The organism is Peptacetobacter hominis (assembly GCF_006861675.1).
Classification (GTDB): Bacteria; Bacillota; Clostridia; order Peptostreptococcales; family Peptostreptococcaceae; genus Peptacetobacter; species Peptacetobacter hominis.
In genome coordinates this window covers 1-57,671 of sequence record NZ_SGJB01000003.1, presented here as the reverse complement: position 1 = coordinate 57,671, position 57,671 = coordinate 1, and the positions used below count along the sequence as shown (strand labels likewise).

Genomic DNA, 57,671 nt, shown 5'->3' with positions numbered 1-57,671 from the left:
TTTCTTCTCAAACGCTTGATATTTCAGGGTTTTCCGACTTTTGAGTTTTCCTTTCTTTTCAAGGTATCTTCTCAAATCTTCTCATATTTTCTTATGTTTTTCCCTGCAATCTTGGTAAATCCATTGGTAAAGCAAGCGTCCTTACCAACGGGCTTTTTTAACTATTCGCTATCCGATATACTTCTTCCTTTGCATCATCAAAATTCACATGGGTGTAAGTGTTCAAGGTTACACTGATGTCTGCGTGACCCATGATATACTGCAAGGTTTTCGGATTCATCCCGGATTTTGCCATATTAGAGCAAAAGGTGTGCCTGCATACATGAGGGGTAACTTTCGGCATCTGGATACGGTAAATCCTGTTGTATTTCTGAATGATATGCTCCAGATACTTTTCCCAGTGAAGGGCAACCATCGGCATATCGTTTTTATCCAGAAACAAAAATCCTGCACATCCTTCCACCATCGGTTCAACTTTTGGTGTCTTGCGGTTGGCAATGATTCTGCGAAAACACGCTGCGACAGCTTTCGTCATCGGCACATAGCGGATGCCTTTGTCAGTTTTTGGTTCTTCAATTACATACTGCATCTGTGCAGTACGCTGTAACTGATGGTCTACCTTGATACGCATTTCTCCAAACTCGATTTCTGAAACCGTCAGTCCACAGAACTCTGAGATACGAAGCCCTGTGTGAAAAAGAATATAGATTGCATCATAGTATCTGCTAAAATGTTTATCTTCCTGAATAAACTTTAGCAAATCTCTCTGCTGCTTTCGGGTAATCGCTTCTCTGGTAACAGAATCATTGACAATGACGGATGCAAGCTCAAATTCAAATGGATTTTTACGAAGCAAATCTTCGTCTACCGCCATCTGAAATGCTGGTCTGAGGACTCCCCGGATAGAATGAATGGAACTGTATCCCCGCCCATCAATTTGTTGGAGCTTAGTCAACCATGCCTTGGCGTCTGACAAACGCACCTTATCAATTCGCAGATTCCCAAAAACTCTCTTTTTTCAGCATATTGATGACCGTTTTATATCCGGCAACCGTATTGTGACGAACTCCTGTTTTCAATGAAACATACTTTTCTACCAGTTCCAAAACAGTATAGTTGCCACCGTTGGTTACGATACGGTCAAACAAATCCGCTTCAATCTGTTTTTCTTTCTCACGCAGGGAAGGCTCCCGCTTCTTCCCTTTTGGCATTGGATCATTCTTGTCCAAACGCCAACTGTATACATTTTTCTCTTTTCCGTCCTCATCAATATAGCGGAACCGATACCTCCCATCTTTACGCTGGTACTCGCCCTCTCGCAAAATCCGATTACGGTTATCTCGTCTTTTCTCACTCATCGTGAACTCTCCTTTCAAAAAAAGAGAGCCAGACTTGCACTCTTATCATAGCACAAATTCAGCTCTCCGCATAGTTATATCATGTGAAATCGGTAAATCTGTCAGCTCTGTTTACACAACAGTAGCCTGATCCAGATACCTCTCAAATTTCTCACGCTTAATGAGGGCACGATTGCCGTTCATCACATAAAAATCCTCATTGGGATGTGTGTCAATAAGCGTTCTCAATTTTCCTTCGCCGATATGATAATATCTGGCTGCTTCCTCAATGGTAAGCGTATATCTACGCCACACTGGAATATCCGAGTAATTTTTTCCTTCAATATTCAGCTTATTATTCGCCATAGGCAGTTATCCTCCATGCATGAAAATAGCCAGACAGAGGGTGTCGGCAACGAAGTCCGGCAACGGGCTTCAAAAGACCTTGCAAACAATCTCAATCTGGCGATGGTTACTATTTATACTTTTCTTTTATTTTTCTGTTGTTTTGGTTGTTATAAGGGAGAAAAGCCCGCAGTTATGGGATTTTCCCCGGCAACCGGCTCGGCAACGGGATAGCAACAGGGGGTGCAACGGGCTGTCATTTTCAGAATGGAAGCTCCATCTGTTCTGTGACCTCCACAAAACCGTCCACCGTTTTTTCAGACAGGTTGCTGGAGTCAGTTGCCGGGTTTTCACGCTCCCAGCCCTTTTGTCTGCCATATTCTGAAAACATTCTTGGGTTCGGGAAGTACCGCCAGCGGTCAATGCTCTGGTTCATAATCTCGTTGATTTCCCGGATTTCCCATTGCTTCGGTTCGTCAAAGGCATGGTTCAAGGCTTCCTTGTAGAGCTGCTTGGAACAGACCATGCTCCCGGTGTACTTATCAAGATACGCCTGTATCATTCCGGCTTTGGTGTCCTCCGGCATAAAATCCCGCTGGTGTTCTTTGAGATACCGCTGCATGGCGGGGCTGAAAGCCAGCTTGAACCTGCCGCTTCGGTAAATCTCCATCGTTTCCGCCCACATCTGCTCGATATAGGCTCTGGAAGCAGCTTCGTCCTCCAAAATGTGAACCTCGGCTTGCTCCGGGTACACCATGACGGGGATAAAGCGGCGGTTGCCGGAACGGTCAAGGGGAAGAAAATCAAGGGCATTGGAAGTGCCGCCAAACACGCACTGACGAGGACGGTCTGCCGGGTGGGTTTCATAGGGTATCTTGTAAACCTCTTTCTGCCGGCTTAAAAATGACTTGATTTCCTCAATGCTCTTGGCGTTGGCGGTTGCCATCATTTCCGACATTTCGATAATCCAGTGACCTTGTAGCTTGCGGTACACATTGTCATCGTCCAGCTTCCGCAAATCATCGGAGAACCACTCATCCCGGATTGCCAGCAGACGGAAGAAGGTGGACTTGCCAGCCCCCTGACCGCCTACCAGACAGAGCATGATTTCAAACTTGCATCCCGGCTGAAAGGCTCGTGAGATTGCACCCAGCAGGAACAGCTTCAACGCTTCATAGGTGTAATCGTCTGCGTCAGCCCCCAGAAAGTGCCGCAGGCAGAAAGGGTTTCGTTCTGTCCCGTCCCACACAAGGGTATTAAGATAGTCCCGGATGGGATGGTACTTGTTTTCATTCGCCACAATCCCGATGGCGTTATCAATCTTCTTCTCATTGGTAAGCCCGTAGGTTTCTTCCAGATAGAGAAGAAGATACTTCATATCCGTATCATTCAGGGCGGTGCTTTCTCTGTGGAAGCCGATGGGCTTTATGATGTCCTTGCGGTCGGTCAGGATGTTGTATGCGATAGCCCCGGAAAGCAGCGGGGCACGCTGGAATACGGTCAGGCAGTTCCGTATGCTCTGACGGACACCGCCTTTCTCAGTAGTTTCCAGCCCCGCCTTGATTTCCTCAATACTCTGGGGCGGCGACATGGCGTTCATGGTGTTTTTTAGTTCTTGCTGCGTCTGCGGTTGCAAGCTCTGCCATTCGCTGTTCAATCTGTATCACATCCTTTCCGTAGTCCGTAATCAAAGCTGCTTTTTCCTCTGTCTCCCCGAACAACAGCACATCCAGCAGATATTCCACTTGGGCTTGCTTCTGTAAGGCTTCCACAAACCGGGGATGAAAGGCTTCCTCTGGGGAGTGCGGGGCGTAGTCTTTTCTCCATGCCATAAGCAAGTGATGGTAATCGGCAAGAATACAAAAGCAGCGGTTCTTTGCTTCCTGAAACTGTTCCTCCGGGGATTTCTGCCGGGGCTTGGGCTTTTTTGCCTTTCCCGGCGGTTTCCAGTCCTCATAGGAAAGCCCGAAGTCCTGTGCCAGTTGTACGGCGGCTTCTTTCTTTCCCAGCCCATACAGGGCGGCGGCAAAATCAATCACATCCCCATCCGCACCGCAGCCGAAGCAGTGGTAACGCTGATCCAGCTTCATGCTTGGGGTTTTATCGTGATGGAACGGACAGCAAGCCATCCCGTTCCGACCTACATGGATTCCATAATGCTCCGCAGCCTGTATTGTTGTGACTGACTGCTTCACAGCTTCAAATACATTCAAATCTATCCCTCCTTGAAAAAAAGAAAAGCACCTGACATTCTCTGATTGAAAATGGCAAGTGCCTGTTAAAGTTCCATATCCTGTTGTCTGTGTTTCGTCTGTGCTGGGGCGGTTCTTTGTGCTTTTTTCTCATCTGCCTTATCCTGCAAGACTTCCTTGATGGGCTGCTTCTTGGGCGGCTCTTTGCTTTCCTTTGTGCCGGGTGTGGCTTTCCGTACCCAGTAGCGGATGTCCCGCAGCTTCTTCAAATCCTCTTGTACCTCGGTCAGCGGTACTTTCATCTCTGCGATTTCTTCCAGAAGTGTTTCCTGCTCCTGTTGCAGTTCCTTTTGAGTGCTGTCCTTATCGTCCGGGTGCTTGGCAAGGTAGGCAGCGGCTTTCTCATATCGGGCAACCTCCGGGTGTTCCTGTTTGAATTTTTCCTTTGTTTTCTTAAAAAATATCTTCTGGTACTTCTCATAGACAGGCTTACATTCCTTGCAGTCTGTCCGGCTGGCAAGAATCCCGTCAATCACTTTGCTTCGGGCTTCCTTTGGCTTCATCTGATTGCGGTAATCGGCTGCTGATTTCCCGGAAGATTCCAGAAATGCTTCTAAGTCCTCCACAGTAGAAAGCCCTTTTTGCCGGAGATAGGACAGGGCTTCGCTGACTGCTTTTAAGTCCTGTGAAGTCCCCCTGTTCTGTCCAGCCCTTGTCCAGTCCTTCCGTTCTTCCTTTCGTATCTCCATATACTTCATCAGCAGATTGGGAAGAAGTGTCGCTTCCTCCGCCGCTTTTTGTGCAAGCAGCTCTTTCCGTTTTTCTCCCAGCTCGGTAATCCAGCCTTTGAGGTTTTGGATAAGCTGCCGGATGGACTTCATCAGGCGGTTGGCGGTTTTGATTTCCCGGTTCAGGTTGCCGATATTCGTCTGGATACCACGCTTTTCCATCTGCCGGACAGAAGCCCCCTCATGGACAGTAGGGACTATATAAAGCCCCTGTTTGGCATAGGAACGCAAGTCCACACGCTCCGGGCGGTCATTGGCTTCCAGATAGCGGTTCTGGATGACTTCCCATTCATGCCGCCAGATTTCGCAATACTTCTGGTCGTTCCAGTCAACCGTATCCTCCTTGTGGCTTTTCCATCTGCCGGACGGAAGTTTTATCCGTTCCCCGTTTTCGTCAAGGTCATAAACCTTGCGGCTCTTGGGAAGCCATTTCCCATGTTCGTCCATTGCTCTCATAGTCAACAGGACATGGGCGTGGGGATTGTGTCCCGGCGGATGGGGGTCATGGATGGCAAAGTCAGCAATCATGCTTTTTGAAACAAACTGCTGCTGGCAAAACTCCCGGACAAGGACAGCGTACTGGTCGGGCGGTATCTCTCTTGGGATGGTAAGCACCCACCGCCTTGCAAGCTGAGAGTTCCATTGTTTTTCCACCGCTTCGGCGGCGTTCCATAAGGTATTGCGGTCTGCATATGACCGTGGGGCATTTGCCGGGAGCAGGATTTCATTATGGACGATACCACGCTTTTCCGGGTAGTGCTTCACTTGCTGGTCGTATTCACAGAACAGCTTTTCGCCACTTTGATAAGCAGCGGCGGCAACCGCAGACTGCCGCTGGCTGCGCTGAACAATCGTGATTTCGTTGTGTGGACAGGGCATTTCGTGTCCCTCCTTTCGGTAATTGGTGGATGGGGTGGCGTTTTACCACCTCATTTTGAGCAGAAAAAAAGCAGGAGACCTTTTTTCAGATTTCCTGCTCGGTGTTCCGCTGTGTGGGCGGCGGGTATTTAGTTGTAAAAGTTCGGTACAAGTTGACCCGATGTAAAGCTAACAAACTGAAATTTGACTTGCCTATTTTCTTAAAATCTCATGTGGAGCTTCTATTTCATTTGCCAAGGTATGCTCTGTTAATTCTGACATCAATTTCAATTTTTTATTAATCAATGGTCGCATACAATTAGGAACATGTTCCTGATGCGCTCTGTGGATTGCTACACATTCCTTACAGTTTCCGTGATAACGACAGGCTTTCAGGCAAGGACAGTGATCTTTGTCTTTATACTCCTTACGAAATTCCGCTGCAAATTCTTCTTGCAGTCTCAGCCCCTCGATACGGTTTCCCTTATGAAATTCTACCATTGCATCCAGTTCTTTCTGGTTCCCTTCAATCTTCATGTTATTATAGCGCCTCCATTTCAACTATTCCTCATTTTCTGATAAATTACGATTTATTGCTGACTTTATTATACTTTATTGCCTATCGAAAAGATAGCATATTTTATAAAACTTGTCGGCTGGGAACAGCTTGCAATGTAAGGTGTCCCCAGATGGCAAGTCCACAAAAGTAGCTGGCGGCAGCCAGCGCAGGGGAAGCGTAGCGTCTCCTGTTTGATTTGAAGCAGACCATGGCTGCGGAAAATCACAGCCCTCCGGCGAGGAGCCTTCGGAGAACGCAATGCACCAACCTCTGGGTGGTGTATAATTGCGCCCTTAGTAAACTAAGGGGTTTCCGGCTTCTCCCGTTCCAGCAGTTTTTTCAATAGTTCCTGCGTGTCCTGCCTGTGAAAAATGAGTTTCAACAACAGCATGACATCATCATCTGTCAGGCGTTCCGGCTCTTGCAGAAAACTTTCCAGCATACCGCCACGGGTACAGAGCCGGTGCGTCCGTTCCTTTCGGGTAAGCTGCTTTAACTGGTGCTGCAATGCCTTTTCATCATTGATGGCTTTCCGCAGTTTCTTTTCGCTTTTCTCCAACTCCCAGTTGAGCTTTTCCAGCTTTGAGGTATCAGGCAAGGGCAGCGTCCTCCTTTCCCGGTATCAGCACATAAATCCTGTTTGGTTCTCCAACGCCCTGACGCACCCGCATGATAAGTCCGGCGGTTTCCAGTTCATTCAGATAACGCTTGACCGTCATGGGACTGCGGGACAGGACTGCGGCAATGGCTGTAACAGGGAAGCAGACAAACAGGATTCCGTTCTCATCCTCCTGTCCTTTAGAGAGCATAGCGTCCAGCATCCGGCAGTACATAACCTTTGCGGTGCTGCTGACTGGAAATCCTGTCAATGCTCTGGGAAATGGCATACAGGGCGGCAATGGTGTGTCTATCGTCATAAATTCAAAATTCATTCGGTGTGTTCCTCCTTTTTCTTGGCTCGTTTGGATAAATAACGGGGGCAGTCAACCACAACCGCCCGGAAGCTCTGCTTGCACCCATGCTGGCATTTCCGGCATAATTCGTTGTAAGTGACACGCCCCCGGTCATTGAGGTAAAAGGAAAGCTCATGTTTCCTCTTTTTGCTCATTCTCGGCATATTGTGTTTCCTCCCGTTTTCGTGTATGGTTTCGGGGCGATTTTCGGCAAAAATACAGCCATAGAGCCGCTTAAAATCTCCCGAAGTATCAGCGATAGGGTAGACTATGCCCCTATCAGATTGTCGTGTTTCGGTATCATTTCGGTGTCAGTTCGCCAGTTCTCCCCGGTGTCGTTCCTCCCCTGAATCTCACAGCGGCGTATCGCTCCCTTTGGTACGCTCGTTTTGGTCAGGGTTCCTCCACATCCCTGCCAAAAGTCATGGCACTACATCGCCGGGGAAGCATATCCCACACAGGCTGGTCATTCGATTGGAATAATCCATCGATGAACTACCTGTATCATAGAACATTTTTGTGCCCTGTGCCGTATGTCCACAAAGTAGGAATTAAGGGTAAAAATCAGAAATTTCCACGATTGCGGAAAGTGTGATATAATCCAGTTAAGCGGCAGCAATGAAACCGTTGGAAAGGAGCGTGTGCCCATGAAAGGAGCGACAAGCATACAGGAACGCCTTTGGGAACTACGCAAGGACAAAGGCTTAAATCTGGAAGAATTATCAGAGTTGACGGGTATTTCCAAATCAGCTCTTGGAAGTTATGAAAAAGAGGATTATAAGGAAATCAATCATGGCAACCTCATCACGCTGGCAGACTTCTATGGAGTTTCCGTTGATTATCTGCTGTGCCGGACAGAGAACAGGGAGCAGATCAACACGCCATTGACGGAACTGCATTTGAATGATGAGATGGTCGCACTTCTGAAAAGCGGTCGGATTAACAACCGTCTGCTCTGTGAGCTTGCCACACATAAAGATTTTATCAAGTTTCTTGCAGATATTGAGATTTATGTAGACGGGATTGCCACTATGCAGATTCAAAACCTCAATGCACTTGTCGATACTGTCCGGCATGAAATCATTGAACGGTATCGCCCCGGCGAAGATGACCCACATTTGAAGGTGCTGCAAGCTGCCCATATCAGCGATGATGAGTATTTCAGCCACATGGTTCTGGATGACCTCAACCGGATTATCCGGTATATTCGGGAAGCCCACAAAAAGGACAGTGAGAGTGCGCCCCAGACCACTGTTGCCGATGAACTGAAAGAAAATCTGGAAGCGGTCGAAAATTTCAAGGGCAGCCGGGATGAAAAGTTGGTTGTCCTTTACTGCAAGCAGATCGGCATCAACTATAAAAATCTGTCAGACGAAGAATTTCGCTGGCTGATTCGGATTCTCAAAAAATCAAAGAAAATGGGAACGCCTATCAGCCAGAGGAAAAAAGGTAAGGGAAAACCGCTGTTGCATGGTTTGTTGGCTCCCATGTAGCAGCGGTTTGTGCTGTGGTTATTCAGTTGAAAATCAGAACGGCAAACTGGAATTGTCTAAAATAGTAAAGCCGTACCGCTTACGATTTTTTCTTTTACTGCTGAAACAGTATCTTTGATTGAGTGCGCAGTTGTATCTATAACATTTAATTCATAGATTCCTAAATTAGAAAATTGTTTCCACATTGTTTCAACTAATTCAACATTTGTTTCTCTATCTAACTTTGAGCGTTCGATATCTCGCTTCATAGTTTCTTCTTTACTTGCCCTTAAAACGATATAGTGTACTTCATAATGCTCTTGAACAATGTTGAGCCACGGCTCTAAAAACCACGGTCCTACAATGCCATCTACAATTACATCATATCCACCACGAACATATCGCTTCGCAGCTTCTAAAAATGCTTCAATGACAACCAAATTTTGCTCATTTGATTCTGGCAAATGTGGTGGTATTGCCCCTTTACTCAAATAATGGTAAAAGTCATCTGTGTGCATATGCACAGACTTTTCTAAATCTGATTCTTTTGCAACAGCAGATGCCGTTGTAGTTTTCCCTGTTCCCGGCGAACCTGTGATTACAATAATTCTACCTTGATTCATCTATGTTTTACCTTCCCAACTTCTAATTTTTTACATCATATCCCAAAAGCCTTGTCGTACTCAATAACTCCATTTAATTTGTTTTGACTTCCGTTAAGATTAAGTGCCATAAAACTTTCATCGTCAACTTCAAATGGCGCTTTTATTCCACACTCACTTGCCGGAATATATCCTGCCTTTGGATAGTATTTGGAATGTCCCAAAACAACTGAATATTCATATCCCAATTTATGTGCTATACTGTGTCCTTCTTTCATCAAAGATAATCCGATTCCCCTGTTCTGATAATCGGGTAATACAGAAAGAGGGGCAAGCGCAAGAACCTCAACCCCTTGAACAACTGCTTTTGTAAAAAGAATATGTCCTACAATTTTTTCGTCCTCGACAGCAACAAGAGAAAGTTCCGGAATAAACGATTTGCTTTTTCTTAACGCAGCAACTAAGTTCTGTTCATTTCCATCTGTATATTCAGCATTTTCAAATGCTTCTTTTACAACATGATATACCGTATCATAATCTTCCGGTCTTTCTTGTCTTATAATCAAAATAGATACCTCCATAGTTTTAAGTTTTTTTACAATTACAGGAAATAGCAAATCTACTATCTACCTCTCAATTTTTATGGCTCTGACAATGATAATATCCGGGATTTCTTTATTAAAATAGCATTCTTCGTAAAATCCGTCTATGACAAAACCAGTATCAAAACACAGATTAAAAATATCCTGTAAAGAACGATGATAATAACATTGTTTTTGTGGCTGTCCTTCAATCGCAATATCGTAATAGCTGTGCGGCGTCATATATTTTTCTGTAAGCGTTACAAAACAGGGGTGCTGTGTCGCAAATACAAATACTCCGTTATCCTCAAGCAATTTATAAACAGAGGTAAAAAGCGGCTTAATGTCTGTAATATCCATGACCGCCATGTTTGAGACTGCTTTTGTAAATGGCTTATTTCTTTTTAATGCCATCAGACTTGTTTCATTCGTAGCGTCTGCTACACAAAACTCAATGTGATTAGCATACCGTTTTTGGCGCTTTTTTGCCAGTTCCACCATTTTTTCACTATAATCAAAAGCCAAAACAGAGACAGCTTTTTCTGCAAGATATGCAGAATAATTTCCATTCCCACAGGCAATATCTAAAATATAATCTGTTGGATCAGGATTTAGAAGCTCTGTTACTTTTGAACGGACAACTTCTCTGTGAAAATCATTTGATTCATCCCCCATTGAACAATCCCAAAATTCAGCGTTCTGATTCCAGATTGCTTTACTTTCTTCTTTTGAATACTGTATAATATCCTCTTTCTGCAAAATTACTTTTTCTCCTTCGCCGCATGGCTCCTGAAATGCGTGATAATGATGTTCCAATATTTCATCTGTTATCACAAACGGCGAATTGGCATTTAAGACCTGATTTCTTTTATATAGCCTTTTTTGCAAAAGCTCCTTACTGGCTTTCATATAGACAAGTTCCGTTTCAGCGCCTGCTTTTTTGATCTGCTCTTTATAAAAATTTCGATTTTCCTTACTCCAGAAACTAAAATCAATCACAACGTCTTTTCCCTGCTGAATCAGGGACAGCAGCTTTTTTTGAAGCGCAGCCTCCACCTGCTCTGACAATTTTTCATATTGTTCTTCCGGATAATCAATTCCCTTTCTCCCATAAAGTTTCCACATTTCTTCATCAATGGAAAGTCTGATATATCCTTCCTGTTCTTTTTTCTTGGCGTAAGTAGTCTTTCCAGAACCACATACGCCGCACATCATAATAACTTTGCTCATAAAACTCCTTTTCTTTTTCCGAAACGGCATCTATCAATTTGCACTACACAACAGAAAGTTCTTCAATCGCTTTATCTAAAAAAATCATACCGTCCAGATGTTCCAGCTCATGGCAGAAGCATTTTGCCATTTCATCTTCTCCGTCAACTATAATTTCCTCTCCATATTCATTGAGTGCCTGAATCGTGACCTTTTGTGGACGAATTGTTTTTACAAAACGGTTCGGGAAACTAAGGCATCCCTCAACACATTCCTGCACACCGCTTTGGCTTATCATTTTCGGATTTACAAGTTTTAATCGTGTATCGTTAAAATCAATGACAACCAACCTTTTCAAAACGCCAACCTGATTTGCTGCCAGTGCAGCTCCATTTTCTGTTTCATGTAATGTATCAAGCATATCATCTAAGAGCTGCCTGATTTTATCATCAACTTTTAGGACAGCTTTACATTTTTTTCTTAATATAGGGTCGCTGTCATAACGAAGAAATCTTGTTGCCACTTTTTACCTCCTGTCTGCTGCTGTCAGCTCTTGATTTTCTCAAACTTACACCAAATAAAAATACCTCCTCAATGGCACACTCAAATACTTTAGAAATATCATATGCAAGCCAGATAGATGGTTCAAATTTTTCTGTTTCTATGGCATTTATCGCCTGCCTTGAAGCTCCAACCAGTTCTCCTAATTGCTCTTGCGTCAGCCCTCGCTGTTCTCGCAATTCTTTTATTCTGTTTTTCATAGTTCCTCCAAAAGTAAGGTTAACATTACAATAATTATATATGTTTTTTCTTGTAATGTCAACCTTACACCCATTTTCTGTTACACAAATATTTATAAAAACAGGAAACGATACCATGTTTCAGATATCGTTTCCCTATATCATACCCTTATGAATAGATCATCTCATGCAGAACAATTTCTTCTGCCCGGTTACGGATGTTATTGCAACGCTGCACCCATTCCATTTGAGAAGTACGCTTTAATTCCTCTGTCACGCCCTCGGTAGCTTTCATCTGCTCCATGATAGTGTCTAACCGTTCCTGTGCCTGTTCGTTCAGGTCTGCAAGATATGTCCACAATTCTCCGGTCAGTATCAGTGTGTTCAATCTGGATGGGTGGACTTCTCTTAAATATTCCCGGTGCATCCGTCCGTACTTTCCGATAGGACGGTGTTCCTCCGGCAGCTTCAAATCTGGGATATAGTAATCTCCGACAAGGATATAATCAATTCCGTTTTCTGTTATTCTTGGTTTCAATTCGCTCATATTTTTAATCTCCTCATTCTGGCTTATTTTTTGCAAGTCTGACTCTCCAGAAATATTGGTAAATCATTGGTAAAATTGAGAATGAAACATAAGAACTACTATTTATAGAAGTATTTAAGACGATTTGAGGCTTTTTATTCTGAACAGCAAATCCTGCCGTGACATACAAATAATACTTTTGTCATATTTTATCTCCTTTATCATAATTTTTGATTTTAAATTGTAGTATATATATTATAATATAATATTATTATTCCAGTCATTTACTTAATACGCATATATAGGATAGGATACGGGTTTCCTTGTTCATCATAATCTGTTCTTTTAAATGTTTTGAATCCCATATGTTCATAAAAGCCTATAGCTTGTGGATTTTGTTCATTTACTGTCACTCTATTGATTCCATAGTTTTCAATACCATATTTGACCAATGTCTTTCCAATCCCTTTTCCTCTATTTTCTGGAGAAACAAATAACATTTCCAATGAGTCATCCTCTATTCCTATAAAAGCAATTGGGTAATTATCATAGCCATTTATAATAGCTAAATGCTCAACATTATATAACGCTTCTGGTACATAGTTTCTTATACTATTTATTTCCTCATCAGATAAAAATGTATGTGTAGCTCTCACAGATTTTTCCCAAACATCTATTAGTTTTAATATTAACTCTGAACTACGTTTTTTTATTTCTACTATATTCATTTTTAATCTCCTTAAAATTTTTTTACTTCATTATTTACACATTTGATTGAAATTATTTCTAACAATATCATTCAACTGTATTTCAATCTCTTCAAATCTAACCCCAAGATCTAAACTCTTTGCACCAATCCTGTTTCCTCCCATAACATATTCGTTATCTGGAACAACTTTCTCATTTGTCATAGCATACAAAAGAAGTCCTGAAACCTCTCCATCATATCTGGATGCCATATTCTTGACATACGCATAAATCTGATACAGGTTGCTTGAATGAATTGTCGGCTTATCAAACCACCTCTGGACACTGTTTTTATAATACTTTGCATCTATAATCAACTTTTTTCCTTCATACTCAAGAACAATATCTGCATGCATAATAGGAAGCATGCTATCTGCTTCACCTATTATATCCCAATTAATATACGGCGAGCTAACTCTAATCTCTGGATATTCTTTCCTGAAATACTCAAACAGGAACTTTTCATAAAGTCTACACATCCTCTGTTCATCGAGAAAGTGCATTATCTTCATATTTCCGTCTTTTTCGTTTTGAACAAGTCCTTTTATTATCAGATAACAGATATTTATTATCATCTCGTAGCTTTTATTATTTCTATCGTATCTCATTTTCCAATTTATATCGCCGATTTCCAGAGTATCTACACCTTTAAAATACAGCAGAAGATTTTTTATATCTTTTCTTACACTCTTTTTTATATCCGATTTAAGAAGGATGAGCATCGTTGTCTTTATTATTCTATTCATATATGAATTTATAGAAAAGTCATCAAATGTGCATACAAGTTGTTTTTTCATTAGAGACATTGTTTTTATAGATTCGTTTATATCGATTTTTCCATGAACACATCCTATCTTCTCAGTTTTTTCTAAATACTCTCTGTGAAGTCCTCTTTTTATCTGCACAGATACAGCCTTTACAAGTATTGCAGACAGTAGATCCACTGCATTTTCAAATTCTTCAAAACAGAGTTTTCTGTACCCGTCCTCTCTCAATACTTTGTAGGCATATGAAAGCATATAGTATATATTTTGTATGAAAATACTATCTTTCATAAGAAATTACCTCTTTCAGACGTCTTTCCCAGTAAGTCGACCTCTCTTTATCGTCAAACCAGTACTCCCTCAACAGTGGAATTATTTCGTAATTTATAACTGATTCCATCCATTTCAAATCTATTTTTTCATCTGTACAGAAATAACTGTGTCCTATACAAAATCCTGCGCCTAAAGTATCGTCGTCTTCTATTTCCTTATTCAATTCTATTACAGTATTTATAAGTTTTTTGAATGTAGAATCCGATTTTATTTCCATATATGCTTCAAATCCTTCAGTAGTAAATGCTGGTTTCATCTCAAAAAACGCAAATCTTCTTCTAAGTGCATAGTCAAGCATAGCAAGACTTCTATCTGCGGTATTCATCATACCGATAATATATACATTTGGAGGAACACAAAACTCCTCATTAGAATAGATAAGCTGAATTTTTTCTCCTCTTTTGTCCGATTCTATAAGCATAAAAAGTTCCCCGAATATTTTACTTATATTTCCCCTGTTTATCTCATCTATTATAAAGAAGTAATCGTTTTTAATATCCTCTCTAGCTTTTTTGCAGAAATTATAAAAAGGTCCTCTTTTGAGTTCAAATCCACTTTCATTCGGTCTATACCCCATAATAAAGTCCTCATATGAATAACTCTGGTGAAACTGTACCATTTTTATTCTGCTTTCATCTTTTTCCTGCATCATTGAATAAGCTATTCTCTTTGCTACAAAAGTTTTACCTACACCAGGAGCTCCCTGAAGAATGATATTTTTCTTTCTTTTTATAAGTCCGACTATTGTATCGTAATCGTTTGGATTCATGTACACTTCATTTAAAAAGCTACCTCTATCATATATATCATCATAATCAGATAGAGCTTCTGATACGTTACAATAACCTTTACTCTCTGAATTTCTATTTATTTCTTCCTTTTTTCTTTTATTTTCCTCATCTGAAATAAGCCATGCATCATATGAAATCTCTATAAAATTTTCATACTCTACTTTATGTTCTAATATCATATCTGATATTATGCTGCATATTTTAAGATATGAATTTCCATCAGGAAATTCTTTTAAACCTTTAGTAATTTCGGATATTCTTGAGAATTCACCGTTTTTCTCACATAAAAACCATCTATTTCTTGAATCTAGATTTATATAACTGTATGGTCTTATCCAGAAGAGACCCATAGTAATATTCCATCTGACTCCCTTCTGTTTTACAACCCTATTGTAGCACTCTATAAATCTATTTTTCCTCTCAAGAGATTGATTCTCTTCATATTTAATAGCAGAAACAAAAAAATCCCATAGATTATCTATATCATCTTCCTCTCTATACTCTTTGAAGTAGTAGAATGTTGACATCATATTGTTTAATAATGGTACACCGTCAAATTTATATGGGACATCTGATTTTATTGAGAACTCTTTTTTTATTCCATTTAATATTTTTGTTCTATTCTCGTCTTTAAGTCCTTTATTAAAAAGTCCAAATATAGTAAATGGATCTATATCAAATACTTCTTTATTTGTTTCCAGTGTTGGAATTATCAAATTTATATTATGATATACTCTTTTTATTTTTTCTATAAGTTCAGTTCTATTTTCTTTATATTTGACTAGATTATCAGCTAGTTCCTGATAAAAATCTACCCATTTTATATTTATATTGTTCATAGTATCACCTTCTGTATTTTCAATAACATTTATAATAAAATTTTATCATCTAAAGTATAACTACACAACTATAGCTATTTATACTATCAAATAATAATATCTAAGCTAAAGCTAAATATTTATCAAAATTATATATTTATAAATAAAGGACAATCAAATTATTGATTGTCCTTTTGTATAAAATATTATTTTAACCTATCTATATCTCCATTTTGTATTTCTTTTAAATTTATTGAAACTCTATCTTCCGGCCAATCCCACCATTTAATCTCCAAAAGTCTAGAAATAGTATCCTCAGAGAATCTTTTTTTAATAGCCTTTGCAGGGACTCCCCCGACAATAGTATATGGAGGTACATCTTTTGTAACAACAGCACGAGCACCAATTATAGCTCCATCACCTATAGTTACGCCTGATAATATAATTGCTTCATAACCTATCCATACATCATTGCCAATAACAATATCTCCTTTATTATCCCAAGACTTTGTTACATCTTTTTTATCTAATCCCCATTCTTCAAAAAATAAAGGAAATGGATATGTAGATAACGATGATAAAGTATGATTAGCACTATTAAATATAAATTTTGCTCCACATGCTATGGAACAGTATTTTCCTATTTTTAACTTATCATTATTTATTGGATAATGATACAAAACATTATTTTTTTCAAACAATAGCGGGTCATTTACAAAATCATTATACATTGTAAAATCGCCAACACGTATATTTGGATCTGATATAATATTTTTTAAATAAACAGTTTGTTTATCTCCTGTACGCGGATAAATCTTTTTTACTGGAATAGTCATTTAAAATCCTCCTTAAAAATATATTATTATATAACTATTCCAGACAAAACAATACAACGTTTCATTTTACCACCTCTTAAAAATAAGCCTTATATTAATATTTCTATATATAACCTAAATCTCCTTCACCTTCTGAAGTGTATATATCGATTTATTCATATTAAACACATACCCAACTACACACACCACGAAAAAATATGGAACATACGCAAACCCGAACACCTCAGCCCCAATAAAAATCGGAGCAAACAGTGTATTTGTAGCACTGCCAAAAACAGCAGCGTAACCAAGAGCCGCAACCAACTCAACAGGCATACCCATTACACCCGCAACAACAACTCCAAGACTTGCACCTATAGAAAACAGCGGTGTAACCTCTCCACCCTGAAAACCTATAGAAAGTGTCCACACAGTAAAAATAAACTTTAAAATCCAGTCATAGACATAAATATCTTCCCCACCGAAACTGCTGCTTATCAGATTTGTACCAAGACCTGAATATCTCCCCATATGAAGTAGCATCAGAAATACACTTAGAACAACACCCATAATTGCAATTCTCATGATAGGATTTCCAAACTTTGCACTCATATATCCCTTCATATATTTAAGAGACCAGGCAAACATTCCACCAACGATTCCAAAGATCAGCCCAAGTAAAGCAAGTTTTATAAATATTTCAGGATTTAGTGATACACTTTCTGTAAGTTCAAATGTGAATTTTTCAAGTCCAAGAAATCCTGATACACTGCTCGCCGTAAATGCAGCAGTAAATGCAGGAAAAAGAGCCAGGTATTTTAGTTCTCCGGCTACAAGCACCTCCATAGCAAAAAGTATCGCGGCTATCGGAGTCTGGAAAAGTCCAGAAAACCCTGCAGCCATACCTGTTATCAGAAATATCTTTGATGCATTTTCAAAAGGAAGTTTTTTCCCTACATAATGTGAAAATGCCGCACCTATCTGAACTGCAACACCTTCTCTACCTGCACTTCCTCCAAAAAGATGAGTAATCCATGTTCCCATAACTACAAAAGGGATTAATCTTTTCGGTATTACATTCTCATCGCCATGTCCTACCTCAAAAACAAGTCCCATTCCCTTTGAACTTGTTTTTCCATATTTTGAATATGAATACACTATCAGTACCCCTGCAAGTGATAAAAACGGAAGAAATATCATAGGATTTGTATTTCTTATATCCGTTATTTCAAGAAGTATCTTTCCAAATATCGTATCAATAATTCCTACACAAACACCTATTGGAATTCCAGAAAGTCCAAGAAGTATTATTCCACTATAATTTCTGTATATTTTTTTTAATTTTTCAGTCATGTTTTTTCCTTTCTATTATTGATATGTTTATATTTCAAGGAAATATTCTCCCAATATATCCTTATACTATAATTATATTATTTGTTGTACACAGCAATTTATAATATAATTTTGAATCAAATAAAAAAAGCTGACAACTCCCGCGTAAAAGCAGAAGTCATCAGCACATTGGCAGTTTAGGATTAATTCCCTGGGAGAACCTCATTCCCATCAAATATAATAACATATATGCCGTTTTATTTCTATAATTTATTCTATAATAGATAGAAGATCAAGCGGTTTTTCAAATACATATTCAGGATTTTCTATTCCGTCATCTGTCACACTTCCCCATCTTGCATATCCGAAATCCATCCCAGACGCTTTCGATGCTTTGCAGTCAGCATGTGTATCACCGATATATATTACTTTATCAGCACTAAGTCCAAGTCTTTTCAGACATTCATTCATCGGTTCCGGATCCGGCTTGTGTCTGATTGTATCCTCTTCAAGAACCGCTGTTTTTATATATTTATCTATTCCTTTTGATACTATATCTATTTCATACTGAGCCCTTTTCTTTGAAGATACAACAGCCTGTATAATTCCAGCCTTATCAAAAGTTTCCAAAACTTCTTCAAATCCGTCGTATATAGTGGCTCCACCTTCGTATTCATTTACATATTTTACCCATCTTTTGTATGTCTCTTCCGGATTTTTAAATCCTAGAGTTTCTATAGTCTTCATACCAGGATATGCATAGAATTTAAGAACATCTTTAAGTTCCCAATCCTCTCCTGTTTCCTCTTTTATTATTCTAAGAAGTGGATACATATTCATATCCAAAGTATTTACAAGTGTTCCATCCAAATCATAAATTACAGCTTTATACTTTTTCATATTTTACCTCTCTGTCTCAATTATTTGTTGATTCCCTGTTGTTACTACAAAATTATAACATAATCAAGACATCGTTTACATAGTATAAAATTTATTCCTGAATTTCTATATTCATTCCTTTTGAAGCTATCATTTTTGATGATACAACAAATGCGATTATATAAAGTAATGCTGCAACAGCAAATATATAAGTATATGAACCACCACTTATTTCAAGAATCATTTCTGTTGTATTATTTCCTGTAAGTCCTGCAATTGCCCATGCTGAAAGTGCAAGACCATGTATTTCACTTACATTCTTCATTCCATATCTTGAAGATAAAAGGGCTGGAAGTGTTGAAAATCCTCCACCATATCCGGCATTCACAACAACAAGCAGAAGTATTACACATACTCCAGCAATTCCTGAATATGAATTTCCTGAAATTATGAAAACAACAAAAGACATACATGATACTATAAGGCTCATCACAAATATCACTTTATAAATAGTATTTCTATCACTCATCTGATCTGAAAGAGTTGAAAATCCGATTCTTCCAAGAGCGTTCATCGCTGCTGTAACAGATGGAACCGTACTTACAATTACTGCAAGAGAAGCGCTCGCTGCAAATACAAGACTTAAAAGCTGTTTTTCATAAGATATAAGCATAAGTCCGCAGTGTATATTTATGAAAAACATAAGCCATATTCCTGTAAATGTTCTGTCTTTGAACATATATCTCTTTCTGAATCTGCTCTTTTCGTCGTGTGCTTCTACCCAGCCTGCTGGTTTTCTGATTAGCAAATGCCCGGCTATCATCATCACAAAATATACGGCACCTAAAATATAAAACATAGAAGCTACACCGAAGTTTCTCTGTATAATTTCCATTATAGGTGTTGCAATCGCCTTTGCAAGTCCAAATCCCATTATAGAAATACCCGTAGCAAGACCTTTTTTATCTTTAAACCACAACATAAGTGTTTTTACCGGAGTTATATACCCTACTCCAAGACCTATTCCCATTACAAATCCGTAACATATATATATTCCTATAAGAGCAGTAACTCCTGTAGTATTATCTATAAAAAATCCTGTTCCTATCATCCCAGCTGTAAAAAACAGGCATGATATAAGAGATGATTTCTTTATATCTTTTTCTACCATTCTACCCGCAAATGCTGCAGACATTCCCAGGAAAAATATTGCAAATGAAAATGCCCATCCAACAGAAAATGTCGACATTCCAATCTGATTTGCTATTGCTTCCTTGAAAGTCTACCAGCAGTATACTGTCCCTATACTGCAATGTATAAGAAGTGCTGGAACAGCAGCTCTCATCCATCTGTTATTTAGAAGCTTGTTATTTTTCGAATCTTCTGATAATATTATTTTTCCCTCTTTCATTTCACCGACTCCTTTTGTATAAAATTTTTTCAACAAAAAAGGACAATACGAAAAATCGCACTGCCCAGACGGTCGGCTTTATATAAGATTCTGCTCCAATCGTGTTATTTCACGTCCCGTCAGTCACAGAATCCTGTCCTTTTGTTTATACGTCTATATTATCATACGCCCAAAATAAACGTCAATACTGAAAACGTTTAATCTAAGTTTTGTCAATTTACATATCGTTCTTTCTTTTGCTGTCTTTCATTCCCCAGACTATAGTCGCAGTCATAATAACTACAAGAACTAATACAGCCGAAAGTATACCGCTTCCACTTTGATTATATGATTTCAGAGTTATAAATAGTCCAAACACAGAAAACTCAAGCTCCAGAAGATACATCATTAACTGAATGCTTTTTCTTACTTCGACTTTATTTATTTTGTTTAACTTAAATGTAAGGTTCATACACTCCACATCTACAAAATGAGCACAAATACTTATAATACCCATAGGTATCATCATCAGTATACTTGTAAGTATTAAAGTCTTTGGAGATCCGTATCTATCCGGATTTCCATGTATATCAAAATGTATAGCTATATTATCTGGAAGAGTGTTCATTCCATATACAGATATAAAAAAAGATATTATCAATACTGTAAATGCTGAAAACTCAACAAATTTATGAAGATTTGACGGATACATTTTTTTCATAGAAATCACGCCCCCCGGCTGCTATAAATACTATTACCATTCCAATAAATGCACTTATTACAGATACTGCCATCATATTGTGTACACCTATATTGTCTATCAGATATCCGCCCAATAGATTTCCTACTACACCGCTTATCGTAAAAGAAGTAGTCATAAATGCCTGACCTTTTACCTTGTCTCTTTCATCCATTATAATATTTGCATAGTAAACAGATGCCGGTATAAAAAGTGCAAATGAAAACATCTGCATTATCTGTGATACATATATGATATATACACTATCAGCCATAAAAAACAGTATGGACTTTATAAAAAAGCTAAGTCCCGCTATTTTCATAAGTTTAGCTGAATCTATTTTTTCAACTATCTTTGAAAAGAAAAACATTGTAGGAAGTTCCAGAGCTGCAGCAAGTGCCACAGATATTCCCATATCCCGGCTGTTTCCTCCAAGATATTCCACAATCTGTATCATATATGTATTTGTCATATTGTGGAATGCAAAAAAAAATACAACTCCACATAGAAGAAACATATATCTTCTATGTCTTACAAAAAAGTTTCTTTTGTCTATATTATTCGACGCTGACGATATATCGCCTTTTTTATTTTCTATATTGCCAGACTCTGATATATTATTCTCTTCTGTAGTTGTTTCATATCTTTGTTCGTATAAATCTTTTTTATCTTTTTTCATTCTGAACTGCATTATAGAAACTATCAGAAGTATATACAGTATAAATGCCGATAGCGTTATTATATTCTCTCCATAAATCCGAACAGCGTATCCAAGTATATACGATACCACTGCATATGAAAATGATCCTATTCCTCTCGATGCTCCATAGTTTATATATTCTCCTCTATTTGTGTAGTATACATTTATCGAATTAAGCATTGGAAGCATTATATTTGTAGATGCCATAGCACCAACAAACATCACTACTTTTGCAGAATTTCCTACAGGAAGAAAATTTACACCTATTACAAAAGATATACCTATAATTGCCAGAAACAGTGTTATCTGCTTTATTGTGTATTTTCTGGTACTATCTGCAAATGTCGCAAGTGGTGGCTGTATAAGTGTTGAACATATACTTGAGCACGCCATTGCAAAGCCTATCTGTGATGCACTCATTCCAAGCGACATCATATATACAGCAGTAAACCCCAAAAGAGCGCTGTATATTCCCCAGTAGTTTATATGAAGAAATGTATATTTTCCAGCAAGATATTTTATATTATTCCGTTCCATCTCATCCTCCTCTATATGTTTATTCCAAGTTTTTTAAATTCATCATATGAAATGACAGCTCCACTTACCTTTATAATCTCAGATGCCACTTTATTTGCCAGGACTATTGAATCATGTATAGAAAGACCACTTTCAACTCCAGCAATAACAGCTCCAATATGCCCATCTCCTGCTCCTATGGTATCAACTGCCTCTGTTTTAAATCCATCCACTTTTGAAATTTTTCCATTTTCTATATACATGGCTCCATCAAATCCTATTGTTACTATGACTGTATTTGAAGTAATCTTGTATATTTCCTGTATCGCTTTTTCAATTGTGTTCTCTTTTGTAAATTCAATAGCCTCTTTTTCATTTATATGCATAATAGGAGAAAGTGAAAGTATTCTTTTCATGATGTCTTCTGAAATATCATTTATCTGTGGCCCTGGAGCAAAGAATATTTTTTTATTTCTCCATTTTTCTTCAAGCCATGAAACCACAATATCTCCACTTTCTCTGCAAACCTGATATCCATTGATACATATAGACGAATATTCCTCTGTATTTATATTTTCAAGCCATTCCTTTTTTATTTCTATCTCAACACCGTTTATAGTTATAAAACTTCTCTCTCCATCGGATTCAACAAGACAGATACAGTGCCCATTATCTTTTTCCAGATCTTTTATCATGGTATTGTATCCGTTTTCGTGAAGTCTTTTTTCTATTTCAGCTGCATAATCACCTGTTCCAATCGGAGTACATAAATCGTGAGGTATGTTTAGGTTTCTAAGCATACATGCTGTGTTGTATGCACATCCTCCGAGAGATGTTTTTCTGAGTGTGCATTCTACATCGTCACCAGATTCTGGAAGGGTGTTTATGTATAGGATTTCGTCTATTACAGCTGAACCAAAGATTAATGGTTTCATATGTTGTCCTCCTAGCTTTTATTGTTCTGTAATGTAATCGTAGATATCCTCTCTAACTGGATTTTCTAACTCATACGATATTTCAACAGCAGAAGCCTCTGTATTTGGCATTATAAATTCTTTCATATCACCTGCAAAATACATCTCGCCTAAGAAGTAAAATTCTTTAGACGTAGAATCATCTTTATTTTTTCTCACAAATAGAAATATTCTCGTTCCGTTCTTTTGAGCATTTATTATCTGTTGCATATCTTTTGAATTTTTATCTCTTTTTGATTTTGATATTGCTATTAGTTTCTTAGAGTTTATAAATCTATCCTCATATTTTATAGTATCATTTATGTTCTCATCTTTATTATAATTTATAAATATTGGGAATGTGTTTGTTTCCTCGTCATATTTATATCCCCCAATATTTAAAGCAACAACATTCGTGCTCCAATTTAAAAGTTTGCATACATCCTCATAAGTATATTTTTTATATAAGTTAAATTCTGTATCCTTATACTTATTTGAATAAGCTGCTTTATATTTCCTTATTCCATATTCTACAACTTCTAAAATTTCATACTCTAAATTTTTATCTGAGAGAGCCTTTTTAAACTTAGGATTAACTATATATTTTCCCTCACATTCATCTATAAACTTACAATTTGCATTTTTTCGCTTTTCTGTAGAGTTCACTGCAAATTCGTTTGATAAAACTTTTATAACGTTTCTTAGAACTGTGTCAGTCATTTCTATCCCAAATTCTGATTTTAATTCATCTATAGCATTAGATAGAAAATTATCTTTATTAATAACAATATTTTTCATTACTACAAGATCATGTATTCTCTTTCCATTTGCTAGTTTGTTAGATATAAATGCTAGTTGGTTCTTAGCATCATCGTCAAAAGTTATTTTATAATCATCCTTATCATACTTCATCAGAAATTCTGGATAAGAATTGCAAGTTTGAAAAATTCTCTCTGCATCTAAAGAACCGTATTTCTCAAAGTCTATAAGTTTTGGAATCCTTCCTAATTTGTATTTAAGATTGAAATACTCTTTTTTTATTATTGATACACTATTTAATTTTACTTTATCTATCTTTTCGTATATTCTTTCTCTAGCTATCTTGTCAAAATTAACTGTAGAGCACCCAGGTATAATTCTATTTCCCTCAGCTACATATCTTCTTATGTTGTCTTTGTTATACGATCTATCTCCAGAAAGTGCTATTGGTATAAGATAGTTATTTGTATAGTTTCCAATAAAATCTAATACTACAACATATTCTTTATCTTTAAACTTTCTAAGTCCTCTACCTAGCTGCTGGACAAATATAATAGCTGATTGTGTCGGTCTCAACATGACAATTTGATTTACAGAAGGAATATCTACACCTTCATTAAATATATCAACTGTAAAAATATATTCTATATAATCATCTCTAGTATCACTTTCAAGCCTATCTATTGCATCAGCTCTTTCACTTTCTGAATTTTCACCTGATAACGCTATTGTTTTGTATCCTCTTAAATTAAATTTATTCGACAACTCCTTAGCTTCTTTTATACTGTTGCAAAACACTAATCCTTTGGCCCTATCACCACTGTATCCATAAAATTCTATTTTTTCTATAATATGGTTTATTCTATCATCTGATACAAGGTACCTAAAATCAGAGTTATCACTTATAGTTTCATTTTCTACTTCTAATTCAGATATACCAAAATAATGGAACGGACAAAGCATATCTTCTTCAAGTGCATCCTGTAATCTTATTTCATATGCTATATTGTGGTCAAAAAGAGTATATATATCAAAACCATCAGTCCTTTCAGGAGTAGCTGTCATTCCCAACATAAACTTTGGATTGAAGTATTCTATTATTTTTTTATAGCTATTTGCACCACTTCTATGTGCCTCATCTATTATAATATAATCAAAATGATCCCTATTAAATTTTGTCATAACATCATCTTTTGACATCATACTTATAGTAGAAAACATATAGTCCACATCGTATTGTTTACTACTTCCCGATAAAATTCCACTCTTTATTTCTTTTCCAAGCACATTTTTAAAACTTCTCTCAGCATCTTTTAAAATAAGTTCCCTATGCACTAAAAATAAAACTCTTTTGGGTTTCATATTTTTAACATCAAATGCACTTAAATATGTTTTTCCAGTACCTGTTGCAGAAATTAAAAGAGCCTTATTTTTCCCATTTTTTCTCAAATTACTTAATGATTCCAATGCTTTGCTTTGCATAACATTTGGAGAAATTTTAAAATCATCGAATGAATATGTACGTATTTCTGTTCTTTTATTTTTATTTTTTCTAAAGTGTTTCTCATACTCTGTTATCCACTCTTTAGTAAGTGTTTCGGCATTGTTCCACATTATTTCAAACTCTAGATTTGTCTCTTGTATAAGTTCTCCTTCATCTAAAGATGAAACTTGTATTCCCCATTCTTTTGATTGTTTAAGTGCATTTTGAGTAAGGTTTGCGCTTCCTACTATAAACGTACTTTTTATATCGTCTTTGAACATATATCCTTTTGTATGGAAATCACCTTTTGTATATACTTTTACTTCGACATTTTTTAGTTTTAAAAGTTCCCTCAAAGCATTTGGATCATTAAACATTAAATAATCAGTGGTAAGTATCCTTCCTTTTGCATATCCTTCTATTGCTTTTAATGTGTCTTTTAACACAATTAAACCACTTTGAGTTATAAATGCTACTGAAAACCAAAATTCATTACATTTACTTAACTCTCTTTGGATATTTGCTAGTATAGTACTTCCACGTTTTATGTTATTGTATAATAACTTTGGTCTCAATGATTCAACCGAGTCGTATTTTGTATTTATAAATCCCGTTTGTAGAGCATCCAATAAATCAGTTTTTATTCTATCCATAATATTCTCCATTTTTATATCGAAATATATTATAAAATTATTACTTACTTTAATTTTATTGTATAATATAAATATAAAAAGAACCACGCAAGTGGCTTACAGAAAAAAGTTAATCATTTATTTTCTTCTCTTTTGAGAAGAACGACCACTTTTCTACAGCCAATAGAAGAGTGGTCGTTTATTTTGTCTAAATCTCTATTCCTTCAAGTATCATTCTAAGATCACTAAGCACCTGTCTAGTCGCTCTGTTTCTCACCTTTCTTCTATCTCCACTGAAATGATTCTCCCTTACAAAAGTCTCACCATCTACACATACAGCAGTATACACAAGTCCAACAGGTTTTTCATCAGTTCCTCCACCAGGACCAGCTATACCAGTAGTAGCAACACCTATATCAGATCCTGCCTCTCTTCTTATTCCTTCTGCCATCTCTCTTGCAGTCTGCTCACTTACAGCACCGTATTTATCAAGAGTATCCTGACTTACTCCAAGTCTTCTTACCTTTGCTTCATTAGTATATGTGACACATCCCTCTACAAATACCTCTGATATTCCAGGATAATTTATAAGCTGTGCTGCCACAAGTCCTCCTGTACATGATTCAGCCGCTGCGATAGTTTTTCCTCTTTTTACAAGAAGTTCTGCAACAGAATATTCAAGTGCAGATTCTCCATCCATTATAGATGAATCACCTTCAGCATATACATATTTCCCAACTATCTCTCTTATTTCTGCTGATTTTTCATCCAGCATTACTTTTGCTTCTTCCTCATTTTTCGCCTTTGCAGTTATCCTTATAGTTACTTCTGCCTCTTTTGCATAAAGTGCTACTGTAGGATTTGTCTGGCTATCAAGGATATCTTCTATCGCTATTTCAAGTGCCGACTCTCCTATTCCATAAAGTCTCATAACTCTGGATACAAGCATACTGTCTGTAAACTGCATCAGATAAGGTCTTATACTTTCTTCAAACATAGCCTTCATTTCTCTAGGTGGTCCAGGCATTACTATTATTCTTTTTCCATCTTTTTCAAATATTGCACCTGGTGCAGTACCGTTGTTGTTTTTTATAACAGTCGCTTCTTTTGGGAAGTACGCCTGTTTTTTATTGTTTGGTGGCACTGGTTTTCCCGGAGAAAATCTTCTGCATCTCTCTTCTATATATTTCCATGATTCCTCGTGAAGAACCATCTCCTGACCAAAATACTCCGCCGCCATTTCTTTTGTCAGATCGTCTTTTGTAGGTCCAAGTCCTCCTGTAGTTATTACCATATCACTTCTTTTAAGTGCCTCATCAAAGCACTCAAGAAGTCTCTTTGGATTATCTCCTACTGTACTCTGATTGAATACCTCTATTCCAAGTGATGCAAGTTCCTTTGAAAGGTACTGTGCATTTGTATTTACTATATCTCCTAAAAGAAGCTCTGTTCCTACTGATACAAGCTCTACTCTCATTTAATTCACCTCTTTGAAAAAATTATTCTATTCTAATTTTATCAGACTTATTTTCAGTAATCAATTTTATATACTGATGATAACTGTTTTGATTTTATATTTTTCTCTTATTATGCTAATTTTTCAATATAGGTACCACTGTATGTGATATTTTGTGATTATGTGGTTCTTCATTTGATTCCATCATTCTGTATAATTGAATTATAGGATTTTTAGATACGATATAACGATAATATTTATAATATATTTTAATGAGGTGATTATTTTGATGAAAGTTGCAGTTGTAATGGGAGGTATTTCTTCTGAAAGAGAGATTTCTCTTAAATCTGGAGAAGGAGTTTTTAATAGTCTTGATAGAGAAAAATACGAACCATTCAAAGTTGTTATAGATGAAAAAACAGATGTATTCACAAAAATACCTGATGATACTGATTTTGCGTTCCTTGCTCTTCACGGAAAATTCGGTGAGGATGGATGTGTTCAGTCAGTTCTTGAAACAAGAGATATACCATACTCAGGATGTGGACCTCTTGCAAGTGGTATGTGTATGGACAAAAATATTTCAAAGAAAATATGCAAGGCTTCAGGTATACCTACAGCAGACTGGATTACTGTAAAATCTGTTGATGAAATTGACTACGATAGAATAGAAAAGATGGGATATCCAGTATTTGTTAAGCCAAATTCAGGTGGTTCAAGTGTTGCCACTTTTATGATAAAAGAAAAAGAAGGTATAGAAAATGCTGTTATAGAAGGACTTAAAGTCGATACTGAAGTTATGATAGAACAGTATCTTCCTGGAGAGGAGTATACTTCATTTATATTAAATGGAGAGGTATTCCCTACTATATCTATAAAATCTGAGCAGGAGTTCTTCGATTTTGAGGCTAAATACTCTTCTGACAACGGTGCAGTTGAAGAAGTTGTATATCTTGAAAAAGAGCTTCAGGACAAAGTCGACGAATATTCAAAGGCATGCTGGGATGCGTTCGGATGTAGAGCTTATGTAAGAGTTGACTTTATAATAAGCGATGGAGTGCCTTATGTTCTTGAGCTTAATACACTTCCAGGACTTACAGCAACAAGTCTTATACCTAGAAGTGCGGCTGCAAGAGGTATAAACTACAGCCAGCTTCTTGATAAATTAATACAGTACTCTCTTAAATAATATTCTATATATATTTTTAGCCGGTGATTTTTCACCGGCTACTTTTTTATATTATAAAATTACATTCTTATAGCTGCTTCAAGTGCTGCTTCCATCATATTTGTAAAGCTTGTTCTTCTTTCATCAGCTTCCATAGAAACTCCTTCAAGTGGAAGATCTGATATTGTAAACATAGATAATGCTTTTTTACCTGCTCTTATTGCATTGCAGTAAAGTGATACTGACTCCATCTCAACACAAAGTACATTCATTTTTTTCCAATCTTCAAGGTCTGACATACTTTCATTGTAGAATACATCTGATGTAAAAACAGTTCCGACTTTATAGTCTACATTCTGCTCATCAAGTACAGATGTAACTGTTTTTATCATTTCATAATCTCCAGACGGAGTAAATAATCCCGGAAGTCTATACTGAGATATATAATTTGAATCAGTACATACTCCTGATGCTATTACTATATCTCCAAGCTTAAGTTCTTCTGATATTGCTCCGGCAGAACCTATTCTTATTATCTTCTCAACTCCATAGTGGTTGAAAAGTTCATACGAATATATTCCCATAGAAGGTATTCCCATTCCACTCGCCTGAACTGATATTCTCTTTCCTTTATATTCTCCTGTATATCCGAATATATTTCTTATAGTGTTATAGCATACAACATTTTCAAGATAATTGTCCGCTATTAATTTTGCTCTAAGCGGATCTCCTGGCATAAGTACTATATCTGCTATTTCCCCTTTTACTGCACTGTTATGCGGTGTTCCTTTTAATTCTGACATATTTTTCTCCTTTATAATATCAGACGGCAACTGTAACTGTCGCCGCCTGAATAATTTTTAATTTATTTATCAAGTAAATCGTTTATAGTCATTACATCTGTTATGCCCATCATATCAGCAAGCTGACATATATAAGGCTGTTCAAGACTGCTTAATTCAAGAAGTTCCTTATCCCAGAATATTTCTTTTGGTGATGCATCTTTTCTTACTTCTTTTTCAGCCATAACTATTACACGTTCAAACTGATCCACTACAAATTCCATATCATGTGTTATTGTTATTACAACTTTATTCTTCTCTACAAGGTGATTTATTATTCTTTTTAAATCTTCTGTTGAAGTTCTATCCTGACCTGCTGTAGGTTCATCAAGTATTACAACCTGAGGATCCATAGCAATTATAACAGCTATTGTTATAAATTTACGTTTAGAATATGGTAAGTTGTAAGGATGATCTTCAAGATGTTCTGTTAGATCACATATTTCTGCAGCTTCACGAACTTTCTTGTCTATTTCATCTGGGCTTAGTTTCATTTTTTTTAGTCCATATGCTATTTCCTTGTATATACTGTCCTGGAAAATCTGATCGTCCGGATTCTGGAATACATACCCTACTTTTTTTGAAATCTGAGCAGTTGTACATTCCTTTGTAGATTTGCCATCGACAAGTACTTCTCCTTTTGTAGGAACTAAAAGTCTGTTCATAAGCTTTACTGTTGTAGTTTTTCCGGCACCATTTTCACCTATTATAGCTACTGATTCTCCAAGCTCAAACGACATATTTATATTTCTAACAGCTTCATATCCGTTATCATAAGAAAATCCGACATTTTTTAATTCTAAATAAGCCATGTATTACTCCTCCCCTTTTAAAATAGAATATGCTTCTTTTACATTAAGAGGAATCATGTCGAATTTTTCTCCTCTTTTTATACGCTCAAGGAAGTATAGTGTAACCTGTGGAAGCTGTCCTCCCATTTCAAGTACCTTTGGATTTGTAAGTACTTCTCTTGCTGTTCCGCTAAGTTTACACTCACCATCATGCATAAATATTATAGAATCACAATACTGAGCTACAAGGTCTATCTTATGCTCTACAAGAATTACAACCTTTTTCTGTTTCTTTAATATATCTATTATTTCAAATATATCTGCTGTACTCTTTGGATCAAGCTGAGATGTAGGTTCATCCATTATTATTATTTCAGGATCAAGTGCTACAACTGCTGCAAGTGCAACCCTCTGTTTCTGTCCCCCTGAAAGCTCATAAGGATTTTTCTGAGCAAGTTCTCTAAGTTTGAATAAGTCAAGAAGCTCCTCAACTCTTTTTATTATTTCTTCTCTTGGTACTCCAAGATTTTCAAGACCATAAGCTATCTCTTCGTATACAGTTTCCTTTACTCCTGAAATCTGAGTAAATGGATTTTGGAATGAATAACCGATTATAGACGCCAGATCTTCATAATCGTACTCTTCCAGTTTTTTATCCTTTAATAATACCTCTCCCCTTAGTTCTCCTTTGTAGAAAGATGGTATAAATCCTCTTATTATATTACATATAGTTGTCTTACCTGAACCATTTTCTCCGATAAGACCATACACTTTACCTGCTTCAAATTTACATGAAACATTCTTTATTGTATCTTCTTTTTCCAATGGATATCTATAACTTATATCTTTTAATTCAATAACCGACATTAAATCATCCCCCTAAAAATATACACTAATAGAGCTACTATGCATAAACCTGTTATTATATAGTCTGCAGCAGTTCTTTTTATTTCATAAAGAGATGTTTTTCTTCTTGCAGAAGAAAATGCTCTCGCTTCAAGAGTAAGCACTCTTTCCTCTGTCTGCTGTATAGACGTAAATATTAATGGTCCTATCATAGGAACAAATGCTTTTACACGAGTCATAAGGCTTCCTTCTGTTTCTATACCTCTTGCACGCTGTGCATCTGTTATAGTTTTTAATAATACGTTCATCTGTGGAATAAGCTGAACTGTATTACCTATTACGAAAACAAGCTTTTTAGGTGCATTTGCCTTTTCAAGAGAATACATAATGTCTTTCACGCTTGTAACCTGAAAGAAACATATTACAGCTGAACTTATCCCAGTTATTTTTGATGTCATAGATAAACTTGTATCAAGTCCCATCTGCGAAAAGTTTATAAATGCCCATATCTGCTGTGAATCTTCATTTTTTAGTATACATACCTGTATTATGAAGATGAATAACACTATTATAAATATTGATTTAAAAAAAGTAGTTATAAATTTTCTGCCAGTCGATGCAAGTACACTTATTATAAAAAATGCAGGAAGCATTGCGTACTGTAAATAATACCCTGGCGTAAACATACATAAAATTATCACTAGTAATACTACTGCAACTTTTGTTGCAGGATATAATCTACCAATCCTACTGTTCATGATTACCTCCTATTTTCTTTTTACATAAGGCATACCGTAATTAAGTTTGACAAGAAATCTATCCGGTAGTTTTCTCACTATAGTCCAACTTATACCTACGTTTACCATTACACCAAATGTACCTGTTATAAGGTTTACTGTAAGTACAGATGCAAACAATGCCTGTCCAGCTGCAACAAGTCCAGCTGCAAGTATATCTGTTCCGACACCTGTCGCTCCTCCAAATACAAATACTGTTATCAGACCTCCTACTACAGAGCCGACAACATTCATTACAGCACATGTTATAATTGTACCTATTATATTTGTCAGTAATTTGAATCTAGATGCGTAACCAATTATCAGACCATTAAGTATTGCTACAAGACTGTATACAATGGCAACCGGATTCAGCATACCATTTACAACATTTGCAAGAAAACCTGTAAGCATTCCAACCCATGGTCCTGCAAGCATAGCAACAAGTACAGTTCCTATCTGATCTACGAAAATAGGCAGTTTCAGTACAGTAGAAAGCTGATATCCTACTACATTAAGAGAAACTCCCACAGGAATCAATAATATTCCTAAAAGTGTGAAATCGTATTTTAACCCTTTTTTCACGTCCAAAATTCTTTCCTCCTAGTCTATTAGTTGTATATTTTTTACTCCAAGCTCTTCAGCCTTTGACTTTAAGCTTTGTAAATAATCACTTGTTGGTTCCTTTATATAGGAGTATTCTTCTCTTACTCCAAATTTTCTATATTTAATAATTTTGTATCTTACTTCAGGATATTTTGAAATAAGTCTGCTTCCAACTTCTATAGTCTTCATGTTATCAACAATATCAGGTACAACTACTGTACGTATTTCAAAAAGTTTGCCCATTTCAGCAATTCTTTTTATATTTTCGATTACTGTGTCCACGCCTCTTCCAGTAAGTTTGATATGATCGTCATTTGTACCTGCCTTCAAATCTATCATAACTTTGTCCGTAACTTTCAGAAGCTCTTCTTTATCCCATAATGGTATCTGGGCATTTGTATCCATGTATGTGGTTTTATTTTCAGATTTTATAATAGTATAAAATTCCTTTAAAAAATCCGCGTACAGACTACACTCACCGCCAGATGTTGTTATTCCATCTATAAAAGGAAGATAGTTTTTTATTTTGTCATATAATTCCTCTGGAGTCATATATCTGACCTTTGGAGATGCATCATTTGGGCATAATTGAATACATGTATCACAGTTACAGCATTTATCGTAATCATACACTACCTTTTCATTAATAATGGAAAGTGCCCCTTTGGGACAGCTTTCCACACATATACCACAGTTTTTACACATATTTATAGTTTCCGGATTATGGCAGTATAGACAATTCTGATTACATCCCTGCAGAAATATTGCTGTTCTATTACCCGGTCCGTCAACTGAACTGAATGGTATTATCTTATTTACTGGAGCACGCATTTATTTTCTCACCTTTCTATCAAGAAGATGAAGATTTTTATTTACTCCTGAACCATTTACAGTAGCCTCATTCATAGTTGCATTTCCATTATCAAATTTCTCTATATCAGATTTTTTAACAAGATATCCAGTTACTCTTATAAGGTCTGTACTGTCTGAATAGAAAGAAAGATATCTTGTTCCTGTTCTGAACGCTCCTCTAAGTATATCTATAAGATATTTAGGATTTTTCTTGACCATATCGTCGAATGGGAATAATTCTCCACATCCTCCGTCGCATCCTTTGTGCATTCTTGTAAAGTTTATTATCTGATTTGGAAGTTCCGGTTCGTCACCTATAGGTATTCTTCCCCCTGGACTTAAATCCGTATCCTCCATTACACCAACCTGTGCATGAAGACAGTATCTTCCGTATTTTGCAGGTCTTTTATCTATTTCCTCACGTATACGTTCCATTATGGCTTCACCAAGATTATCAGCCTTTTCACTGTTTCCGAAACGTTCATTTTTTTCATCCGCTTTAAGCATACCATTTACACATTCTGCAAGTCCTACGAATCCTACCATTCCTACCATGTAGTCTTTTTCTTTCTTTATAAGTCCTTCATGATACAGGAATGTATTTTCATAGAAATGACATTTATCTATTATACATTCACAACGGCTATCTATGGCGTCGCATGTAGCCTCGACAAGCTCAGGTATTACACTTTCAAGAAGATCCTTTTCATCCTTTGCCATTTCCGGAAGTGTATTAAGATTCATTCTTACAAGTGTAAGTCCACATCCTCCTATTGGAAGAGTATTGTAACAGCTTACCACACCATAGTCTCCTATTTCTTTTCTGTAAACAGCATCATTTGCAAAACTTGGTTTCGCTGCAACCATAGCTGTTTCCATAGCTGCCTGAAGATAATCATCCGGAGTATCTTCTCTATATATTAATGTCATATTTGGACAAGGTCTCTGCATTTCTTTTGTTATTTCAAGTATTATACGACCCACTTTTGTATCTCTTGGTCCAAGGTTTGCATGACAGAATGCATTAGAGAAACATCTATCCACATGTGTAAGCAGGAACTTCACAGCTTTTCTTGTTTCTTCCTCATCTTTTGCAAACGGTTCCAGTAATTCGTCAAGACATCCTATATATACTGGAAGTCCTCCGTCATCTGGTATATTATGGTAAAGACATAAAAGATTTCCTACAGCTTCCCATATATCCTTTGGTGGTTCAAGCATAAGAAACTTACTTCCCTGTTTCATAAAAAGTTCGTAATCTGGTAGACAATATCTTGTTCTATAAGGTGATTTTCCCTCGAACATATCCATAATTATTCCTTTTTCAAGATATTCTCTTGATTTTTCCGTATATTCAACAATTTCTATTGAATTTTCGGCAACTTTTGCCATATCCTTTAATCTCTGATTAAAAGTGACTTTAGGGTTTGTCATAGCATATAAAACGTCTTGTGAAATATCAAATGTTTTCATATTTTTTCTCCTTTTTATACGTACCATATCTAACTTTAATCTTATTTTTTATATTTTTATCTTACAATATAAATAAATATCATGTCAATATTTGTTATACAAATTTTTAGTGGTTATATCAATTTATTACTATATTAACTATTTCCGCGGGAACATAGTATTTATTATGTAACATAATGTTATTCTCTTTATCTTTTATATTTTCTACAACAAGCATATACATAGAATATTCGCTTTTCACATTGTGTCTTTTAGCTAATTGACTATTTGGTACAATTTTAAACTCAAGCTCTCTTTTGAATTCATTTTTATCAGCTACTGTTTCCAGAAATTCTTTTACCTCATCAATACAGTTTAAATCTATATTGTACTTTTCTATTATATCCGTAAGAATCATATTCAAAGAGCAGGCAACTGCTTTATTATCATTATCATAAAAAACTCCATGAACCTCTATATATACCGATTTATTTACTTTGAATATTTTTTTTATATACTCTGTACTTGGAAGTATTTCAAGTTCATATTCTATAGATTTTATTTCTCTATCGATTATATTGCTTATTGAAATACTTTTACTATCTATAATATGACTTTCCTTTATATTTTTTTCAGATTTTACATAGTTTCCGGAACCTTGTCTCGTTTCTATAAATCCATCTTCCTTAAGTAAAAGCAATGACTGACGAAGTGTCATTCTACTTACATTCAGTTGTTCCGATAATTCATTTTCCGTCGGTAGCTTGCTTCCTTCAGGATAAGTTCCATCTATTATATTTTTTAAAAGTTTATTATAAACATCCACATATTTAGGCGTTCCGCTCTTCTTCCCCACCATTTAATTTCTCCTTTTTATACAAATTTGATTTATATTTGAATTATACTTAATTATACAAATTTTATCAAATATACCTTTTACAATTTATTTGTTATACAAATTTTGTATTTAACAATCTATAAAGTATACACTTTAAAATCTATATAATATTTTGTATTCCTCAAAATTGTCAGTCTATATATTATTATGGTAAAATATTTATTGATTTTAATTATATAAAAGGACAAAATTCACTCAGAAAAGAGGCGATACTTTGATTTTTTCAGATTTTAGACTGGAAAATAATCTTCCTATATATATACAGATAAAAAACTACATCTGTTCTTTAATAGAAAAAGGACTTATCCCAAACGGAAGCAAACTTCCTTCTTCAAGAGAACTGTCTGAAATCCTTGGAGTAAGTAGGAATTCTGTAATAGCAGCATATGAAGAACTTAAATCAGAAGGACTTTTATATTCCATAAAAGGAAAAGGATCTTTTGTAAATGCAGATCGAATCACTCCATCAAATGGATTAAGTATTGATTGGAACAGGCTTGAAAATGGATTTTCAAAAAATGCCAACTCACTTGATATTGTAAAAACAGAGATTCCGTGGAGTTCTGATCTTATATCGTTCAAGAGCATTTCTCCTGATGGAGAGCTATTCGATATGTCTGAATTCAAAAAATCATTTCTGAGTAGAATATCTATAGAAGGACACAAACTTGTAAACTATGGTTATGCCCAGGGATATAAACCTCTTATAGAATATCTCACTGATTACATGAAAAAAAAGGGTTCTTTTTCCAAATCAAAGTCAATTCTTGTAACAAATGGATTTACCGAGGCATTTGATCTTATTTTATCAACTTTTTCAGAACCCGGAGATACCATACTATGTGAAAATCCAACTCATAATACTTCAATTAAAATAATGAAATCTCATGGATTGAATATTATCGGATTCGATATAGAAAACGGGCCTGATTTTGAAGATATCGAGAAGAAAATATCTGAAAACTCTTCTAATATAAAGTTTGCATATATAACGCCTTCATACAATAATCCAACGGGAAATGTTATGACTCCCGAAAGCAGACTTAAATTTTATTCTATAATGAGAAAATATTCTATACCTGTCATAGAGGATGGATTTAATGAAGAACTTCTGTATTCAAGTTCTCATATTTTCCCCATATCATCTTTTGATACATCAGGAAATGGAGTTATTTATATAGGAAGTTTTTCAAAAATTCTTTTCCCGGGTATGAGAATAGGTTGGATTTATGCTGATATTAATGCAATCGACAAACTTATAAGTGTAAAACGCTGCAGAAATATACATACATCCTCTCTTGATCAGGGAATACTTTTCGACTATCTCAACAGCGGCAGATTTGAAAAGTACATAAAAAAGATAAAAAGAGCTTATGGAGAAAAATTCAACTTCGCCAGAGAGTGTGCAGACAAATACATAAAAAACAAATATATTCTCGGCGATGGCGGACTTCATCTTTTTGTAAGACTTGACAACATTGATTCAAGAAAACTTTTAGAAAAATGTTATGAAAAAAAGGTTATTTTTATGCCTGGGGATTTATTCTATATAGATGAAAATGGTCGAAATACTCTCAGACTCGGACTTTCACGTTTATCTATTGAAGATATAGAAAAAGGCATAAAAATAATCGGGGAAACTGTAGATGAAATGTATGACGAAATGCATTTATAAATATAGAAATACAACTGGAGGAACAAATGAACATTATAACTTTTGAAAATATATGTAAAAGCTATTCTGAAAAGAAACTTATCGAAAATCTTTCATTTGGTATAAATGAAGGTGAAAAGATAGGACTTATCGGTGTCAACGGTACCGGTAAATCAACTTTATTAAAAATTGTAGCCGGTGTTGAAGAAATAGAATCTGGTAAAATAACAAAGGCGAACAAAGCGAGAATTGAATATCTTCCACAGAATCCTGATTACGATGAAAATTCTACTGTGCTTGAACAGGTATTCAACGCAGAATCAGAGGAACTGAATTTACTTGGAAGATACAGTTATCTTTTAAAAGAAATTGAAAAGAACTATTCAGATGAACTAAATAAAGAATTAATCTCTGTTCAGGAAAAAATAGATACAATGAATCTATGGACTCTTGAAAATGAGGCAAAATCTGTACTTACAAAACTTGGTATAGATGACTTTACCAAGAAGGTTTCTGAACTTTCAGGTGGTCAGAGAAAAAGAATTTCACTGGCTTCTGCACTTATAACTCCATGTGATCTTCTTGTACTTGATGAGCCTACAAACCACCTTGACAATGATACTATAGATTGGCTTGAAGAATACCTGAACAGTAGAAAAGGCGCTTTATTAATGATTACACATGACAGATATTTCCTTGATAGGGTTACAAACAGAATTCTTGAACTTGATAAGGGCAGACTTTTCAGCTATGAAGGAAACTATACTCTTTTCCTTGAGAAAAAAATGGAAAGACTTCAGCTTGAAGCCAGCATGGAAGATAAAAGACAGAATCTTATCAGAAATGAGCTTAAATGGGTAAAAAGAGGTGCAAGAGCCAGAACAACAAAACAGAAAGCCAGACTTCAGAGATTCGATGAACTTGTAAACAGAGAGGTCATTAGAGAAGATGAAAAACTGGATATTTCTGTAGGTTCAAGCAGACTTGGAAAGAAAATAATCGAGATAAAAAACATCTCTAAAAGTTTTGATGGCAAAAAAGTAATCGATAATCTTGAATATACACTTGCAAGACACGATAGAATCGGTATAGTCGGGAAAAATGGTATGGGAAAATCTACCCTTATAAATATCCTGAATGGAAAACTTCAGCCTGACAGTGGAACTGTTGAAATCGGTGAAACAGTAAAAATAGGCTGTTTCTCTCAGGACGATTCTCATATGGATCTGAATATGAAAGCTATAGACTATATAAAAGAAGAAAGCGACTATATAACAACTGCTGACGGTACAAAAATTACCGCTTCCATGATGTGCGAGAGATTCCTTTTCAATGGAACAATGCAGCACACTCTTATAGAAAAACTTTCTGGAGGTGAAAGAAGAAGACTTCATCTCCTTAGAGTTCTTATGGGTGCTCCAAACGTACTTTTGCTTGACGAGCCTACAAACGACCTTGATATAGAAACTCTTAGCAGACTTGAAGACTATCTTGATGAATTTGACGGTGTTGTAATAACTGTATCACACGATAGATATTTCCTTGATAGAATCTGTAACAAGATATTTGCGTATGAGGGTGCCGGTAGAATATATATCTTCACAGGAAACTACAGCGACTACACTATTTATAAAGAAATACAGAATATACAGTTTGAAGAGGAAAAAGCAGAAAAAGAAAAATCTGAGAAAAAAGAAGTTGAAGCTAAAAAATCTCCTCAGAAAAACCGCGCTGAAAAGACACTTAAATTTTCATTTAAGGAACAGAGAGAATTTGATACAATCGACTCTGATATCGAACAGCTTGAACTGAAAATTTCTGCACTGGAAGACAGTACTTATATGTATTCTACAGATTTTACAAAGCTTCAGGAAATTATGGACGAAAAGGCGGAACTTGAAAAAGAACTTGAATATAAATATGAAAGATGGGAATATCTGAATAACTTAGCCGAAGAAATAGAAAATCAAAAGAATAAATAATCATAATAAAAAATAGCCGAAGAGTAAAATCTTACGGCTATTTTCTTATCTTCTATAAATCATCTTATCTCTATAAAGGAAGATCTCTCTTTTTAAATACCACTGTTCCAACTGATATAAAAACAATTGAAATAACAGCCAATAAAACTATATACATTAATGACTCTGTTTCATATGCAATTATTCCATCCGGATTAAAAAGTGTAAGTGGTGTGAAATACTTCAGAAAATCTGCATCTTCACTTACCTGCGACATCATCTGTATAAGTATAAATAAAAGGCCAAGTCCTGCACCTATACCTATTGAATATTTTATCTCATTAAATATACATGCAAACATAAAACACATTGATCCCAGAAAAAGATGAAGACATAATAGACCTATATTCAACACTATAAACTTTTCTATATCAAGCTTTCCTCCAAACATAACCTCACTGCATACTATAACCATTACAGTTGCATAAAGTATAAGTATTCCTATACTTTTTACAAGAATAAACGCCTGATTCAGTATTATCTGAGTTCTATTGTAATGAGTATTCAAAAAATACGCCATAGAACCTCTATCTATATATCTAGCTACCAATCTATGGCACATTATCAGAGTAAAAATAAACGGAATCATTATAAATATAAATCCATAAAGGTAATTCACAAGAAAATCTATTAGTTCTGTACTTGGATTCTGCATTCCAAACGCTGCAAAAAATTCAGGCATACTTTCTGCAAGTGCGTTCATCCCCTCCCCAAGCCGAGGATCAAACATACTTGTTATAATACTTCCATACATTGTAAGTATCGCCATAAAAATTATAAGTATCTTATAATTTGATTTTATTTCTCTTTTTATAAGTGGTCCTACCATTACTTTTCACCTCCATAATACTTCATGAATACTTCTTCAAGTGTCTGGTGTCTTATTGTTATATCCTCTATCTTATATTCTGATATATCTTTTATAACTCTATTTATATCATCCTTTCCTGTCATTATTATTCTATTTTCATCTATTTTACTTTCCGGATATCTTTTTTTGAATATCTCTGCGTCATTTTTCTCTGCAAATATTATTTCATAATGTTTATTCCTATCATTTCTGATAATTTCAAGGTCTCTATCAGCAACTATTTTTCCATTTTTTATCATCACTATTCTGTCACATGTATTTTCCACTTCTTCAAATATATGAGATGACATAAGTATTGTTTTTCCATTTTCCTTGGATTTTTTTATAAGTTCTACAAATTTATTCTGCATAAGTGGATCCAGACCGCTTGTCGGCTCATCTAATATAAGTATCGGTGCATCCTGCATAAAAGCTATTACAATACCTAGTTTCTGTTTCATACCCTTTGACATTTTTTTAATTCTTACAGATGTATCAAGCTCCAGATATTTTATGAGTCTATCTGCCATTGAACTGTCTTTTATTTTTTTCATATCAGCCATAAACTTTATAAATTCATGTCCTGTCATATTGTCCATAAATGCTATCTCACCTGGAAGATATCCTATATTTTCCTGTATAAGCGATGCATCTTTAAAACAGTCTTTTCCCATTATAGATGCTTTTCCTGATTCAGGCTTTGAAAATCCCATAAGATGTCTTATTGTAGAAGTTTTTCCCGCTCCATTCGCTCCTAGAAACCCTACAACCTCTCCTTTATCTACTGAAAATGATACATCAAAAATTCCTTTTCCATTTCCATAATCCTTTGTTAATCCAGTTACCTCTATTGTCTTCATATATATTCCTCCTTGTATGACATTTTCTTAAACATTTCTTTCCAAATGTTAAACTCATCTATCATCTTCTCAAAATCCAAAGGTATCTTTACTCTTTTTTTCTCTATAATATATCCCTCTGACATATATACAATCATTTTATATATCTGCTTTGGATCTACATCCTCTTTAAAAGGAGAAAAGTCTATATTCCTAAAATATATATCAAACGATGAATCTATCATCTCAGTCATCATTTTATCCGTATTATCACATATATTCTGATCCTTGGTCATAAATAGATCCAATACAAATTCTGTCATAAAAGGGTATTTCATAAATATTTTCAGTTTTATTTTTGTTCCATAATCTATTAGTTCAAAGAAATCTGTAATACTTTCAAATTCCTCATTATTCATCTCTTTATTCATTACATTCTGGCAATATTCCCATAAATAAAAGTAAAAACTTCTTTTATTCCTGAAATAATAGAACAGTAATCCCTTTGATATACCTGCCTTTTTTGCTATATCTTCAGTATTTGCTTTTTTATAACCAAATTTACCGAAATACTCCATTCCTGCATTTATTATCTTTAGCTTCTTTTCTTCATTCAGCTGATTGAATTTCTCATTTATCTCATACATTTCTATATCTCCAAATATTATAAATCTATAATGAAAAGTTTTAACCGAATCGGTTAATTATATTCTATACCGTTGACTATTTTTTACAACCCTTCAAAAGAAATATAATCGACTTCTTATATTGAAGATAAATCTTTTCCATATAATAATTTTTTATATAAACTAATATACTTATCGTAATATTATGATTTTATCAATAACCATTAGAAACGATTCATATAAATATTCACCAAATTTTAATAATATTAATTGAAAAATAAAAGTATATTTCCGAATAGATTCACGTATCCTATAAATGCCAACAAAACTTTGCAAACCTACTTGACAAGTAAACTTGTCAATGCTATTATAAAGATACCAAGTAAACTTGTCAATAAAAGGAGGTAGATCTCATGAACAAAGAGGAAATATTAAAAAGAAGCCGTCAAGAAAACGATATTTCAGACGAACGTACAAAATATATTGAATTAAAAGGAGCTAATTTTTCGATTAGTATATTAGTACTATTATGGATTATACTTTCAAGAGGTTTAAATTTGGGTGATACAACTCAATATGCTATGGGATTATTAGTTACAGCTACTAGTTTTTCGAATTTTGCATATCAATTTATTTACAATAGAACAAAAACAGTTATTTTCTTTACTCTATGCTTTCTTGTTGCAACACTTATTTATCTTATTTTAGTTTTAAAGTTTATTCTAAAAATTTTTTAGCGGCAAAATACAAATATGAATAATAAGTTGATATTAAAAAATCATTTAAAAGAGGCTAGAGCAGAGAAAAAACTATCTCAATCAGCATTAGCAGATATGGTTGGTGTTTCTAGAAATACAATTAGCTCTATTGAAACTGGACAATTTAATCCAACTGCAAAACTTGCGCTTATTCTATGTATTGCACTAGATAAAAAATTTGAAGATTTATTTTACTTTGATGAATAAATAGAATAATTGGATTTAAAATCGTTGCAAAGACAAGAATTATATTTATATATTAATTAATATAAATATCCATGATAAAATTGAGAAATCTACATTATGTAATTAGATATGCTTATAAAGTTTAAAATATATTCTGAGAGTAAAACTTAAATTTAATCCATGTAAAATATGGCATTCACAGTAAAATCAATAAATAAAAGAGGGATACATTATATTTATATGTTCCCTCTTTATTTATATATATTACTTATTTAATATATTTTATTCCCAGCAAAGTGCTTTATTTTTAGATAATAAATACGGTCTGCTGTATGCAAGAAGATCACTGAAAGGAAGTACTTCTTCTGGAAGATCTATTCCGATAACATCTTTCAGATATTCTCTTCTACGATTTATACGTTTATGTAATTCCGGATACTGTTTTTCTATTTCTCCTCTTAACCTTTCATCTGCAAGAGCTATTGTAGTTTCTATACCAGTTCCTGCATATCCATCTCGTTTAGGAATTATATCAAGCTGAAGAATCATACCACTTTTTAATTCAACTTCTGAGCCTGGATATATAGTAGATGTCATCCATTCCTCATCAGCTACCTGATGTCCAGGGTTTAGAGTCCATCCAAATATTTCCTTAGGAAGAAGTTCCTCCATACGCTCGTACATTTCTTTGCCTTTCATTCCTATATGTATTTCAGTAAGCCAGGCTGTAATTGCATTGAAATAAGGTTTTGAAAGTACTTCTATAAAATCCTGTTTTCCTTCAGGAAGTTCATCTTCATTGTGTACCGCATATCCAGCCACACAACATGCTCCCCCTTTAAAACTGGAAGATAACGATACTCTATCTCCTATCTGAACTTTCTGCTCACTTGGATAAAGGTTTGCATTTACAAATCTTTCTCCACTTGAACATATAGTTACAAGACTGTTTGGCTGTCCATATTTTTCAAGATGTGATGCTATTTCCATCTCGCTCTTTCCTACTTCAAATGCTTCAACTGTATCGTACATACAATTTCCTGCAAGTGCTGCACCGAATTCATAATGAGCAAGTTCATTTGCGTTGTTCACAAGTCTTACTCCCTCTTCGGCCCCTATGAATATATCACATGCATTTTCAAGAAGATTTCTATCTCCAATAAGATTCATAATTGCATCAACTATGAAATATGGCGCATCAAACAGCTGTCTTTTTTTATCAGTGTATGCAAAATATTTCCATCCTGCAAGTCCGATCTTCATACCCTTTTTTATCCCTGCTCTTTCAAGAGATTCCTCAACATTTTCGCTTTCCATAGGCTGATATGGAAGAGAGAAATATGACTGATGAATCAGATTTGCCTTTATTCGCGAATGTGCACACATTTTTGTATTCTCATTTCCCAGAAGCAGATATGCTGTACCATCTTTATGATATACAAGAAGTGACTCTTCAAAACGAGTACGGAACCCTGTAAGGTATTCAAAATTCCGCCCATGTTCTATATCCGCATATACAACAAGTGCATCATAGTTGTGTTTTTTTATCAGGTCAAGTACTTTTTCCTGTCTCTCTTTCATTGTCTCGTCACTAAGCGAAACCTGTATAAGATTATCACTCTTTTTCGGCGACGGAACCTCTTTATATACTATTTTTTTCATGTTTTCCTCCACATTAATATAATTATTTTTTAGAGTATGCCCAGCATGATTTTATCTGGTCTCCAAATTCACTGTAATCCCAAAGTTTTTCTGTATTTTTTATGCTGTTTGGATCGTGTATCACAAATTTGCCATCTTTTATACCTGCTATAACTATAAAATGGCCTTCTCTTGTAAATACTCCCGGACCCATACTGCATATTATAGGGTGACCTGCTTCAAGTTCTGCTTTTAAATCTTTTTCAGTATTGTCAATTTTCCAGCCCTTTATTCCAAATTTCTTTACACCTTCAGACATAAGGTTCCAGTTTGTTCCAGCAGACTCATGATAGCCCATTGAATCACTGTATTTTGCAACTTTGATAGGCGTAATACTCTCTTTTCCTGTAAGACCGGCAGCTACCATAGATACCGCTGTTGGTCCACATCCATTTACGGCAATTATTCCATCACCATATTCTGAATATCCCCATTTTTCATCCCACTGAAGAAGTGCAGGTATATTACCATCTCCACATTTTTCGTCTATTCTTATAAATATGGATGGTATATTCATCTCTCCATAACTAAGCACAAAATCAAGTGTTTCTGAATTATTATATAGAAGCTTCAAAGCATCTTTCGGATATACTGATGCACTCTTTATAACTGCATTATATTTTTTGTCTGATTCTGCTCTCTTTTGAAACTCTTTTAAATATTTTATCGTATCTTCGTCATGTACAGATGATGGTATCTGTGCAATTCCCTCTTCTTCTGAAACAGAAATATCACTGTTTACCTCTTCATGATATTTTTTGTTGGAAGTATTTATTATGGCAAATACTGACATTATTACAATCCCTATACCTATTGCCACTTTGATTTCTTTTTTAAGTTTTCTTTTTTTATGCATTGATAAAGTTTCCTCCTCAAAGCTATATAGAAATATTCTCCTTTGGAAGCATTTTTTTGTTTACTTTTCCTATAGGAGTTACCGGTATGCTTTCTATCTGCATTATATATTCCGGTATCATGTATGGCGGAAGATTTTTTTCAAGATAATTTTTTACTTTAACAGGATTTACTTCATCATCAGACACATAAAATGCCTTTAAATAAGTTTCTCCTCTTTCATTTTTTCTTGCCACACATACAGAGCTTTTTATTTCTGGTATTCTGTTTATTGTATTTTCTATTTCAAAAATCTCAACTCGTATACCATTTATTTTTATCTGGCTATCCATTCTACCTATACAATCTATATTTCCATCTTCAGTCCATTTTGCAAGATCTCCGGTTTTATAAAGGTTTCTTGTGTACTTATCTATACAATATGGATTTGGTACAAATTTTTCTATAGTAAGTTCTTCCTTATTCATATATCCTCTTGAAATCTGAACTCCTGACAGACACAATTCTCCCGGTACTCCCGGCGGACATAAATTTTCATTTCTATCTATTATATATGCATAGGTATTATATATAGGTTTTCCTATTGGAACTCTGCCATCTTCTTCCTCTACTTTATATACTGTAGATATTACTGTAAATTCAGCTGGACCGTATTCATTATAAATGTCATAATGTCTTTTCCTATATCCTTTGAATCTGTCTCCTCCTGATTGAAGGACTCTCAGATATTCATTTTCACAGTTTTTAATAAATCGTTTTGCAAATATTGTAGGAACAGCAAGAATCGTTATATGTTTTCTTTTACAGTATTCATTTACTGTATACTCATTTTCTCTGGCCTGCTCCGGTATAATATCTACAGATGCACCACATAAAAGATATGGAAAAATCTGCTTTACTACGGCATCGAAACTGAAGCTAAGATATACCCCGCATATATCATTTTCATCGGCCTTTATATAATCTATGGCATGCATGCACATATTTACAAGACTTCTATGTTCTATGGACATACATTTAGGTCTTCCTGTTGAACCCGATGTAGATATTCTATATGCACAGTTGTCAGGATATACTGATTCTGTTATAGGATAATCTGCATTAAACATAGTCTCATTTTCTATATAAAGCTCTTTTTTATTCATTTTAGGTATTCTTTTTGACAGTTTTTTTGTTGTAATTATAAATTTTGCATTACTGTCCTCAAGAAGATATCCCATTCTTTCTGATGGATTTGTTATATCTATAGGAAATATTGCAGCTCCTGCTTTCATTACACCTATTGCAGCCACTGCAACGCCTATATTTCTTGGCAGTATAGATGCTACGGTATCTTCTCTCTCTACTCCGATACTGTTTAAATAACCGGCAAAACGTTCGGTTACCATATCCAGTTCTCTATATGTCATAGTCATTTTGTCATCTCTGAGTGCAATATTGTCCGGAGTTTTTCTTACCTGTTCATAAAATAAATCTATATATGTTCTATCAAGTGGTTTTCTCATACCACTTATATTAAATTCCTCCAGAACAGTTTTTTCTTCTTCTCTGGTTATAAATTTTATATCCGATGTTTTTATATTATTGTTATCATTTATTTGTCTTATAACATTTTCAAACATCTTAAGTACTCTTTCCACTGTACTGTATCTATATTTGAATGGACTATATCTCGCCTCTATTCTAAGAGTACCCTCTCCTGCTGCAGTTATTACAGCAAATTCATATCCTTTATGTCTCATAAGATCCTCTATCATCTCCTGAGATGAATAGGCATCTACATTCTCACTTACTATAAGTGTATTTACAAGTTTTTTATTAAGCGGACTCCCTTTTTCTATTTCAGAAAGCAAATATGTCATATATTCTTTTGAATTGTTCTTTTGTCTAACTATTTTTTTTGCTTTTTCAAAGAAAGTCTCACCTTCATGGCTTTTTACTCTGACTGGAGTTATATTCATTGAAACTCCTATTATTACATCTTTTTCATAGGTATATTCCTGAAGTATAAGCCCATATACTGTTTCAAGTGCAGTTGTTATATCTACTCCGTTCTCTTCTGCTGCCTTTCTGAAATCTGTATATACTTTACCGCTTATTCTTATTTTTGCCTCTTCTATGTTTCCCTCATCTTCCTTGCCGAAAAAGTCATACGGTATTCTTGCTACAACTTCATATCCCTCATGAACTGCTCTCCAGTGAAGTTTTGCTTTTTCCAATCTATCCTCTGTCAACTGGAAATCCCCCTTTCATAAAGCAAAAGCCGCTTATGGCGGCTTTTAATAGTCATATGTTTTTGTTGCTTCACACATTACAACCTTTACCTGTTCATTGAACATTCTTCTGTATCCTGCAAGAAACTCATTAAGAGCCGGATCATTCAAATCTATTTTTTTCTCGCTGTATATTTTTATAACTTTTGAATCTATTGTTATTTCAACATCATTAAGGTTATTTTTTAAATTATACACAACTATATTTCTAGATTTTATCATATTTCCGTATCTTGAATAGAAACTATCACTCCGTTTGATTCTTTCCATTTCCTCTGGAGTCTGTTTCTCTGGATCTACTTTTAGATTATTTATATCTATCCCGAATCCTTTAAGTTCTTCTTCTACATTCGACATGTCCATGCCATATCTTTCCATAAATTTCTTTTGTATTTTAAACATTTTCTCAGGAGATATTGAATTTTCTCTCATATATGCAGAGAGTTTCTGAGAAAACTCTGACATTTTCATTTTTCCTTCTGATACATCATAATAAAGATCGTACATATAACTTTCAAATTTATCTACATCAGATTCTTTAACTTTATTTTTAGCTTCGTTAAAGTCTATTATTCTTCCATCATCAGACATAATAAGTTGCCTCCTTATTCAGTTCTATGTATAGAATTATAACATAAATTCGATGCATTTTTCAGATAATATTATTTTCTTAAGGGGATTTTTAGTATTTTTAAATATTTTCTATATTATTTGTTTTCATTTCTTCAATACTTATACCATATTTTTCACCGTACTTTGTCCAGTATTTCGTAGAGGCTTTTAAAAACATATTTTTACTTATCGGCATACTTACACTCATGTATCCTTTTTCATTTCTTTTTAATGATTTTGCAAATTTATTTATCCTGCGTCTTGCCATAAATGCAAACGGTGTATTTAGTATTGCCTCTCCTGACGCTATGCTAAGTGTCATTCCATATTCAAGATTTTTTCTGATACAAAACATTTTTATAACATCAATAGCGACAAGATTCTGTTCGGGCTCCATAAAGCCACAGTTTATTAAAACGTCTACTCTTTTGCCTTCAGAAATTTTCTTTTTTTCAAGCTTTTTCAAAAATCCTGTTACAATTGCCGGTATAGAATCCGCATAAAGCGGCATAACAAGCATATATCTGTTATATGAGTCTATATTATCGGGAATATCTCTGTTTTTTTCTGTTACGATATTATATATATCTATATCGTATTTCCGATATTTCATAAATATTTTTATGTATTCTTTTGAATTTGATTTTGGAGCTCGTGGACTTCCATTTATTATAAGCATCTTTTCCATTTTTCCGCCTCCTCAATCATCTTATTCTCCAGCTCATTTTCATTTACAAAATATATCTTCCAGGCTGTTATCATCATATTGTTTGAGTTTCTTTCAACAAGTTTCTCAAAGACTTTCTTTTCTTCATCAGAAATATCACCATATGCTATTATAACGGCTTTTTTAGGAAGTACATTTCTCTGTACATGATGCGTTTCCCCATTATGTATTCTTATAAAAGCCTGCTGTACAGGTATGGATCTTTCGAACATTCTTTTCAGAGTCTCATCATATGAACCATATACAACCCTCGTAACATATATCAGATTCTCACTTCTCGCTATTAATGGATACACTTCTGTAGCATCATCCCTTATTACACATCTACCTGGAGTTTTTACCCAACATCCAAAACAACCAAGACAATCAGCTATTTTCAGCTTACTTATATCTATATATCTGCATGTTTCATCGTCTTTAAGTACTTCAGGTATATTTATATCAGACAGCATAAGATTCATATATTTCCTCCTTTGTGGATAATTCTATTCTGTTTTCGAATCATCCGGTATTTTTTCAATACTCTCTGAATACCCTTTTCTGTTATAAATAAACATATATAAAGCTGCTGAAAATACTATTATATATCCAACTACACTCCAAACATCCGGATATGTACCGAATATAACTATACTTAATACTGCTGAAAACAATATATTTGTATAATCAAATATAGATATTTCTCTTGCAGGAGCATATCTATAGGCAAGAGTAATTCCAAATTGCCCTGCACTTGCTGATACACCAGCCATTATAAGATATATAAACTGTTTAATTGTCATAGGTTCATATACTTTTATTACAACAGGTAATATTGATATCATTGAGAATGCAGAAAAGAAAAATACAACCGTATAATAATCTTCTTTATTACCTATAGCTCTGACACATGTATATGCAGCTGCGGCTGCAATAGCTCCAAGTATTCCCACAAGATATGGTACCACTTCTATACTGAATGTGGGCTTAACAATGAACATAGAACCTGCAAATGCTATAAGTATCATAAGTATCTGTTTAGGTTTAATACTTTCTTTCAGAAATAGTGCACTGAATATTACCACAAGGAATGGGCTTATCTTATTTAACATATTTGCATCAGATAATATCAGATGATCTATTGCATAGAAGTTAAATATTACCCCTAATGTTCCAAATATTGATCTCATAAGTAAAAGCTTAAGGTTCTCCCTTTTACCCACCATACTTCCTCTGTTTTTTATTATAAGATATAGAGCCATTATGGATGCTATCAGATTTCTGAAAAACACCTTCTGAAAGCTTGGTAAATCTCCGGAAAGCTTGACAAACGCTGACATAAGTGCAAACCCGGCAGCCGACATTATTATAAAAAATACTCCTTTAATTCTATTTGATTCCATTTTTATCTCCCTTCTTTTTATTTATCTTTTGATAATAGTTTCATTTGAACATTCTTTTCATATTATTATAGTCTATATAAAAGATACCCTTATTGTCAAGTTATGTATCACTTTGTCCTTATTTAGTGGACTATTATTCAAAAATATAGTATAATTGCTTAGCAAATATAATTCAGATAATCGAAAGGAGAAAACTCATGGCTATACAGAGATATGAAGGAACAGGAAGAATGAGTAGAGCTGTTGTAAACAATGGTACTATATACCTTTGCGGACAGACTTGTGCAGAAGGAGATATAATAGAGCAGACTAAAGGTGTGCTTGCAAAAATAGAGGAACTTCTTGAAAAATATGGTTCAGATAAGAGACACATGTTATCAGTTACTATATATCTTAGAGATATGAAAGACTTCGAAGCAATGAACTCTGTTTGGGATGCATGGGTTGAAGCGGGACATGAACCTGCAAGAGCCTGTGTTGAAGCAAGACTTGCAAGAGAACATCTTCTTGTTGAAATGAGCGTTACTGCTGCAGAAAAATAATATTATATTTAATATAAAAAACAGGGAGAGTCTTTAAAGACCCTCCCTGTTTTTTGTTATTATATAAACAATTTACACTCTTTTCTTTCTTTACATGCTTCTTTTATTTTTTCTTTCAGAAACTCCCGTTTCTGAGGATTTATACTTCTGGCATTTTGAGGACATACTGATATACATCTCATACATGATATACATCCTTCCTCATTTCCTTTTGATGGATTATTTCTATCTATTACCTGAACAGGACATTTTTCAGCGCATATTCCACAACCGTTACAGTTATCATTTACATTTATACCTATTGGAAGAGGATTATATACTTTATATGGTCTGTTCCCTGGTATCTCAGTATTTGATACTTTCCCCGATTCAATTTTTTCGATTATTGTTTTTCCCATTTCTATAAGTTTGTTTATATCCTGATTGTCAGGTCTTTCAGCTCCAAACTCTCTTATGATAGAATGTTCTGCAATTGCAGAAACTCCCGCAACTATCTCAAAACCTGATTTTTTTAGTATATCTTCCAGTTCCACAAGTGTATCCTCAAATTCTCTGTTTCCATATACAACCATTATAACTGCTTTTGTTGATTTCCCTGACATTTTTTCTATCTTTTCAACTGCATATGCCGGAACTCTTCCTCCATATGATGGAACTGCAAATACACATATATCTTTTTCATCAAATACTATATTAATATTTTCTTTGTTATCTGAAAGATCTATAAATTTACTTTCTTTACCTATTCCCTGAACAAGAGCATTAGAAGCTTTTTGGGTTCCTCCTGTAGGGCTAAATACTATTTCGTATAACATTTAATATCATCTCCTCAATATATACTTACATTATCTATTCTATCATGTTATCATATTTTTATAAAGATATTGCTCTACACACTGCATCCAGCTGATTACATATACCTACAACTTTATATCTTTTTTAGAGTTTTTTTCGCTTTTGTTATAGACATAACAAAATAAAAGTTATAAAATAAACTTATTAAACTATTTCAGAAAGGGTGATTTTATGGATAATAACAGCAGTAATAATTATACAATGCCTATATATCAGAAGATAGCCCTGGATATAGCTAACAAGATATATACTGGCGAGGTGGAAGAAAATTCCATACTATATGGCCGTTCAGTACTTGCTGGAAAGTACAATGTATCTCCGGAAACAGTAAGAAGATCTGTTAAAATTCTTGAAGATATCGGAGTGGTCAAAAGCATAAAGGGTAAAGGTGTAATCGTCCTTTCTTCAGCAAAAGCATCATCTTTTATAAAGAAATATCAGGACCTTACAAATATCTCATCGTATAAATCCGATCTTTACGACCTACTTGACGCAAAATCAAAAATAGAAGGAAATATACTTGAAACAATAAATAAGATTCTTGACTACTCAGATAGACTTGAAATAATAAATCCTCTTGTTCCTGCTCAGTTTGTTCTTACAAAAGACTGCAAATATATAGGTCAGGATGCAGGAAAAACAAAATTCTGGCAGAATACAGGCGGTACTATAGTAGCTATAAAAAGAAATGAGGAACTTATTATATCTCCTGGACCATACATTGAATTTATGGAAGGTGATACACTTCTTGTTGTTGGAGATAAACATATATTCAATTCTGTTCCTATGTTCTTATATGGCGGAGATGACAATGAAAAATAATAAAAAGCTCTGGAATTTTCCAGAGCTTTTTATATGACAAAAATTTATTTATAATTTTTTGTTTACATAATTTCATTATGTAAATATATTGCTTTATTCTTTCGTACATACCTTATTTTTCTTCTATGCTATCTATATATCCATCTTTTACTGTTATTTTTTTATCCGCAACTTTTTCTGCAAACATTACATCATGCGTAACAATAAGTATAGCCATACCACTTTTTTTAAGTTTGTTTATTATATCTACAACCTTATTTACAGTTTCAGGATCCAGAGCTGAAGTAGGTTCATCAAAACAAAGAACCCTCGGCATAAGAGCACACGATCTTGCTATTGCAACTCTCTGCTGCTGTCCACCTGAAAGCTGGAACGGATAGAAATCTTCTTTGTCTTCAAGATCTACCATTTTTAAAAGCTCTCTGGCCTTTCCTATAGATTCTTCTCTATCTCTTTTAAATACATTCACAGGAGACTCTATTATATTCTCCATAACTGTCATATGAGGAAAAAGATTAAAATTCTGAAATACCATACCGATTTTTCCTCTTATCTTTTTCATATCAGATGGTGTTTTTATCTCCTGTCCATCTATTATAAGTTCACCCTCATCAAAGGTTTCAAGTCCGTTTATACATCTCATTATAGTAGTTTTTCCGGCTCCGGATTTTCCCAGAAGAACTGCTGTTTCTCCAGACTCTACAGAAAATGATATACCTTTTAGTACTTCATTATTCTTAAATGATTTTTTTATTCCTTTTACTTCAAGCATATTCTTCCTCCTATCTATAATAAGAATATTTCTTTTCTATTATTTCAAAAAGCTTTGTAAGTACTGCTACAAATGCAAGATATATAGCTCCTGCCCAGAATAGAGGCATAAGACTTGCTGTTCTATTCATAGCAATCTGAGATATTCTAAGAATATCATTTATACCTAGTATATATACAAGAGAAGTATCCTTCACAAGAGTTATTACCTCATTTGATATAGGTGCAAGTACTCTTTTTACAACCTGAGGAAGTATTATCCTTTTATACATTGTAACCTTGTCAAATCCAAGCACATCAGCTGCTTCAAACTGACCCTTATCAATAGACTGAAGTCCTCCTCTGAATATTTCTGCAAAATATGCCGTATAGTTTAGGACAAATGCAACTGCTCCAGCTGTAAATCTGTCAAACACTATTCCAAATAGCGGCAATCCGTAGAATATCACTATCATCTGAAGTAATAATGGAGTTCCTCTCATTATAAGTATATAAAATGATGTAACCGCACTTACTATTTTATTTTTTGATAATCTTAAAAGTGCCACCAGTACTCCAAGAGGTATTGAAAATACAAGAGTTATACAAAACAGTGCCACTACTATTTTTACGCCTTCTAACATTGCATTTCTCCTTTCAAACTATCTATCTTTATTTAAACCATTTATTATATATCTCATCAAATGTTCCATCATCTTTCATTTCTTTAAGAGTGCTGTTTACTTTATCTCTAAGTTCTGTATTATCTTTTGCAAATGCAACTACATAGTCTTCAAGTCCGAAGTTTTCTTCAAGCACTTTGTATTTATCTTCACCTTTCTGTCCTATGTAATATCTTATAAGAACCTCGTCACCTACTACTGCACTTGTTCTTCCTATTTCAAGGTCTCTTAAAGCCTTGTCATATGTATCATAAAGTACAGGTGCTCCACCTTTTATTATTCCCATGAATTCTGTATCTTTTTCTATCGCAGCCTGAGCAGTTGACTCCTGCTGAGTTCCCACTTCCTTATCTTTAAGGTCTGCTTTTGTATTTATATCAGAATCTGCCATAGTGACTATTATCTGTTTGTTCTGAAGATATGGATCTGTATAAGATACAACTTTTTTTCTTTCTGGGCTTAGTGAATATCCATTCCATAAAGCATCTACATTTCCGCTCTGAAGTTCTGTTTCTTTCATTGACCAGTCTATTGGCTGGAATGTAACTTCCATATCAAGTCTTTTAAATACCTCTTTTGCAAGATCCACATCAAATCCTACAGTTTCTCCATTATCGTCTAAAAATCCCATTGGTACAAAAGTATTGTCAAATCCTATAACAACACTATCTTTAGATTCATTTGAAGATGCGCTTTCATCTCCTCCAGAAGAACAAGCTACTGTACTTATACCTATTACTAATGCTGCTGCTATAACTGATAATTTTTTAAATAATTTCATTTTGATTTCCTCCCTTATAACTTATAATTTTGTTTAGTTTTTTGTTATGGTTGTTTTACCATGTGTATTCAGGTTTCTGGTATTTTTTAGTTTAAAAAAACTCCCTCCTCCAGCTTATGCCAGAGGACGGGAGTTATATTCCGTGGTTCCACCTCTTTTTATTGATACCTCACGATACCAACCTCATCGAGTACGGTTCATTGACCGGTTGAACTATACTCTAGCACTATAACGGGTGCAAGGATTCCGTAACAGCCTACCTGACAAACATCTTTCGGTGTTAAGCTCCGAGATGTGTTCGAAATATTATTCTCTCCTCCTCTCAGCCAAATGGAGTCTCTCTGTGCAGAATAGTGTATTTCTACTATTTCTCTTCTTAGCCTTTGTGTGTTTCTTTTATTTATGTATCTTATTTTATATCAGAAAATAGTCTCTGTCAACTAATTTTCAGAATTTTATCAAAAATAAATATTAAAATATATTATCTTTCATATTATAAATATTTTTTGAGCTTTGTATTTATTTTTATGCCCATGGAACAACATCTACTTTTCCAAAACTTCTATCTTCAAGTCTATTTGAGTATTCTCCTTTATATCCTATTACATAAAGTACGGCAAGTTCTATATAACTTATTCCTATAGAAAGAATATTCCACACATCCTCCGCTGATATATAGAATTTATTTCTTCTTTTGCTTGGATGTACGATTCTATTTCTATAGTAATTAATAAGATCTACACCATCATCAAACTCTTCTCGTATTTCACCGGAAAAGAAGTTCATTTCATCTTTCCCATAAGGTATGCTGCACACATCAAGCAGCATCCTTATATTTTTAGATGCTGAGTTTCTATCAAATTCACTATCTGTAAGTATCTTGGCTTTTTCAACAAGAACAACATATGAAAGAGACTCAAGCGCTATCTGTACTGAAATTATATCGTTGTCCATAGTTATATTATTGAGCGCATCTATGTACCAATCCGTGACGTTCTTAAGTGTAGGACCATAATAATAGTCCTCCAGTCTTCTGCACATAAGCTCCATATATTTTTCATAGTTTCTATAATTTGTAAGTGTATCTGTCCATGTAGGAAGAAATTTAAATGGAGTTACTATGCCTTCATTCCATGCCCTGTACACTTCAATTCCATCCCGGTATCCTCTCATTGCAGAAAATGAAATATGCCTTCCACATGCAAAACTGAACGCTATACAGATTCTGTCTATAAATCCCATCATATTATTCGTTTTGAAAACCGATCCATCTTTTCTTTTTATCGTTCCTATGTGTGTTGTTGCGGTTCCGGATTTTTCTATCATTTCTTCATAAAATTCTCTTCTGTAATCATATCTCTTATCTATTGTTACTACATATCCGTTTATCTCGAATTCTATTCTTCCGGCGTATAATTTATCCTTATGCTTTATCAATTTGCCTGGAATTTTATCCACATTGAGAAGTTCAAATTCCAGTCTGCTTACATATGTATTTTTTGATTTTATACAGTCGCTATTTATATAGCCCTCTACAAATCCGTCTTTTATTCTTTTTACGGTGATAGATGCAAGTTTATATCCATGTACTTCTATAATTGCATCGTCATATCCAAGTGGTTCTGTATTTTCCTTCCCTACAGATACAATTCTTGCTTTGAAACATATCGCTGAAGGCTGTGAAACTTTGAGAAATATTTTCCCATTACATCTGTACTTTTTGTCAAGATATACGCAGAATCTTCCATCATATACAGTTATATCCTCATTTATCCCATATTCAAGATTAGGGGACAATATTGCATCGCTGACATTTTTCACTTTTAGTGCCTCCTTCCATAAATCACATATCTATATTATATATGATTTATAGAATCGTTCCAAGAAGGTTTCCGACTATTATTCCCGCATAATTCCCAAGGATATACCCCCATATACCAGAAAGCATAACCGGTACTATAAGAGTTTTCCATCCTTTAGCTATGGCCATTGCTACAGCTGTTGTAGGTCCGCCTATACATGCATTTGATGCAAGTAAAAGCTCATCCAGTTTAAGCCTGAATATTTTACCTATTCCAAGCGTTACTGCAAGATTTATAAGCACAACAAGAATACAGAACATAAGTATAAATACTCCATTTTTTATTATCTCCTCTATTGATGCAGGCACTCCTAGCACTACAAAGAAAAGATATATAAGAAAAGTTCCTATTTCTTCTCCGCCATTTATACTTTCAAGCTGTTTTGAAAATACGGTAGCAACTATTACCATTATTGTGGTCATTATAAGGTACATATTGCCGAACATAGAGTTTATTATTTTCATAAATGCATTTGTAGTAGGTATAACTTCAGCAAAATATCCTGCTATCAGACTTGATGCACATGCTACAGAAACTGCTACAGCCATATTTACTGCTATATCTTTAAGAGATATTTCTTTTTTAGTCCAGTATCCGGCACTTCCTTCATTCTCTGCAGATTCATCTGAAAGCATACCCCAGTTTTTTCTGAAAAATGCTATTGTAGGTATTGTCATTCCTATAAAGAAATACACAGCCATTACAAGATTATCTGCAACAATGGTTGCATTTGTTATATTTTCCGGTGTACCAAATGCTGCTGTCATAGCCACAAAGTTTACACCGCCACCTATGTAGCTTCCTGTCATCATTCCAGCTATTCTATCCACATATGGTATGAGAGATGAGAATACCAGTGCAGATACAAATGTTCCTATACATGTTCCAAGTGCAGATATATGAAATACTCCAAACATTCTACCACTTTCTCTGTATATTTTTCTAAGATCTGCCTTCATGAGAAGAAGTGGTATCGCCATTGGTACTACATAATTCCATACAGAATCATATACAGGACTCGCTGTAGGTATTATTTTTATATTTGCAAGTATTATTGCTCCAAGAAGAGCTATTATTGCCCCAGTAACCTTGGATGCCCACTTGTATTTCTGTTCAAGTACTATACTCACAGCTGCCCATACTATTATAAATGTCCATAATGCCCATGTATTATCAGGACTTATAAGTGAATTCATTTTTTATCCTCCCCATTATTTAATCTTTCATTATTATACTATATATAATTTTTATACAGATTCACAGTACCACATATATCCTTTTATTTATATATAATGGTTCCTTTTTGACATAAAAAGGGGCTGTCGCATTAATATTTTATTAGTGCGATAGCCCTTATTTTTTTGAAAAAATATAATAAAAAATCACCTTCTA

The 57,671-nt window shown here is 34.9% G+C and carries 60 protein-coding genes, 2 riboswitches and 1 other annotated feature; of the genes, 8 read left to right on the top strand and 52 right to left on the bottom strand.

What is annotated here, in order from left to right; all coding sequences use genetic code 11:
• Positions 1-157: 157 nt before the first annotated feature.
• The 9 genes from EXD82_RS10515 to EXD82_RS02295 form a co-directional block, all read right to left on the bottom strand.
• Positions 158-874 carry a site-specific integrase gene (locus tag EXD82_RS10515; protein ID WP_330573682.1) on the bottom strand — a complete coding sequence of 239 codons (717 nt, stop codon included), beginning with the start codon at positions 872-874 and terminating at the stop codon, positions 158-160.
• Between the two features lie 112 nt (positions 875-986).
• A complete protein-coding gene (locus EXD82_RS10510; protein ID WP_330573681.1) occupies positions 987-1,358 on the bottom strand; it encodes an integrase DNA-binding domain-containing protein in 372 nt (123 codons plus the stop codon).
• A gap of 111 nt (positions 1,359-1,469) precedes the next feature.
• Positions 1,470-1,703 (bottom strand): excisionase, encoded by a 234-nt coding sequence (locus EXD82_RS02330; RefSeq protein ID WP_142535307.1) that lies wholly within the window; start codon positions 1,701-1,703, stop codon positions 1,470-1,472.
• Between the two features lie 241 nt (positions 1,704-1,944).
• A complete protein-coding gene (locus EXD82_RS02320) occupies positions 1,945-3,273 on the bottom strand; it encodes a VapE domain-containing protein (protein WP_456299523.1) in 1,329 nt (442 codons plus the stop codon).
• The gene (locus tag EXD82_RS02315; RefSeq protein ID WP_142535306.1) at positions 3,251-3,895 is read right to left on the bottom strand and encodes a CHC2 zinc finger domain-containing protein; all 645 of its coding nucleotides are present in this window, start codon (positions 3,893-3,895) and stop codon (positions 3,251-3,253) included. Before EXD82_RS02315 ends, EXD82_RS02320 begins: the two co-directional genes overlap by 23 nt.
• Before the next feature lie 65 nt (positions 3,896-3,960).
• Positions 3,961-5,541, bottom strand: coding sequence for a MobQ family relaxase (mobQ, locus tag EXD82_RS02310; RefSeq protein WP_142535305.1), 1,581 nt, complete (start codon positions 5,539-5,541; stop codon positions 3,961-3,963).
• A 192-nt stretch (positions 5,542-5,733) separates the two neighbouring features.
• Complete coding sequence (locus EXD82_RS02305; protein WP_142535304.1) at positions 5,734-6,057, bottom strand: LPS biosynthesis protein; 324 nt, start codon at positions 6,055-6,057, stop codon at positions 5,734-5,736.
• A gap of 323 nt (positions 6,058-6,380) precedes the next feature.
• Entirely contained in the window at positions 6,381-6,677 is a 297-nt protein-coding gene (locus EXD82_RS02300; RefSeq protein WP_117788184.1) for a DUF3847 domain-containing protein, read from the bottom strand.
• Complete coding sequence (locus EXD82_RS02295; RefSeq protein ID WP_142535303.1) at positions 6,670-7,011, bottom strand: DeoR family transcriptional regulator; 342 nt, start codon at positions 7,009-7,011, stop codon at positions 6,670-6,672. The genes EXD82_RS02300 and EXD82_RS02295 overlap by 8 nt, the downstream gene beginning before the upstream one ends.
• A gap of 668 nt (positions 7,012-7,679) precedes the next feature.
• On the opposite strand from EXD82_RS02295, the gene EXD82_RS02280 reads away from it, so the two are divergent.
• Complete coding sequence (locus EXD82_RS02280; RefSeq protein WP_142535302.1) at positions 7,680-8,525, top strand: helix-turn-helix domain-containing protein; 846 nt, start codon at positions 7,680-7,682, stop codon at positions 8,523-8,525.
• A gap of 56 nt (positions 8,526-8,581) precedes the next feature.
• Here the strand turns inward: EXD82_RS02280 and EXD82_RS02275 are convergent, their stop codons facing one another.
• From EXD82_RS02275 to EXD82_RS02190, 19 genes are all read right to left on the bottom strand, one after another.
• On the bottom strand, positions 8,582-9,127 hold the full coding sequence (locus tag EXD82_RS02275; protein WP_142535301.1) for an AAA family ATPase: 546 nt from the start codon (positions 9,125-9,127) through the stop codon (positions 8,582-8,584).
• A gap of 35 nt (positions 9,128-9,162) precedes the next feature.
• The gene (locus EXD82_RS02270) at positions 9,163-9,672 is read right to left on the bottom strand and encodes a GNAT family N-acetyltransferase (protein WP_008981868.1); all 510 of its coding nucleotides are present in this window, start codon (positions 9,670-9,672) and stop codon (positions 9,163-9,165) included.
• Positions 9,673-9,732: 60 nt separating this feature from the next.
• On the bottom strand, positions 9,733-10,917 hold the full coding sequence (locus EXD82_RS10475) for an AAA family ATPase (protein ID WP_174919132.1): 1,185 nt from the start codon (positions 10,915-10,917) through the stop codon (positions 9,733-9,735).
• Between the two features lie 43 nt (positions 10,918-10,960).
• Entirely contained in the window at positions 10,961-11,419 is a 459-nt protein-coding gene (gene def, locus EXD82_RS02260) for a peptide deformylase (RefSeq protein ID WP_033126562.1), read from the bottom strand.
• A complete protein-coding gene (locus EXD82_RS02255) occupies positions 11,394-11,657 on the bottom strand; it encodes a helix-turn-helix transcriptional regulator (RefSeq protein ID WP_142535300.1) in 264 nt (87 codons plus the stop codon). Before EXD82_RS02255 ends, def begins: the two co-directional genes overlap by 26 nt.
• Positions 11,658-11,805: 148 nt before the next feature.
• Complete coding sequence (locus tag EXD82_RS02250; protein WP_142535299.1) at positions 11,806-12,183, bottom strand: TnpV protein; 378 nt, start codon at positions 12,181-12,183, stop codon at positions 11,806-11,808.
• Positions 12,184-12,446: 263 nt separating this feature from the next.
• A complete protein-coding gene (locus EXD82_RS02245; RefSeq protein ID WP_142535298.1) occupies positions 12,447-12,890 on the bottom strand; it encodes a GNAT family N-acetyltransferase in 444 nt (147 codons plus the stop codon).
• A 30-nt stretch (positions 12,891-12,920) separates the two neighbouring features.
• Positions 12,921-13,964, bottom strand: coding sequence for a 5-methylcytosine-specific restriction endonuclease system specificity protein McrC (gene mcrC / locus EXD82_RS02240; protein ID WP_142535297.1), 1,044 nt, complete (start codon positions 13,962-13,964; stop codon positions 12,921-12,923).
• On the bottom strand, positions 13,954-15,636 hold the full coding sequence (locus EXD82_RS02235; protein WP_142535296.1) for an AAA family ATPase: 1,683 nt from the start codon (positions 15,634-15,636) through the stop codon (positions 13,954-13,956). Before EXD82_RS02235 ends, mcrC begins: the two co-directional genes overlap by 11 nt.
• Positions 15,637-15,821: 185 nt before the next feature.
• Positions 15,822-16,451, bottom strand: a complete 630-nt coding sequence (locus tag EXD82_RS02230; protein ID WP_142535295.1) for a CatB-related O-acetyltransferase — start codon at positions 16,449-16,451, stop codon at positions 15,822-15,824.
• A 114-nt stretch (positions 16,452-16,565) separates the two neighbouring features.
• Positions 16,566-17,783, bottom strand: a complete 1,218-nt coding sequence (locus tag EXD82_RS02225) for a chloride channel protein (RefSeq protein WP_142535294.1) — start codon at positions 17,781-17,783, stop codon at positions 16,566-16,568.
• Between the two features lie 144 nt (positions 17,784-17,927).
• Positions 17,928-18,001, bottom strand: a riboswitch (Fluoride riboswitch).
• Between the two features lie 31 nt (positions 18,002-18,032).
• On the bottom strand, positions 18,033-18,662 hold the full coding sequence (locus EXD82_RS02220; protein WP_142535293.1) for an HAD family hydrolase: 630 nt from the start codon (positions 18,660-18,662) through the stop codon (positions 18,033-18,035).
• A 91-nt stretch (positions 18,663-18,753) separates the two neighbouring features.
• A complete protein-coding gene (locus EXD82_RS02215) occupies positions 18,754-19,908 on the bottom strand; it encodes an MFS transporter (RefSeq protein WP_281282222.1) in 1,155 nt (384 codons plus the stop codon).
• Between the two features lie 15 nt (positions 19,909-19,923).
• Positions 19,924-20,052, bottom strand: a complete 129-nt coding sequence (locus EXD82_RS10470; protein ID WP_281282219.1) for a hypothetical protein — start codon at positions 20,050-20,052, stop codon at positions 19,924-19,926.
• A gap of 55 nt (positions 20,053-20,107) precedes the next feature.
• A riboswitch (ZMP/ZTP riboswitch) is annotated at positions 20,108-20,189 on the bottom strand.
• An 80-nt stretch (positions 20,190-20,269) separates the two neighbouring features.
• Positions 20,270-20,752, bottom strand: a complete 483-nt coding sequence (locus EXD82_RS02210) for a DUF1648 domain-containing protein (RefSeq protein WP_142535292.1) — start codon at positions 20,750-20,752, stop codon at positions 20,270-20,272.
• The gene (locus tag EXD82_RS02205; RefSeq protein WP_142535291.1) at positions 20,721-22,007 is read right to left on the bottom strand and encodes an MFS transporter; all 1,287 of its coding nucleotides are present in this window, start codon (positions 22,005-22,007) and stop codon (positions 20,721-20,723) included. The genes EXD82_RS02210 and EXD82_RS02205 overlap by 32 nt, the downstream gene beginning before the upstream one ends.
• Positions 22,008-22,018: 11 nt before the next feature.
• A complete protein-coding gene (locus EXD82_RS02200) occupies positions 22,019-22,921 on the bottom strand; it encodes a PfkB family carbohydrate kinase (RefSeq protein WP_142535290.1) in 903 nt (300 codons plus the stop codon).
• Positions 22,922-22,939: 18 nt separating this feature from the next.
• Positions 22,940-25,834, bottom strand: coding sequence for a DEAD/DEAH box helicase (locus tag EXD82_RS02195; protein ID WP_246081988.1), 2,895 nt, complete (start codon positions 25,832-25,834; stop codon positions 22,940-22,942).
• Positions 25,835-26,021: 187 nt separating this feature from the next.
• Entirely contained in the window at positions 26,022-27,290 is a 1,269-nt protein-coding gene (locus EXD82_RS02190; protein WP_142535288.1) for a competence/damage-inducible protein A, read from the bottom strand.
• A 268-nt stretch (positions 27,291-27,558) separates the two neighbouring features.
• Here EXD82_RS02190 and EXD82_RS02185 point away from each other — a divergent pair, with 268 nt between their 5' ends.
• Positions 27,559-28,458, top strand: coding sequence for a D-alanine--D-alanine ligase (locus tag EXD82_RS02185; protein ID WP_142535401.1), 900 nt, complete (start codon positions 27,559-27,561; stop codon positions 28,456-28,458).
• Between the two features lie 59 nt (positions 28,459-28,517).
• Here EXD82_RS02185 and deoD read toward each other — a convergent pair whose 3' ends face one another.
• The 8 genes from deoD to EXD82_RS02145 all read right to left on the bottom strand — a co-directional run bounded on the left by deoD (position 28,518) and on the right by EXD82_RS02145 (position 35,461).
• Complete coding sequence (deoD, locus tag EXD82_RS02180) at positions 28,518-29,240, bottom strand: purine-nucleoside phosphorylase (protein WP_142535287.1); 723 nt, start codon at positions 29,238-29,240, stop codon at positions 28,518-28,520.
• A gap of 62 nt (positions 29,241-29,302) precedes the next feature.
• Positions 29,303-30,091 carry an energy-coupling factor ABC transporter ATP-binding protein gene (locus EXD82_RS02175; RefSeq protein ID WP_142535286.1) on the bottom strand — a complete coding sequence of 263 codons (789 nt, stop codon included), beginning with the start codon at positions 30,089-30,091 and terminating at the stop codon, positions 29,303-29,305.
• 3 nt (positions 30,092-30,094) lie between these two features.
• Entirely contained in the window at positions 30,095-30,937 is an 843-nt protein-coding gene (locus EXD82_RS02170; RefSeq protein WP_142535285.1) for an energy-coupling factor ABC transporter ATP-binding protein, read from the bottom strand.
• Complete coding sequence (locus EXD82_RS02165; RefSeq protein WP_142535284.1) at positions 30,937-31,674, bottom strand: energy-coupling factor transporter transmembrane component T; 738 nt, start codon at positions 31,672-31,674, stop codon at positions 30,937-30,939. The genes EXD82_RS02170 and EXD82_RS02165 overlap by 1 nt, the downstream gene beginning before the upstream one ends.
• Positions 31,675-31,683: 9 nt before the next feature.
• Positions 31,684-32,283, bottom strand: a complete 600-nt coding sequence (locus tag EXD82_RS02160) for an ECF transporter S component (RefSeq protein ID WP_206668145.1) — start codon at positions 32,281-32,283, stop codon at positions 31,684-31,686.
• Between the two features lie 12 nt (positions 32,284-32,295).
• Complete coding sequence (locus EXD82_RS02155) at positions 32,296-33,129, bottom strand: YjjW family glycine radical enzyme activase (RefSeq protein ID WP_142535283.1); 834 nt, start codon at positions 33,127-33,129, stop codon at positions 32,296-32,298.
• A complete protein-coding gene (locus tag EXD82_RS02150; RefSeq protein WP_142535282.1) occupies positions 33,130-34,623 on the bottom strand; it encodes a YjjI family glycine radical enzyme in 1,494 nt (497 codons plus the stop codon).
• A 118-nt stretch (positions 34,624-34,741) separates the two neighbouring features.
• Positions 34,742-35,461, bottom strand: a complete 720-nt coding sequence (locus tag EXD82_RS02145; RefSeq protein ID WP_142535281.1) for a GntR family transcriptional regulator — start codon at positions 35,459-35,461, stop codon at positions 34,742-34,744.
• A gap of 253 nt (positions 35,462-35,714) precedes the next feature.
• Here EXD82_RS02145 and EXD82_RS02140 point away from each other — a divergent pair, with 253 nt between their 5' ends.
• Together EXD82_RS02140 and EXD82_RS02135 are read left to right on the top strand one after the other, a co-directional pair.
• Positions 35,715-37,175, top strand: coding sequence for an aminotransferase-like domain-containing protein (locus EXD82_RS02140; protein ID WP_142535280.1), 1,461 nt, complete (start codon positions 35,715-35,717; stop codon positions 37,173-37,175).
• 26 nt (positions 37,176-37,201) lie between these two features.
• Positions 37,202-39,136, top strand: coding sequence for an ABC-F family ATP-binding cassette domain-containing protein (locus EXD82_RS02135; protein WP_142535279.1), 1,935 nt, complete (start codon positions 37,202-37,204; stop codon positions 39,134-39,136).
• Positions 39,137-39,206: 70 nt separating this feature from the next.
• Here the strand turns inward: EXD82_RS02135 and EXD82_RS02130 are convergent, their stop codons facing one another.
• The 3 genes from EXD82_RS02130 to EXD82_RS02120 are packed head-to-tail and all read right to left on the bottom strand — an operon-like array spanning position 39,207 to position 41,511.
• Positions 39,207-40,004 carry an ABC transporter permease subunit gene (locus EXD82_RS02130; RefSeq protein WP_142535278.1) on the bottom strand — a complete coding sequence of 266 codons (798 nt, stop codon included), beginning with the start codon at positions 40,002-40,004 and terminating at the stop codon, positions 39,207-39,209.
• A complete protein-coding gene (locus EXD82_RS02125; RefSeq protein WP_142535277.1) occupies positions 40,004-40,885 on the bottom strand; it encodes an ABC transporter ATP-binding protein in 882 nt (293 codons plus the stop codon). Before EXD82_RS02125 ends, EXD82_RS02130 begins: the two co-directional genes overlap by 1 nt.
• Positions 40,882-41,511, bottom strand: coding sequence for a TetR/AcrR family transcriptional regulator (locus tag EXD82_RS02120; protein WP_142535276.1), 630 nt, complete (start codon positions 41,509-41,511; stop codon positions 40,882-40,884). The genes EXD82_RS02125 and EXD82_RS02120 overlap by 4 nt, the downstream gene beginning before the upstream one ends.
• 392 nt (positions 41,512-41,903) lie before the next feature.
• Here EXD82_RS02120 and EXD82_RS02115 point away from each other — a divergent pair, with 392 nt between their 5' ends.
• Positions 41,904-42,227, top strand: coding sequence for a DUF6442 family protein (locus EXD82_RS02115; protein ID WP_142535275.1), 324 nt, complete (start codon positions 41,904-41,906; stop codon positions 42,225-42,227).
• Between the two features lie 15 nt (positions 42,228-42,242).
• Positions 42,243-42,455 carry a helix-turn-helix transcriptional regulator gene (locus EXD82_RS02110; RefSeq protein ID WP_142535274.1) on the top strand — a complete coding sequence of 71 codons (213 nt, stop codon included), beginning with the start codon at positions 42,243-42,245 and terminating at the stop codon, positions 42,453-42,455.
• 261 nt (positions 42,456-42,716) lie between these two features.
• Here the strand turns inward: EXD82_RS02110 and EXD82_RS02105 are convergent, their stop codons facing one another.
• From EXD82_RS02105 to EXD82_RS02075, 7 genes are all read right to left on the bottom strand, one after another.
• Positions 42,717-44,096 carry a M24 family metallopeptidase gene (locus EXD82_RS02105; protein ID WP_142535273.1) on the bottom strand — a complete coding sequence of 460 codons (1,380 nt, stop codon included), beginning with the start codon at positions 44,094-44,096 and terminating at the stop codon, positions 42,717-42,719.
• 22 nt (positions 44,097-44,118) lie between these two features.
• Positions 44,119-44,991 carry a C39 family peptidase gene (locus EXD82_RS02100; protein WP_142535272.1) on the bottom strand — a complete coding sequence of 291 codons (873 nt, stop codon included), beginning with the start codon at positions 44,989-44,991 and terminating at the stop codon, positions 44,119-44,121.
• A 22-nt stretch (positions 44,992-45,013) separates the two neighbouring features.
• Positions 45,014-47,224, bottom strand: a complete 2,211-nt coding sequence (locus EXD82_RS02095) for an amino acid adenylation domain-containing protein (protein WP_142535271.1) — start codon at positions 47,222-47,224, stop codon at positions 45,014-45,016.
• A 45-nt stretch (positions 47,225-47,269) separates the two neighbouring features.
• Positions 47,270-47,854: a DUF3867 family protein gene (locus EXD82_RS02090; protein WP_142535270.1), complete on the bottom strand. Its 585-nt coding sequence runs from the start codon at positions 47,852-47,854 to the stop codon at positions 47,270-47,272.
• Positions 47,855-47,954: 100 nt separating this feature from the next.
• A complete protein-coding gene (locus tag EXD82_RS02085; RefSeq protein WP_142535269.1) occupies positions 47,955-48,563 on the bottom strand; it encodes a hypothetical protein in 609 nt (202 codons plus the stop codon).
• Positions 48,545-49,063, bottom strand: a complete 519-nt coding sequence (locus tag EXD82_RS02080) for a flavodoxin family protein (protein ID WP_142535268.1) — start codon at positions 49,061-49,063, stop codon at positions 48,545-48,547. The genes EXD82_RS02085 and EXD82_RS02080 overlap by 19 nt, the downstream gene beginning before the upstream one ends.
• A gap of 24 nt (positions 49,064-49,087) precedes the next feature.
• On the bottom strand, positions 49,088-49,984 hold the full coding sequence (locus EXD82_RS02075; RefSeq protein ID WP_142535267.1) for a DMT family transporter: 897 nt from the start codon (positions 49,982-49,984) through the stop codon (positions 49,088-49,090).
• Between the two features lie 197 nt (positions 49,985-50,181).
• On the opposite strand from EXD82_RS02075, the gene EXD82_RS02070 reads away from it, so the two are divergent.
• Positions 50,182-50,526: a RidA family protein gene (locus EXD82_RS02070; protein ID WP_142535266.1), complete on the top strand. Its 345-nt coding sequence runs from the start codon at positions 50,182-50,184 to the stop codon at positions 50,524-50,526.
• A 59-nt stretch (positions 50,527-50,585) separates the two neighbouring features.
• Here the strand turns inward: EXD82_RS02070 and EXD82_RS02065 are convergent, their stop codons facing one another.
• The gene (locus EXD82_RS02065) at positions 50,586-51,341 is read right to left on the bottom strand and encodes an EFR1 family ferrodoxin (RefSeq protein ID WP_142535265.1); all 756 of its coding nucleotides are present in this window, start codon (positions 51,339-51,341) and stop codon (positions 50,586-50,588) included.
• A gap of 211 nt (positions 51,342-51,552) precedes the next feature.
• Here EXD82_RS02065 and EXD82_RS02060 point away from each other — a divergent pair, with 211 nt between their 5' ends.
• Positions 51,553-52,203 carry a TrkA C-terminal domain-containing protein gene (locus EXD82_RS02060; protein ID WP_142535264.1) on the top strand — a complete coding sequence of 217 codons (651 nt, stop codon included), beginning with the start codon at positions 51,553-51,555 and terminating at the stop codon, positions 52,201-52,203.
• 112 nt (positions 52,204-52,315) lie between these two features.
• Here the strand turns inward: EXD82_RS02060 and EXD82_RS02055 are convergent, their stop codons facing one another.
• The 5 genes from EXD82_RS02055 to EXD82_RS02035 form a co-directional block, all read right to left on the bottom strand.
• A complete protein-coding gene (locus EXD82_RS02055) occupies positions 52,316-52,975 on the bottom strand; it encodes an amino acid ABC transporter ATP-binding protein (RefSeq protein ID WP_142535263.1) in 660 nt (219 codons plus the stop codon).
• 10 nt (positions 52,976-52,985) lie between these two features.
• Entirely contained in the window at positions 52,986-53,597 is a 612-nt protein-coding gene (locus tag EXD82_RS02050; protein WP_142535262.1) for an amino acid ABC transporter permease, read from the bottom strand.
• Positions 53,598-53,625: 28 nt separating this feature from the next.
• A complete protein-coding gene (locus tag EXD82_RS02045; protein ID WP_408634438.1) occupies positions 53,626-54,423 on the bottom strand; it encodes an amino acid ABC transporter substrate-binding protein in 798 nt (265 codons plus the stop codon).
• Between the two features lie 113 nt (positions 54,424-54,536).
• Positions 54,537-54,804: a binding site (T-box leader), on the bottom strand.
• 138 nt (positions 54,805-54,942) lie between these two features.
• Positions 54,943-56,238 carry a hypothetical protein gene (locus tag EXD82_RS02040; RefSeq protein ID WP_142535260.1) on the bottom strand — a complete coding sequence of 432 codons (1,296 nt, stop codon included), beginning with the start codon at positions 56,236-56,238 and terminating at the stop codon, positions 54,943-54,945.
• A gap of 46 nt (positions 56,239-56,284) precedes the next feature.
• Positions 56,285-57,475 carry a DUF819 family protein gene (locus EXD82_RS02035; RefSeq protein ID WP_142535259.1) on the bottom strand — a complete coding sequence of 397 codons (1,191 nt, stop codon included), beginning with the start codon at positions 57,473-57,475 and terminating at the stop codon, positions 56,285-56,287.
• Positions 57,476-57,671 lie beyond the last annotated feature (196 nt).

Bases quoted from the DNA above. Each gene is read 5' to 3' on its own strand.
- EXD82_RS10515 (WP_330573682.1), bottom strand. From the start codon at position 874: ATGGCGGTAGACGAAGATTTGCTTCGTAAAAATCCATTTGAATTTGAG.
- EXD82_RS10510 (WP_330573681.1), bottom strand. From the start codon at position 1,358: ATGAGTGAGAAAAGACGAGATAACCGTAATCGGATTTTGCGAGAGGGC.
- EXD82_RS02330 (WP_142535307.1), bottom strand. From the start codon at position 1,703: ATGGCGAATAATAAGCTGAATATTGAAGGAAAAAATTACTCGGATATT.
- EXD82_RS02320 (WP_456299523.1), bottom strand. From the start codon at position 3,273: ATGTCGCCGCCCCAGAGTATTGAGGAAATCAAGGCGGGGCTGGAAACT.
- mobQ (WP_142535305.1), bottom strand. From the start codon at position 5,541: ATGCCCTGTCCACACAACGAAATCACGATTGTTCAGCGCAGCCAGCGG.
- EXD82_RS02305 (WP_142535304.1), bottom strand. From the start codon at position 6,057: ATGAAGATTGAAGGGAACCAGAAAGAACTGGATGCAATGGTAGAATTT.
- EXD82_RS02295 (WP_142535303.1), bottom strand. From the start codon at position 7,011: ATGAATTTTGAATTTATGACGATAGACACACCATTGCCGCCCTGTATG.
- EXD82_RS02280 (WP_142535302.1), top strand. From the start codon at position 7,680: ATGAAAGGAGCGACAAGCATACAGGAACGCCTTTGGGAACTACGCAAG.
- EXD82_RS02275 (WP_142535301.1), bottom strand. From the start codon at position 9,127: ATGAATCAAGGTAGAATTATTGTAATCACAGGTTCGCCGGGAACAGGG.
- EXD82_RS10475 (WP_174919132.1), bottom strand. From the start codon at position 10,917: ATGAGCAAAGTTATTATGATGTGCGGCGTATGTGGTTCTGGAAAGACT.
- EXD82_RS02255 (WP_142535300.1), bottom strand. From the start codon at position 11,657: ATGAAAAACAGAATAAAAGAATTGCGAGAACAGCGAGGGCTGACGCAA.
- EXD82_RS02250 (WP_142535299.1), bottom strand. From the start codon at position 12,183: ATGAGCGAATTGAAACCAAGAATAACAGAAAACGGAATTGATTATATC.
- EXD82_RS02245 (WP_142535298.1), bottom strand. From the start codon at position 12,890: ATGAATATAGTAGAAATAAAAAAACGTAGTTCAGAGTTAATATTAAAA.
- mcrC (WP_142535297.1), bottom strand. From the start codon at position 13,964: ATGAAAGATAGTATTTTCATACAAAATATATACTATATGCTTTCATAT.
- EXD82_RS02235 (WP_142535296.1), bottom strand. From the start codon at position 15,636: ATGAACAATATAAATATAAAATGGGTAGATTTTTATCAGGAACTAGCT.
- EXD82_RS02230 (WP_142535295.1), bottom strand. From the start codon at position 16,451: ATGACTATTCCAGTAAAAAAGATTTATCCGCGTACAGGAGATAAACAA.
- EXD82_RS02225 (WP_142535294.1), bottom strand. From the start codon at position 17,783: ATGACTGAAAAATTAAAAAAAATATACAGAAATTATAGTGGAATAATA.
- EXD82_RS02220 (WP_142535293.1), bottom strand. From the start codon at position 18,662: ATGAAAAAGTATAAAGCTGTAATTTATGATTTGGATGGAACACTTGTA.
- EXD82_RS10470 (WP_281282219.1), bottom strand. From the start codon at position 20,052: ATGAAAGAGGGAAAAATAATATTATCAGAAGATTCGAAAAATAACAAG.
- EXD82_RS02210 (WP_142535292.1), bottom strand. From the start codon at position 20,752: ATGAAAAAAATGTATCCGTCAAATCTTCATAAATTTGTTGAGTTTTCA.
- EXD82_RS02205 (WP_142535291.1), bottom strand. From the start codon at position 22,007: ATGGAACGGAATAATATAAAATATCTTGCTGGAAAATATACATTTCTT.
- EXD82_RS02200 (WP_142535290.1), bottom strand. From the start codon at position 22,921: ATGAAACCATTAATCTTTGGTTCAGCTGTAATAGACGAAATCCTATAC.
- EXD82_RS02195 (WP_246081988.1), bottom strand. From the start codon at position 25,834: ATGGATAGAATAAAAACTGATTTATTGGATGCTCTACAAACGGGATTT.
- EXD82_RS02190 (WP_142535288.1), bottom strand. From the start codon at position 27,290: ATGAGAGTAGAGCTTGTATCAGTAGGAACAGAGCTTCTTTTAGGAGAT.
- EXD82_RS02185 (WP_142535401.1), top strand. From the start codon at position 27,559: ATGAAAGTTGCAGTTGTAATGGGAGGTATTTCTTCTGAAAGAGAGATT.
- deoD (WP_142535287.1), bottom strand. From the start codon at position 29,240: ATGTCAGAATTAAAAGGAACACCGCATAACAGTGCAGTAAAAGGGGAA.
- EXD82_RS02175 (WP_142535286.1), bottom strand. From the start codon at position 30,091: ATGGCTTATTTAGAATTAAAAAATGTCGGATTTTCTTATGATAACGGA.
- EXD82_RS02170 (WP_142535285.1), bottom strand. From the start codon at position 30,937: ATGTCGGTTATTGAATTAAAAGATATAAGTTATAGATATCCATTGGAA.
- EXD82_RS02165 (WP_142535284.1), bottom strand. From the start codon at position 31,674: ATGAACAGTAGGATTGGTAGATTATATCCTGCAACAAAAGTTGCAGTA.
- EXD82_RS02155 (WP_142535283.1), bottom strand. From the start codon at position 33,129: ATGCGTGCTCCAGTAAATAAGATAATACCATTCAGTTCAGTTGACGGA.
- EXD82_RS02150 (WP_142535282.1), bottom strand. From the start codon at position 34,623: ATGAAAACATTTGATATTTCACAAGACGTTTTATATGCTATGACAAAC.
- EXD82_RS02145 (WP_142535281.1), bottom strand. From the start codon at position 35,461: ATGGTGGGGAAGAAGAGCGGAACGCCTAAATATGTGGATGTTTATAAT.
- EXD82_RS02135 (WP_142535279.1), top strand. From the start codon at position 37,202: ATGAACATTATAACTTTTGAAAATATATGTAAAAGCTATTCTGAAAAG.
- EXD82_RS02130 (WP_142535278.1), bottom strand. From the start codon at position 40,004: ATGGTAGGACCACTTATAAAAAGAGAAATAAAATCAAATTATAAGATA.
- EXD82_RS02125 (WP_142535277.1), bottom strand. From the start codon at position 40,885: ATGAAGACAATAGAGGTAACTGGATTAACAAAGGATTATGGAAATGGA.
- EXD82_RS02120 (WP_142535276.1), bottom strand. From the start codon at position 41,511: ATGTATGAGATAAATGAGAAATTCAATCAGCTGAATGAAGAAAAGAAG.
- EXD82_RS02115 (WP_142535275.1), top strand. From the start codon at position 41,904: ATGAACAAAGAGGAAATATTAAAAAGAAGCCGTCAAGAAAACGATATT.
- EXD82_RS02110 (WP_142535274.1), top strand. From the start codon at position 42,243: ATGAATAATAAGTTGATATTAAAAAATCATTTAAAAGAGGCTAGAGCA.
- EXD82_RS02105 (WP_142535273.1), bottom strand. From the start codon at position 44,096: ATGAAAAAAATAGTATATAAAGAGGTTCCGTCGCCGAAAAAGAGTGAT.
- EXD82_RS02100 (WP_142535272.1), bottom strand. From the start codon at position 44,991: ATGCATAAAAAAAGAAAACTTAAAAAAGAAATCAAAGTGGCAATAGGT.
- EXD82_RS02090 (WP_142535270.1), bottom strand. From the start codon at position 47,854: ATGTCTGATGATGGAAGAATAATAGACTTTAACGAAGCTAAAAATAAA.
- EXD82_RS02085 (WP_142535269.1), bottom strand. From the start codon at position 48,563: ATGGAAAAGATGCTTATAATAAATGGAAGTCCACGAGCTCCAAAATCA.
- EXD82_RS02080 (WP_142535268.1), bottom strand. From the start codon at position 49,063: ATGAATCTTATGCTGTCTGATATAAATATACCTGAAGTACTTAAAGAC.
- EXD82_RS02075 (WP_142535267.1), bottom strand. From the start codon at position 49,984: ATGGAATCAAATAGAATTAAAGGAGTATTTTTTATAATAATGTCGGCT.
- EXD82_RS02070 (WP_142535266.1), top strand. From the start codon at position 50,182: ATGGCTATACAGAGATATGAAGGAACAGGAAGAATGAGTAGAGCTGTT.
- EXD82_RS02065 (WP_142535265.1), bottom strand. From the start codon at position 51,341: ATGTTATACGAAATAGTATTTAGCCCTACAGGAGGAACCCAAAAAGCT.
- EXD82_RS02060 (WP_142535264.1), top strand. From the start codon at position 51,553: ATGGATAATAACAGCAGTAATAATTATACAATGCCTATATATCAGAAG.
- EXD82_RS02055 (WP_142535263.1), bottom strand. From the start codon at position 52,975: ATGCTTGAAGTAAAAGGAATAAAAAAATCATTTAAGAATAATGAAGTA.
- EXD82_RS02050 (WP_142535262.1), bottom strand. From the start codon at position 53,597: ATGTTAGAAGGCGTAAAAATAGTAGTGGCACTGTTTTGTATAACTCTT.
- EXD82_RS02035 (WP_142535259.1), bottom strand. From the start codon at position 57,475: ATGAATTCACTTATAAGTCCTGATAATACATGGGCATTATGGACATTT.